Raw genomic sequence first — 57,671 nt, 5'->3', positions numbered from 1 at the left:
CGTGCTTGGGGCAAAGTAGGATTCGGCACATGGGCTTACGACCACATGGATAGCGTGTACAACAACTATGGTGTACGCCACACCGAACTATATTGCGATGGTAAGCTAATCTACAAAAGCGATGTAAACAACATACCACAACAATGCAACAGAATGATTAATGTGTGGGGCGATTACGAGCATTTCGCCAGTCATCGCATCTGGTATCTTAAGTCGTTTCGTGAGCCTGGCAACCGTCTTCCCTTCATAACGACTAATGCTACAGGGGGTATTGTAAATTTCAATCAGCCTCGCGAGTACCATTTACAATATGTTTTCAGCGACTATTATGGCAATAAAACCGTGAAAGACATATATGTTCAGGGCACACCACAAGCCATTCCGCCTGCACAACCCATTGGTGGTGCCAACGCTTTGCTGGTAAATCGCAACAACAATGTGGCTTTCGCAGTAGCTCTGTTACAGGTAAAAGGTTCGCTATTGGCACGCAACTGTTTGCTACAACCACAGCAAACAACTCTTGCAAATGCCCTTTCGGCAGGCTATCGCTTTGCTCCTTTGTCGCTTCCTCTACTTGCTTACACTCCTTTAAAGATAAAAATAACCGCACCAATAGGCAATACTTCTAAACTATATATGGCTGCCATAGCACGTGGAAGTGGTGCTGGCGCTCCACCAATGTACTGTGGGGGAAGCTATAAAGATGGTTGGCTACAAGGAAACATACGCGATTTGGGACTGGTATACTATGTTGCACACGACAACACACCGCCAACCATTAGACAAACATCGGGTAATCCGGCATCATTAACGTTCCATTTGTCTGATACAGGTACTGGCGTAAAGAGCTACGAAGCCTATATCGACAACAAATTTGTGTTGTTTGAACAAGGTAAAGACCGGTCTAACATTTTCTGCGACCTACGCAAAACGCCTATCCCGGCTACGAAAACGCAACACACATTGCGCATTGTTGCAACCGATAGACGCCAAAATGTGGCTACCTATACCACAAAAATAACCTATTAAATTCCAATATATATAATGTGAAACTCTAATTTTTTAAACCTATATGATTATGAAAAAACTAATTTTAGGCGTACTTGCGCTCTGCTCTTACCTTTCTGCAGAGGCTTGTACCAACTTTATTGCAACGCGAGGAGCAACTACCGATGGCTCTGTTTTCGTTACTTACAGTGCCGACGACTATGGTATGTTTGCCAGTCTTTGCCACTATCCTGCAGGAAAACACCCAAAAGGAGCAAAGAGAGAAATAGTTGATTATGACTCTGGAGAACGTCATGGCTTCATAGACGAGGCTCCAGAAACCTATAATGTAATAGGAAACATCAACGAATACCAGGTAAGTATTGGCGAAACAACCTACGGCGGACGTAAAGAAATGGTAGATAATACGGGTATTATAGACTATGGTTCGCTTATGTATCTGGGTTTACAACGCTCTAAAACTGCTCGCGAAGCCATTAAAGTAATGACCGATTTGGTTGAAAAATATGGCTATCAGTCAAGTGGAGAAAGCTTTACTATTGCCGATCCGAACGAAGTTTGGATTCTAGAAATGATGGGTTGCGGTGGCGATAAAAAGCAAAAAGTGGTATGGGTTGCCGTTCGTATACCCGATGGAATGATATCTGGACACGCTAATCAGGCACGTATCGGACAGTTCTCTACCTATAATACCGATGTAATAACATCTAAAAATTGCATTAAATTCGCTCGCGAGAAGGGCTGGTTTAATGGAAAAGACAAAGACTTTAACTGGAAAATGGTTTATGCAGCACCCGATTTCGGTGGTCGTCGCTACTGCGATGCACGTGTGTGGAGCTTCTTTAACCACTTTAAAGATATGTCTGAATACTTGCCTTGGGCACTTGGTAAAGATAAAAATGCTAAAGATATGCCTCTTTGGATAGCTCCAGACCGTAAGCTAAGCCTTGCCGATATGGAGATGAGTATGCGCGACCACTACGAAGGAACTGCCTTAAGCACACTCAACGACTGCGGTCAGGGCGATTGGGAAATGCCTTATCGCCCAACACCACTTACGTTCGACTACAACGGAAAGAAGTATTTTACAGAGCGTCCTGCATCTACTCAGCAGAGTGCATTCTCATACGTGTGCCAATTACGCTCTTGGTTGCCTCGCGAAATAGGTGGTATCATCTGGTTTGCTAACGACGATGGCAACATGGCAGCATACGTTCCAATATACTGTAGTAACGTTGATCGTGCCGAATGCTTTAATACTCCAGGAGCCGATGCTGTTACTTTCTCCGACAAAAACGCTTTCTGGGTATGCAATTGGGTAGCAAATATGGTTTATCCACGCTACTCTCAGATGTTCCCAGCACTGAAAGCTGTTCGCGAAAAGTTGGAAAAGGGCTATGCTGCTAACCAAAATGCAGTGGAAACAAAGGCACAAGAACTCTATAAAACCGATAAGGATGCGGCTGTTAAGTATCTAAACGACTACTCAATAGCTAAGAGTAACGAAATGCTTAACGAGTGGAAACAACTTGCAACTTACCTTATTGTGAAGTTTAATGATATGGCAGTGAAACCAGAAAAGGACGGTAAGTTCGAACGTACTGCCACTGGTTGGGGTGCACGTCCAGCTCGTCCGGGTATGAGCGAGGCTGCTAAGAAGGCTATTATAGAGCAAACTGGCGATAAGTTTGAGGTTCCAGCAGAATAAAATAATATTTTTTTATTTACAAAGAGAGCAGTTCCAAAGTAGCATTTGGACTGCTCTTTTTTGTCTCCTTTGGGAATATCATTTCATCGAATACGTGTATCCATTTCAACTCACACGCATATCCGTTCGTCATTTCGTGGGTGTTTACGGATATGCGGGCACGATAAATCTGCCCCTACGGCTGCTTGTGTGCTGCTAATAATGCTGCTAACAAATTGGAATAATGTGGCGAATATGCTGTGAGATATTCACATTCAACTACGAAATGCGTTGCTACCGATTTGCAACAACGTAACATTCAAAAAACAAAAACCATACTTTTGCAACGCAAAAACCCCCTTTTTGCACGCCAAAAACCATACTTTTACACGGCAAAAACCATACTTTTGTTCTGTGAATATGTAACATACACAGAATGAATACGTTGCGAACATTCCGTGAAATATCTACATTCGCTCACAAAATGGGTTGCGAACATACTCTTATATCGTCTTTTTTCTATTGTTATATTGTTTGTTCGGTGCTAATTGGGCATTGCTTTGCGAGTGGTTAAATGTCTATTTTGCTTTGTTTTAGGGCTCAACGTCGCTATATTCTACCTTTATGTGGAACAGCGGAGTAATGTTAATGCACTGCTGTTCTAAGTCTTCTTCTATGTAGTATTTGCCACCCGGAAGTAGTTTGACTTGTGTTTCGTACGATAAAAATTCGTCTTCGCCATACGATCTTCCCTTTTTATTTGCTATTACTCTAAGCTTAAACTGGTGTGTTCCCGGCGATATGAGACACTTTTTGTATATCCAATGGATTATGCCTTTGCCATTTGGCACACCGTCTATGGCATCTACTACAATTCGTTTTGGCTGAATAGCCGACCTGTTTTTCTTAAAAATCAGTGTTACTGCATTGGCATTTTTGTTCAGCCAACGCCTTGTTTCTCGGAAATATCGTAGGAAAAAGATGATTCCAACTAACTGTTCGGCTGCAAAAAGAGTTGGAAATCCATACTGAATAATCATACTATTGGAGAACGAAGATAGTAAGGACGACAATCCGGTTAGTGTATAAAGGGAGATGAAAACGCCTGTAAAAATGTTTGCTTTCGCTTTATTGGATTGATGAGAAAGCTTTGCTTCGAAATAGAAGGCTATAAAAATAGCATATATCAATCCAGATAAAACAATTATATATATTATTATTGTGTAGTTAAAACCCATACTATTATTATTTCTTTAAGCCTGCGAACGAAGGTTTAATGCCTGTTGTGGTTCGCCTTTTTCTATGTTAGGGGTGGTGAAAGCGGTGAGTATCAGGCAGAACCAAGCATTTATACGAGGTGTTTAAAGGTAGACAAGAGCGCACGCTAAATGGGCAACAGTTTTGCAAAATAGCGTTGCTTTGATACCTAAATGCAAACTTACACAAAATATTTGGATAAAAAAAGATATATGTAAACAACTTGTTTGTGTTTTAATGGTATTCTTTCTACATAGTTTTTTGTTTACCGTTATGTGGCTTAAAAGGCATTCTATCTTTCTTAAATCATCTGTTTTTTCTATGGTTTTTAGGAAAGATAGAACCATATAGCCTTTATTCTACGTTATTTTTCGGCAACTTTATTTTTTCCAAAACAAGCTTGTTATGTCTTCCATTTGGTTGTTTTCCACAATTTTATACATACGTTGGTTGGTGCGTCGGCTATCTAATCCGCCCAGATGGCGTATGTATGGTCCCACCTTAATGTAGTCGAAATGAGGCAATTGAATATCCGTTGCCAGTGTGGTACGCCCTGTATACCAGCCCACTTTTATATTTTTGTGGTGCGTTTTTATGTAAATAGCCAGTTGGTTGATAGCCTCTGGTTCGCTATCGCCCCCCATAAAGCCAATGCAAGTAATGCGTTCGCCATCTTCTTTCAGCATTTTCTCTATAGCATCTGGTGTTAATGGCGTGCCCACATCGGTCCAAAGGAAAGTGCTATGGCACCCCGGGCATCTACAAGGACAGTTAGAAAGATTGATAGCCAACGTAACTTCGTTGGGAAATTCTTGGAAAACAATATCAGAATTTACGTATTTAAGCATTACAAATTTGGTGTTAAAACTGTGTGCACACTGCTCAACGCAGTATGCACACCCTATAAACGAAAATATAAATTAATTGGGTTTACAGAAACAGCGTATACCCAATGCCCTCACTCTTGAGGGCTAAACCGTATATTTTTCTTTTGTAGCGTAGTATCGTTTGCCAGCTTCTACCTGTCGAGCAGCCGAGAAATTGCTTACACGTTTCATATAACCGATGACGCGTGTTAGGTAATCTACGTTTGTAGAATGGCAGTGTGGGCACTCTTTAAGGTTGCGTTTGTCTATGTGTCCGCACTCGTTGCACACCGTGTTTGGTATATTGAATGTGAAATAGTTACACCCTTCTTCTGCAGCAACCCTCATAAGCTGTCGGTATTGTGGTTGCGATAGATGTTCGTCGAGGTTCATGTGCAATGCCGAACCACCAGTAAGATGTTCTATGTAGGGTGCTCCGTGCAAGCGGAACTTATCTAAAATGGTTAGCGAATTGTCTTCTACACGATAGAAATAGCTATTATAGCAGTCGCGAGGAACGAAATATCCATCGGCTTTGTCCCACTTTGCGTGCTTCACACCTACGTTTTCGGCAGGTATCATCTCGCAGTTGAACATAGCTTCCTTAGTGCGATATTGTTTGTTATAGGCTTCAATCAGTCCTAAAATACTCTGTACATATTCTTTATAATCGTCGTTTGGCGTAATATCCAACCCCATAAATTCAGCCGATTCTACCAATCCGTTAATACCAATGGTTAGATATTGTCGGTCTATGTTTATGTATCCCGCATCGAATAGTGGCAACATGTGGTGGCGCAGCAGGTCTTTCAGGTTTTCGTTGTATGCCAATTGCACTTTGTGGCATAGGTCTATAATGTGCGAAAGGAACTCTTTATAGTCTATTTCCTTATTTACAGCGTATTGCACACATCTATTTAGATTTATGGTGAGTACACTTTTTGATCCTGTAGATACGCCACCTGCACCCAAGGTATATGAGAAACCGTTGTCTTGAATCTCGTTTCTTAGACGGCAACACGAGCTTAACGAGTCGGCATTGTCGCTCATATATGTAAAGAAACTGTGTCCTTCGGCATACATTTGTGCGGCAAAGTCAGCCCATTCGGTATCGCGACATTCGCCATTTTCAGATAGAAGCGCCATTGTTTCCACAGGGAATGTTAGCACAGCCTTAGTTCTTTCTTGGTTAAACCACCTCATAAAGCGTTTCTGTAACCACGAAACACCTTCCCAATCGGGTTGCGAACCATCTGGGAAATAGAAGTTTTCGAAGAGCGATTTAAAGTAGAATTTATCGTAATAAGATATGTTCCAGAACACAGCCTGATAGTTTCGGGCACCAGTTGGCTGGTTTAGCGAGTATACAATCTGCTCAAAAAAGTCGGTAATAATCTTGTCTATGGTGCGTTGTTTCAGACTTAAATCTACCACTTTATCGGCATGTTGCCAATAGTCTTTACCATATTCTTTCTGTATAAAGTAGTTCATATACATCAAGAATTCGGGTGTTGCGCATGCACCAGCCAGCATACTCGAAACCATAAACACCATATTTATGAATCCGCCACAGAAGCTTTTAAGGTTGGTAGGGGCAGTAGAGTTACCTCCAATCGATGTTGTTCCACCGATAAGCCATGGATACATAGTGATAGAAGCACAGTAGTTGGCAAGGTTTGTCTCGTCGTTCTTATATATAAAGTGGTGTGTTAGCAAGTGCAAATACTCGTCAGAGAGTTCCTTTCCGTACATTTTTTTAATGCGGTCGGTAAGCAAACGGCGGTTCAATCTAATGAAACCTTGCTTTGGAAGCTCGCCTATTAGGGTGGCAATGTTCTTGTTTTCCACGTTAGCATTGGCATCAAACTTAGAGCCAGTGGCAGCATTCTCTGCATGACAATAGTCTGTTAGGAAGCGCATTTTCTCTAAAACCTCCCTATCTTCGGTGTGTTGGTGTCTATAAACTATAAAACTTTTTGCTACATTATAGTAACCTTCCTTCATTAAAGCCTCTTCTACTTGATTCTGAATGTCCTCAACTTTAATGTCGTCGTGTATTTTTATGTTCGCTAAAACCTTTGAAACAGTACCAAGATCGGTGGGTTCGCCAACACTGTCGAATGCTTTTATAATGGCATTCATAATCTTGTCGAGTGAGAAACGGTCCTTTGAGCCGTCGCGTTTTGTGATTGTGAAATTCTTCATTTTACCTTTTCAGTATGTCTTTATATATTTTTATGTTATTGATTGAGTTGTTTTTGTTGTTCCTGTTGGTTACCTTAATGGTTGTTTTGGAAAACTTTTCTCGATGCAAAGATAGGGAAAAGAAAATGAATAAAGAGTATTTTTAAGAATAAAAAATTACCGTCTATTTAACCATATATGTGTAATTTTATTTATAATGCTCTGATTATTAAGTATATATAAAATGGCTTTAAAGATACAGTTTTTAGCTTATTTAGAATAAAAAGAAAATATTTTGCTTCTTAAAAGATATATAAGTTTTCTGTTTTGGAAAACTTTTGAGAATACAAGATAGTAAAAGTTGTCTGAAAAGATATACTTTTTTGTGTTCTGTTTGTGTGTTTGTTTCTCTAAAAAATGGTGTTTTTAGTGTTCTGCGAATGCCTCAAACATTTGCAAAAAACAATGTTTTTGCAAAGTGTATATCCTCTAAAACAAGATATTTGCTATGGAAAATAGTTTTTTTAAAGTTGTTAAGTGCACCTACAAAATATCTATTTTGCTAAGAATTGCTTTAGCTTTTCCAGTTCTTCGGTAGCCACTTTACGTCCATGTTCGTAGGTTTCTTGCATTTTTTTAGGGTTGTGCGATGTGTGTCCAATGGTAAGTTTAATTTGCGGTTGAAGCACAAAAACGTTGCCTTTTCGCTCTTCTTGTAACACCAAGTCTACCTCTTTATTATACATAATGTGTCGTTCTGCCAGTGCTTTCAGCATTTTTGGGTGTCGGTGTAGCTGTAAATGCATCAACGGCATTAGCTTATTGGGTTGCTTTCGGTAGCCTTTTGGTTGCGTTAGCACCACAACGTTGCGTTGATATCCTTGTTTTTGGAAGAAGGCAAGCGGAATAGAGTCTGCCACACCCCCATCTAACAGGCGTTGTCCGTTAAGTTTCACAATGTTAGAAACCAGTGGCATTGATGCCGAAGCCCGCACAAACTCCAACTCTTCATAGTCTAACGTGTTAAGTTGGCGGTACACTGCCTTTCCCGATCCCACGTTTGTAGCCACTGCCCAGAACTCCATTGGATTGTTACGGAAGGTTTCGAAGTCTACAATATCCAGCTTATTTGGTATGAAATGGTAGGCGTATTCGGCTCCAAAGTAGTCGCCTGTGGTAAGCAACGACCACAACGAGGCATATTTCTTGTTATTTGCGAAGCGTTTACTGTATCGTATTACGCGTCCAATTTGTCCCGACTTGTAGTTGCAACCAAAGGCAGCGCCTGCCGAAACCCCTATGGCACCGTTAAACTTAATATTGTTTTCCATTAGCACATCTATAACGCCAGCTGTGAATAAGCCTCGCATTGCGCCTCCTTCCAATACCAATCCTGTTTTCATAACATATATTTAGTTTTATAGCACACCATTTTTTGTGTTGCAATCTATCGTTTTAGTGCCTTCTTTATAATCTGTGCTGCAATGGGAGCAGCTACATCTGCACCGAAACCAGCGTTCTCAATGAACACTGCTATGGCTATTTTTGGGTTGTTCATTGGTGCAAAAGCAATAAACGCCGAGTGGTCTTTGCCTTGATTTTCCACCGTTCCGGTTTTCCCACAAATGGTATATTCTTTTGTATTTATATCGCGTGCGGTTCCCCATGCTACGGCATTGCGCATTCCATCTATCACTGGTGGATAGGCATTAGGGCTTACTAGCGTAAGTCTACGCTCTGTAAAGCGTTTCGGTAGTGGGTGTTCTGCGGTGTTGGCGTGTATGTGTGGTGTGTAAAAATAGCCACGATTGGCAATGGTAGCAGCTAAATTGCATAGTTGTAGGGGGGTTACTGTTATGTCGCCTTGCCCCATTCCTGTCCAAATAATGGTGAGCGGACGCCAGCCTATGCGATATCGGCGAGCCAAATAAGCCGAATTGGGCACCAATCCACCCATTTCTCCAGGTATGTCGATGCCGAGCGGACCGCCTAATCCCATACTCGTCATATAGCTATACCACTTGTCTATGGCTGCCGAATAGGTGCCATATTTTGCTTTATTGCCTATCATGTTCTCAAAAGACTTTAGAAAATAGGTGTTACACGAACTGGCAATAGCGGCTCTAAGCATAAGTGGCGAACTGTGTTTGTGGCATTTCACTTTTATGTTTTCTTCGCGAAAAGCCCCATAGCAAGCCATTTTGGTTTCGGGTTTTAGTGTACCTTCCGATAAGAAAGTGAGTGCTTGTGCTGTTTTAAAGGTAGACCCCGGGGCGTATGCAGTGGCAATAGCCAAGTTGGTATTAGGACCTTCGGGCGAGTTTGTTGCCAAACATATCACCTCTCCAGTAGTCGGTCGAATGGCAACAATGCTTCCTTTGCGTCCTTTCAACAGTTCGTTTGCCAGTTGCTGAAGGTCGGGTAGCAACGTTGTTGTGGGTTCGCTGGCAGCCTTTGGGGTGGTTTTCTTTTCGTCGGTATCCGTTTTCTTTTCTGTTGGAGTGTTTTTTTTGGTTGTTTTTTTGGTTGTTTTTGTTTTGTCGGGATACAGTCGTTCCATTTCACCGTGGTATTCTTGTGCTATGACTGTGGCTGTTGCGAGCATACAAAGTATGCTTATAATATATCTCTTCATATTTTTTTAATCGGATTTAGATATGCAAAGATAGTTAAAAGATTATATTTACGATGTAACTGGTGGGGGCGAATTGACGTTTTTTACTTTATTTTACGAGAACAATACATGCCATATTATTTCAGCAACACATAGTGTTACGAACCCCAAAACCAATTGTTTTTGTTGATGAAACGGGCACAATGAATTGATAAAAATGCCTTGCGGAATGTTCGTTTCCATACATTTGCGCAATGAACAAACGGTGTGGTTTCGGGTGGTGTATATTCTCTAATTTCAAAAAGGGGGTTTTTGCAATGTAAAAGTATGGTTTTTGTGCTGCAAAAGCATGGTTTTTGAACGCCAAAAACCATACTTTTGTAATACAGAAAAATGGACTTTCGTAAGACGTTGTCTATTAGATGGTTATGAACTGCGTTATGCTTCGGTTACAACTGGTAGATGTTTCGTACATTATTATATGGTGTAAATGCCACCGCACTCGGTAGTTTGTTGTATGCTTGTTGGCATTTTGCACGCCTTTCGCCTTTGTTGTATATGGTAATATCTTTATTATGAGGTTTATAAACTGTGTTTATGGCGGAACAAAATAAACCAACTTTAATAACCAATTAGGCAAAAACCACGTATTAATAAATAATAAACACATTGTGAAAAGAAAGTTATGAAAAGTTTTTGTACTTTAAATTAATTTGCATATCTTTGCGAAATGAAACTAAATATTCGTATGTAGAGAGAGTATAACAAACAATATATAGAAATGGAGGTGTAGTTCTGGCTGCTTATGCGCCACATTGCAATGCTGTTGTTTTGTGGAAGGTGTAATGCTAAAACAAATTTTTATGTTTGCCTAAATGCCGTTTATGGCAACAAAAAGAGAATTTTATGGCATACTAATAAGCGTACGAACACGGTTAAAATAACCACTTACCTTCTGTAATACAATCAATTAAAAAGCTCAATCACACAAAAATAATATAAACAAAACGTAAAATGAAAAAACTATTAGTATTAGTATGTGCTGCCATTGTAAGTATTTCTGCTTCAGCACAAAAGGGAGATAAGGCAATAGGTGTAAACCTTTCGTATGGTACAAAAGTAAAAAATATAGGCTTAGGAGTAAAAGGTCAGTACTATTTAACCGACCGTTTGCGTGGCGAAGCATCTATAGATCACTTTTTAAAGAAGGACGATGTATCTATGTGGGATATAAATGCAAACCTCCATTACCTGTTTGATGTTGCTCCAAAACTACAGGTTTATCCTGTTGTGGGGGTAGGTTATACAAAGTGGAATGTGCATTTTGTACTGTTAGACGGCAAGAAGAAGTCGGCATCAGAAGACAGATTAGCGGTTAATCTTGGGTGTGGTGTACAGTATCAGCTTATCAATAGGATTAATGTGAATGCAGAATTGAAATATCAAATTATAGATAATTACAACCAATTGGTGCCAAGTGTGGGACTGACATATAGATTATAAAGTTCTTTTATAGAGGTTGTTAAACCGTAGGTTTGCCTCTATTATGATAAGAAAGGTGTGGCTGAAGCATTTGCTTTCCACACCTTTTATAGTTTAAACCTAAAAAACTGTTAGAACAAATATAAACCTTGTTTTATTGCAGAGTATGTTATGTTGCGTATAAACAAAGTATAACGAGCTATAATAAACAGCAAACGACGAACAAAAGAGGGGGAGGAGAATATAGCATTAACAAGGTGCAGCGGTTGTTTTTGTGGGTTTATGCACACTGTAAAACTGTAGTTTCGGCTTTGTTAGCTTGTTTTTTGCTATAAAAAAAACTCCTACCTGTCTTATAAAAAGACAAAGTAGGAGTTCAGAAAATATATGGCATTTATAAGTTTTTCTATATTTTAGCGCATTGTGAGCATAACAACGCTGCTGCCAAAACAAACGTAAGGTTGTTCTGTAGTATATATATTGTAGTAGTTTCTACTGTTTATACTTCTCTACACCCAGCTTATACATATCGTTACCTTCGTGGTCTATGGCAACAATAACGGGCAATTCTTCTACCCGAAGACGGCGTATAGCCTCTGTTCCAAGCTCATCGAAGGCAATAACTTCTGCCTCTTTAACAGCCTTTGCCATAAGTGCGGCTGCGCCACCAATGGCAGCAAAGTAGACTCCGGTATATTTTTTTAGTGCATCGATAACCTCTTCAGACCGCGAGCCCTTACCAATCATAACACGAAGCCCCTGTTGAATGAGTCGTGGAGAGTAGGCATCCATACGTCCTCCAGTGGTTGGTCCTACCGAACCAATGGGTTGTCCAGGCTTAGCAGGGCACGGACCAGCATAGTAAACAGCCTGTCCTTCAAAGTTAAAAGGCATAGGTTCGCCCGCATCAAGCATTTCGCACAACCGTTTATGCGCTGCATCGCGTGCCGTATATATAGTTCCTGATATATAAACCATATCTCCAGCATGGAGCGATTTTATGGTTTCATCGGTGAATGGAGCCGATATTATTCGTTTTTCTTCCATATTTTGTTTTCTTGTATTTAGGGTATTGTGTAAGAAACGCCACCTCTATTTAACTCTGTACGAATGTTTTTCAGAGAGCGTTTGTAGTGTTTAGAGAGAGCCTTCTGCATGGCGTGTAGCATGGCAACCAATGTTTACCGATACAGGCAAGCCAGCAATGTGCGTGGCATTGGTGAGAATGCTTACTTGTAGGGCGGTAGTTGTGCCACCAAAACCACATGGACCGATGCCAAGTTTGTTAATTTCGTCTAACAATTCCTTCTCTAATTTAGCCACATGGGGCATTTCGCTAACACTGCCAACCGGTCGGAGCAATGCTTTTTTGCTTAAATAGGCAGCTCGTTCCATAGTTCCACCAATGCCAATGCCTACAATAATAGGTGGACAAGGGTTGCCACCGGCATGGAAAATAGTGTCTATAACAAACTGTTTAATGCCTTTTATGCCTGCACTTGGCGTCAGCATCTTCAGTCCACTCTTGTTTTCGCTACCAAAACCCTTAGGTGCTACGGTAATATGGAACTCGTTTCCCGGCACAATATTGTAGTGAATAATGGCAGGAGTGTTGTCTGTTGTGTTCACACGGTCTATTGGATCCTTCACAACCGACTTGCGAAGATAACCTTTAGAGTAGCCTTGTCGTACCCCTTGGTTTATGGCGTCTTCTATAAAACCACCTGTAATGTGGCAATCTTGCCCCATTGTAACAAACACAACGGTCATTCCTGTGTCCTGACACATAGGTACACGCTCGGTTTTAGCTATATCGGCGTTTTTCACAATCGTACCTATTATCTGGCTTGCTAAGGGCGATTTCTCTTGTTTTTGGCATATTGCGAGCTTGTTATATATATCGTCTGCAAGCACGTAACATGCTTCTATACAAAGCTTTTCTACCAGCTCTGTAATCTTAGATGCTTCTATTTCTCTCATTCTTATACTTGTCTTGTAAGGAAATACTGTGTATTTCTGTTCTCAATGTTCTCGTAATTCGTATCAACAATGCCTATTAGGCAATGCGTTTTGCTATCGGGGTCGTACATAAACTCCTTAACGAAAGCAAAATTCTGTATATCTTTGGTATTATTTACCTGCAAACGCGGACCTCCACACTCTACTATGCGTTTGCCAACGGTAATGTGTTCTTCGTCGTAATATGCTACTGGGAGGTGCATTTCTATAATTTTGCGCACCTTTTGTTCGAGTTCCTCTATGCTAAAGTCCTCGTGTTTGTAGAATTTAAGCACGAAACCGTTACGTATATCAGAGAAATAATAATGGTCGGAAGATATGTTATAGTCCTCTTCAAGTATGTAACGGGTAATCTCTTCTGCTGTATGTGCCATCTTACGATACTTCAACGACTCGTGCACAATCTCGTAAATGCTTTCTGGAAGTGGTCCAAACATTGAGGGACGAGCCACAATAATTTCTTCGCCAATGCCCACAATCAAATCGGCATTGCGCCCTAAAGCCTTGCGTAAAAGGTTGAAATGTTCAACAATAACTCGCTTTTTGTGTTCCAACAATGTCTTAACAAATTCGGCAATCTCCCACATTTGCATAAAGCCAGTAAGGAAACGAATGTCCAAATGGAACGATGAAGCCTCTTTAATTTCGCCTAATGCAATGGAATCTCGCATAGAAAGAATCTTGCGAGGGTTAATTATGTCGTCGTCGTTGGTGAGTTCCAAACCAGGAAACATACCTTTTATGAGCGAAGATTTGCCAGAACCAGCATCGCCTACAATACCAATGAGACGGTCGGTATACAGAAGGTGGCGTTGAGAAATGTGGTCGCCGAGGAATATAAGACGCTCTTTGCCACGTGGAGCAAAGTATTGTGTTGAGATAAGATATTGCTGAAGTGGATTTATCATTGCCTTTTTTGTTGTGGAGTTTATTGCTAATACTGCTCTTTAAACTAATGTAATAGGACTTAGAAAATATCTGTTCTAATTATAAAAAATAGAGTTTGGTTTTCTCTATATTGCCATAATGAGGGCAGAAAGCATTAATTTTTGCAATAGAAAAAAACGAGTCGGCACACCCTATAATATAGTTTTTGTGCCAACTCGTTTGTTTTCTATTTTATAATTCGAAGCTCATCTTCATCAAAGGCGTATGCTGTTGTGCACCATAAACATCGGTTTCGCCTAATGAACCAGATGGAATAGGACGAACAATGGTTACTTTTATTGCCTTTGCAGGGTCGAAGTGTATAATGTTTATTATGTCTTCTGGCTTGATATGGTATAGGTTGCAGAACATTGTTTCGTTGAAAATGTTTGCTGCTTTCACCTTGTTGTACATATCAAAGTCTTTAAAAATGACATCGAATGTAAGTTCGAAAGGGCCCGAATTCTTACTACGAATCACCGAAGCCACGTCTATTAATTTATATTGTGCCATGTTTTTATCTTCTTAAACTGTTTGTTACTTGCATTCTCCCCTGTCGAAATTGACGTATGTAATAGGGAAGAGACTTGTTGGATCGTCTACTTCTAAGAGGTGATAGATATTGAATTCGTAAACCTCGCCCATCTTACAATCTGATGGAGAGAAGGGGAATGCAAGGTTGCCTGACGTAGAATAGCGACCTTCGTAGCCAAAGTGGAGCATCGTGCTACGTGCAAAGCTACAGATAGTGTTAGCTGTTTCTTGGCTATCGGCTACGGCTTCGATAATGATAAGAAGCTCATCGGAGTGCGATTCCTCTATTCCTTTGAACATTGCCATTACGCCTTTCTTGCCATAAATCTTGAAATCGAGGAAGAAATCGGTAATACCGTACTTCCTAAAGTTGTCTTCTACGCGAGCGCGAACTGCCTCTGTAATTTCGTCTATCTTAGAAATCATGATAGGATCCTTAACTGCTGCAGGCGACATTGTGCGGAAACCTACTCGGCGAACACCCTCGAGTTTAACGTAATACTTATCGGTTGGTACAAACTTTGACCCAGAAACACGTACCTTATTGTCGTCTACTTGTTCGAATTTGCACTCGTGTAGGTTGATAGCACCACCTGGACCAGGCAGAATATAAGGGTTTGTTTTCTCGTAAAGTGTGTGTCCTGCGATAGAAAGGGTGGTACATTTGCGAGCTGAAGATAATGGTTCGAGCACGAAATCGTCGTGATGTAGATAGCCAAACATACAGTCGCTACCACTTCCTGGTAGTGCACAGATAGCCGCACACTCTAATATTTTGCCCAAGTGAATGGCTAAACCTTTTGGAAATCCCTCTTTTATTGGAAGGGCAGCGAATACTGATGGGTCGTAAGAACGGCCAGCAATAATTACGTCGGCACCTTCTTCCAAAGCCTTGATGTATGGTTCTTCGCCAATTTGAGCTACGATATGAACTGCTTCGTCTACGTCTTTTTCGCCGATAGGCTTAGCTGGAGCAAGTGGATTAACCTTTCCTTTGCGAAGTTCTTCCTTAATAAAGTCTTTCTCAAACTCCGATTCTATTACTGCCATCTTAAAAGAAAGGCCTTTCTCTTTGGCTATTTCGCGAATGATATCGAGCACAAATTCTACGTGAGGACGTGCACCGCTACCACCAGCAGTACCTACAATTACGGGTACTTTGGCTTCTATTCCAGCAGGAATCATAATTTCTAAGTCGCGTTTTACAGAGTTGCGGTCTGTGAACGACTTGCCTGCGCCAAGATAATAAGGGCCTGGATCTGATGAACCAGCGTCTACTGCGATTACGTGGGGCTTACGTTTCATTCCCTCTACGAACGATTCCATAGGGAAACCATAGCCCAAAATAGCTGTAGTGGAGAGTATTCTGATTTCTTCCATCTGTTGTTTTCCTTTTTTAATTGTGTGGTGAAACCTCTTAATTGCCTGATTGGAAGCAAAGTTCAATAACTTTATGCAAGTTAAAGAAACATAGTATAAAAGGTTTGTCCCAATATTTAGATATTCTAATAAATATGACTTTTGCTTTTGAAAGTTGCGTTGCCTGTGTTTAAAGATTACTGCGTTTGCGTTTTATATCTCTTATATTGCATTTTTAGAACTATGGATCTACTTTTGTAGAACCATAGATCTACATTCTTAGAACCATAGATCTACATTCTTAGAACTATACTTTTGCATTCCAAAAACCATACTTTTGCATTCTAAAAACTATGTTTTTGCATTTTAAAAACCATACTTTTGTATTCTAAAAACTATGTTTTTGCATTCCAAAAACCATACTTTTGTATTCTAAAAACTATGTTTTTGTATTCTAAAAACTACCTTTTTGCGATATAAACAAACTTGTTCTATTTTCTGAAACCAATTGTTTTTATTTATGGTTGCAATAGCATTAATCCAAGAATCTGTTTGCGTTGGTTCTTAACGGGCAGGTTGTCATACTTTGATGAATATGGCGTCATATCTGAATAGAACAGACGCCACATTCTTTTTTCTATCTTATGATATTGAATTTGCGTATATATAATAATGTTTCTATTCGGCAGTGAGTGCTAAGATGCGGCTCATTTCGTTGAACACAATCATATAACCTTCGTCTACTCCCATACCAGGTTTTGCAAGATACTGTACAGGTTTGGTAGCCATAGCAATGTTAGCGCAAACCTCTGCAGAGCGGTTTGTTTCGTTGCAAGTACCTCCAAGATAAGCACCCATGCCGTGTTCTTTACAGTAAAGTACGGCTTCGATGGTGTTGTTGATACCTCCGAGGTCTGGAGTCTTTATCTGTGCCATGTGTCCAGCCTTCTTTTCAGTGAACGCTTTTATATCTTCTAAGGTGTTACACCATTCGTCTGCAACAATCTCAGCGTCTATTCCATCGCGGTCCATTGCGGCACGTATAGCAGCTAAAGCATCTATTTGTGCTTCGCGTTCGCCCATATCAACTGGTCCTTCTACACGTAGGTGGAAAGGTTTTGCTATTTCTGCCACCTCGCCAATGTATTTAGCGATAGCCTCAAAATCGTTATTGAAGACGATGCCGAGTGTTCCATAAACATCAATATGGAAGATAGGGTTGTAGCATTCGCATGGACGTAGTTCGAGAACACGGTTGCGTAGCCAGCCAACATACTCTTTAATCTTTTCGCCTTTTAGTCCAACCTTTGTTTCAACGTGGTTGAAAAGAGCATGTGGAAGTACGTCAGCACACTTCATTATCATCTTGTCGGCATTCAAATAGCGGTCGTCTCCTGATTGAGAGAAGATAGGAATAATCTTCTTTGATACCTCTGTGCCATACTCATTGGCTACTACTTGTGCCATTAATTTGCTTTGGCTCTTTGCAACAGCATCGAGACAAGCTTGTGTTACACCATATCTTATAGCGGTATGATATATTTTTCCTGTAGACGGACTAATAGCTTTGTCTACGAGGTCTGCCATTTCGCGGAACGATGTTATTTCTTTGCCTTCGTAAAGTGGTGCTATTTCTTTTTCAATAACTGGAATAAAGTCTTTCGCAAGGAACAATGGGTCGCGGCCACCGGCACCTGAATACTGCACAGCAGCACAGTCGCCGTATGCAATAGCGCCGTTTTCAAGTATGAACATAACGCTAATTGACTCGCCAGCTTGTCTTACCTGTGTGAAACCAGGTGTTAATGGAGTGCCAATATAGAAGGCACCGTCGTTCTTTGCACCGGCTTTGATGGCCTTTTGGTCATCGAAAAAGAAGCCCGTTTTACCTGGGGCACATACAACTTTCTTAACTTTCATAATAAGAATTTGTTTAAGTTATGGTCCCACTGCAGTATTATTGTTTCCCTTTTGTGGGACCAATATGTTAGTTTATGTTTTTTCTGAGAGTTCTTTTCTTGCTCTTCTAAAGATTTGTTTTCTTGTTAAGGCTGTGCTTAAGCTATCTTAGCATTAGTCGTTTAACTTAGCGAAAACGTTCTTTTTATAGAGTTTGCTATTGTGGTATTACCAACATTGTTAGTCTTTAGGGCGTCCAACAAGGTGTCCTTTACCAATTGCGTAAACGTCGTCGATAACCATTTGGAAGCTAACAGGACGATTTTCGGCTTTTGCTCGTTCCTCTAACTTCTGGCGATGGAATATAACTAAGTCGTCGCTGAGTGGCATATTACCCATATTCAATAGTCGGATAGCACCTTGATTATCGCGTGCAGGCAACACTTTACCAGCGTTATACTTGCTTGGTGCAAATGGAATGTCAATCACTCCAGCCTCTATTGCAGCGCAAGTACCTACAGCCCAATCGCCCTTTCCAAGCTCTTCCACCTTATTAAGAATACATTCCATTTCGCGCATAATTATTTCGCTCTCGTCTATAACGGCAGGAATTTCGCGGAAGTTTTGGTCTTTTAGCATATTGATAACCTGCTTTGTGGCACGTAATCCGGCTGCATTTGCCTCCTTTGTAGGTATACCCATAGCCTCGTGTGGTGTTTTAACGATAACCTTTGTTGCCTTTGCCAATGCACCAGCAGCGGCTCCCCATGATATAACTCCAAAGGCTTTAGCTTCGTCTTGTGGGAATCCGCCCATCCATTGGTGGAACACTGTGGTTACACGAGCGTCCTTATAGCCAAACTTATCTAGGTATTTGCGTGTCATAATATCAAGCGAACGTATTGCAGCAACGTCCTGAATGAGGTTACCACACTGGCCATATCCAACAGTAAGGTCGCGTACTCCTTGTGTAGCAGCTAGCACTGCCTCTATTACAGCGACGGTATTTGATATGCAAGGAGGTATAAGTGTACCAGTAAGAGGTCCGAAGGGCTCTCTGTTTATAGATACTCCTGCTTCTTCGTATAGTCCAACTAAGCGGTCGGCATACTGCCAATGGTGAATTACTTGGTCTACTGGGTGTGCTTTAGAATATGGAATATTGTATGAGATACCTCCACCTTCGTATGATGTAAAACCACCTGCGATAGAGATTTCTGTAAGTAAACGTGCATCAGGAGTCCCGTGTCTAACCTGTACAGGGCTCTTTACTGCCGATGTAACCTTACGGCAAATGTCCACGCCATAGTTCACAATGGGGAATCCATTCAGCATTGAACGGTTGGTTTCGAAGCTTTTTTGAATACCAACTTCGCATTCTTTGTATCTGTTCAGACGTGTGTAGCTATCTACAGTAGATGGTAACAGGTCTGCTTCTCCTTCGTCTTCAAGGAATCGTAGTAGCTTTATATGTTCTTCATAGAGTGCTACTCCGGCGCGGGGTTGGATAAGAGTGTCGCCGTTTTCTACTGCTTTTTGTAGTTTATATGCAAAGCGTTTCTCTGGTGCAATACTCTTTTGGTAATCTACAGCCTCTTGGAAGTCTACGCCTTTTCCAGTCTCCCAATGTGTTAAGACGTCGGCTCTTTCTTTGAAAAACTCGTCGTCGGTTAGTTTTTTATTCTTTAATTCCATAATAGTAATATTAGTACTATTGACTATTTATATTTCCGTAATTTCCTTTTTCATAATGGATAGTGCCAGATGTGGCTCGAAATTGCTTAGCAATCCCATAGATGCGAAGATGTATTTCTTATCTAACATATACTTTGGAGCCTTTGGTTTGGCAAACATTGGGTCGCGCGATGCTTTCTTTTCTGCACCGCTTAGTATACTCTTAGGGTCTGAATTGTTTTTAATGGAGCCTCCAATACCTACTATAAATGGCACATCCGAGAGGTCTTTTCCTGTTAAGGTGAACACTTGTCCCATTGGTGTGTATGCTGGTTCGAAGTATCCGCAGTGTCTTTCTACGGCTACTTTCACGGCATTGCGTGCCAATCCTTGTTCAATGCGTGCTTCTTCGTCGTTTTGTGGAAGTGTTGCTGGTTCGGCAGCGCATCGTTTTATCCAGTTTTCTATCTTGTTTTGGTCTATTCCAAGTTCGTCTGCAAACACTTCCATATTTATTTCTTCCGCCATTGCGGTTAGGCTATAGCGCATTCCGAGGTCGCCTTCTACGGTGCGTTTGCTATATGGTTCTGGTAGACCTTTGGTTATAACTTCGGCTATTGTGGGTTCTCCTTTCGCCATAGAGTATATGTCTGTGGTTGCTCCGCCGAGGTCTACAGCCATCATATCGCCCATTCCTTCGTCGCGTCCGTACCCTTTGCTAAACAGTTCGCACCCTGTTAGTACAGCTAACGGTGTAGGTATGATGTCGTAACCGCTCATTTTTTGAATTCTTGTAAGTCCTTTTGCTTCAATAATTCGGCTAATAAACAGTTCTTTAATCTTTTGTTTTGCTGGGTTAATATTTATGACATTGAATTGTGGCATTACGTTTTCTGTAATGACACACTTCTTTTTATTAGATGCTTTAAATATTTGGTCGAGTTCGTAAGAGGCTGTTTTGTTTCCTGCAGCTATGATAGAGAAGTCGCGGTCGATAGCACATAGCCGTTTAGCATTGGCTATAATCACGTCTTTATTGCCACCGTCTGTTCCTCCACAAAGTAGAACTAAGTCGGGATTAATGTCGTAAATTTCTTGTTGTTCTGCCTGTGATATCTCGAACGAATATGTTTTTACAACCTTTGCACCTGCGCTTGATGCCGCCATTTTGGCAGCTTTTGCTGTAAGTTCGGGTACTAATCCAAGTGCAACCATCTTTAATCCACCGGCAGCACTACTGCAACAGAGTAGTCTATCGTATTCGAAGTGTCCTATTTGTGCTTCGAGTTGTTGCAAACCGTTATTAAATCCTTCCATAACATCGGTTTCGATGGTTGTGAAAGCGGCTGCAGTTCCAATAACGTTTCCTATCTCTGTGTCTATAGCTGTTAGCTTAGTGTATGTGCTTCCAAAGTCTACTGTAAGATATTTCATGTATTAATCTTCCTTTCCTAAAACTTTATCGAGGTCTTTAATAGAGATTTCGATGTCTGTTCCAGGAGGATATACTTTTGTGAAACCCATTGCGAGGAAACGTTTTTCAACATCTTCAAAGTTTTGTTTTCCCACTACGAGGTTACCACCAACAAAGATTGGAATACCTTTTAAGCCTGCTTCGTCGCATTTTTGGCGTAGTCCCTGGCAGTCTATTTCGCCATGACCATACATTGACGATACTAAAATGGCGTCTGCATTGGTCTCTATGGCAGCTGCGATATACTCTTCTTGTGCCACCATAACACCTAAGTTTACTACATTGTAGTTGTGCTGCTCGAGCGCAAAAGCAATAATTTTGTTGCCAACCGCATGTGCGTCAGCGCCAATAACTCCAGTTACTACTGTCTTTTTTTCCATAGCAATCTAATGAATTTGAGTTAGGTTCTATATATTTTCGTATATTTTTTGCAAACTTACAACCTTAATTCTTAAATGACAAAGAATTGTCCAACAAATTTCAAAAATTAACAATTGTTTACCTAAACGTATGTTTACACTGTCTTCTTTTTATCTTTTAACAGTTCGATTCGTCTATTATTCGGTTCTATTTTACATTCTATAACAAAATGGACGCTATATTTTTGTTGATAGTATGGCATAGTCTTGATCTATAATAACTTATACAACATTAAGGTGGGTGTAGTTTTTTCTTCATCTTTTTGTAGTTATGTAGATTTGTATTTCTGTAGTTTTTATGGTTGCTGTGGTGTATGTGTTTTTGCTATTCTTAGCATATTTGAGATAGTTTAGTGGGTATTGCATTTCAAAAACCCCCTTTTTGCACGTCAAAAACCATACTTTTGCACGGCAAAAAGGGGGTTTTTGCAATGCAAAAATAGGGTTTTTTATAACGCGTTGATACTTAGTTGGTTACTGAATTATATATTTAGCCTTTCTACACGGCACAAAATGGCTAATTAAGCAATGCCTACCCATACCGTGTTTGCGTATATTACACCTTATTATAATATAGGAGCCTATTATGAGAACGAAACGAAAACGAATTTAAGAAGATGGGAAAAGTGTTTATTTAGTCGTTGTCTAAACTTTGCTTTTGCACGAAAAATATTTTGAAATTGTTGGTTGTTGCCATATATATTTCGTAATTTTGCAGTGCGATTAAGATTTTTTTGGATTATATCCAATATGGTAAAAAGATTTTCAGATAGGGCAATAACACGATAAAAATATATTTCTCTTTCAGGAAGAAAGCAAGAAATGTGTTCAGGAATAACCACATTGCCCACTAAAAAAGATACACATAACAAACAAAAACAGAACATTATGAAGAAGACATTTATTTGTACTGTATGCGGATACATGTACGAAGGAACAGAAGCACCGGCAGAATGCCCAATCTGTCATGCTAAAACAGAGAAGTTTAAAGCATTTGATGCCAATGCAATTAAAGGTACAAAAACCGAAGAAAACCTTAAAACTGCATTTGCAGGAGAGAGTCAAGCACGTATGAAATACGACTATTATGCTGGTCAGGCACGTAAAGATGGCTACGAACAAATAGCAGCTCTCTTTGAAGAAACTGCCATAAACGAACGTATGCACGCTAAGTTGTGGTTTAAATTTCTACACGATGCTGGTATTCCAGACACTGTTGCAAACCTTAAAGATGCAGCTGCTGGCGAGAATTATGAGTGGACCGATATGTACGAAAATATGGCAAAAGAAGCTATGGAAGAGGGTTTCCCAGAGCTTGCAATTAAGTTTCGCACTGTTGGTGCTATTGAAAAGAAGCACGAAGAGCGCTATCGCAAGTTGCTAAAGAATATAGAAGACAAGGTTGTTTTCTCTCGCGATGGCTCTGCAATATGGCAATGTCGCCAGTGTGGCAATATTGTTATAGGTAAAAATGCACCTGAAGAATGCCCAGTTTGTGGTCACCCACAGAGCTATTTCCAGTTGCAAGAAAACAATTTCTAAGCAATTTAGCCTTTAAAAGGGCAGTGTTGGCAGTTTAATCTCTCCATTCTTCTGCTGCCAATACGTTGCTAAGAAACATAAAAAGCGGAATGCCCAATATGGCATTTCGCTTTTTTTATGCCATTGAAGTGCTATTCAATAAAAGCAAAAATATAGCGCATATTGCACATAAAAGCGGTGTTTATACCCTACAAATGGCAGTGAGTACATAACATTTTGCCTTTTTCCTTCGCTAAATACGTTTAAAATATGTAAGTTTGCAACAAGAAACATTTAACCTTTAAACCCAAACAAAATGATAAAAGAGTATATAAAGGAAAACCAAGACCGAATACTTGAAGAGCTATTCAGTCTGATTCGCATACCCAGTGTGAGTGCTCAACCCGATAAACACGGTGCCGATATGGTGCGTTGTGCCGAACGTTGGAAAGAATTGTTGCTAATGGCGGGTGTAGATAGGGCAGAAGTAATGCCAACAGATGGTAATCCTGTGGTGTACGGAGAGAAGATTGTAGACCCTGCAGCCCGTACAGTTCTTATCTATGGACACTACGATGTGATGCCAGCAGAACCTTTTGAACTTTGGAAAACCGAACCTTTTGAACCCGTAATTAAGGACGGACGTCTATGGGCAAGGGGGGCTGACGACGACAAAGGTCAGTCGTTTATTCAGGCAAAGGCATTCGAATATATTGTTAAGAACAACCTATTAAAGCACAATATAAAGTTTATACTCGAAGGAGAAGAGGAAATTGGCTCGCCAAGTTTAGAGGCTTTCTGTAAAAAACATAAGGAATTGCTGAAGTGCGATGTAATTTTGGTATCGGATACTAGTATGATTGCCAAAGACATACCATCGCTAACAGTGGGTCTGCGTGGCTTAGCCTACTGGCAAATAGAGGTAACTGGACCCAACCACGACCTACATTCGGGCCACTTTGGTGGAGCTGTGGCAAATCCAATAAACGTGCTCTGCAAACTAATAACCGATGTTACAGACAAAGATGGCAAGATTCAGTTCCCCGGTTTCTACGACGATGTAGAGGAAGTATCGCCAGAAGAACGTGCAATGGTGGCACAAATACCTTTCGATGAGGCTGCTTATAAAAACTCGTTAGACGTTGATGAGCTGTTCGGAGAGAAGGGTTACAGCACCATAGAGCACACTGGCTTCCGTCCAAGCTTTGATGTTTGTGGCATTTGGGGTGGTTATCAGGGCGAAGGAGCTAAGACTGTGATACCTTCTAAGGCATACGCAAAGCTATCATGTAGGCTTGTTCCACACCAAGATCATGCAAAAATAGGGCAGATGGTGGTAGATTATTTCCAACGTGTAGCACCTAAAACCGTGAAAGTAAAGGTAGAATCGATGCACGGTGGGCAGGGTTATGTGTGTCCAATAGACCTTCCTGCCTACAAAGCAGCCGAGCGTGGGTTTGAAAAAGCCTTTGGTAAACGACCCATTGCAGCACGTCGTGGTGGCAGCATTCCTATTATTGCAACCTTCGAAGAGGTGCTTGGTGTGAAGACAGTACTTATGGGTTTCGGCTTAGAATCGAACCTTATTCACTCTCCAAACGAGAATATTCAGCTCGATATGTACTGGAAATCTATCGAAGCTGTTATTAATTTCCATCTGGAATACGACAAGTTGTAAACACGAAAGTCCATAGAAAACGTTGTGTTTCTATGGACAACATTTATAGAAGCTGGCTGTTTTGCTTTATAAAACTATAACGAGAACCATTGTTCTTGGATATTTTTTAGGTGTAAAACAGCCATCTTTGCTTTCTAAAACTCCTAACTATATTAATATTTCTAACAACTTTTGTTGGCACAAATAGGGTGTCTTGCTACTCCAGAATATCTATTGTGCACCGCATAAAAGCAAAAAGGGCACACCAGAAAGCCTGGTATGCCCCAACTAATACTATGTGACTACATTAAAAAACCAACTTAATAGTCTTGTCACCCACCTTTACGATGTAAGCACCGTGCTGTGTTAAGGCTACGCGAATGTTCTTTTCGCCCTTGTTATTGTACACAAGTTGTCCGTCGAGAGTATATATTTGGACGTTTTCGCCATTGATATTGTTTACGTAAACATTGTTGCCTTCCATCTTAACCACTGCTTTAGAAAGACCAATATTGCTAATACCGTTGGCTGTGCCCACCTTCTTTAGTTCGCTAAACTTACTTTCTACGTATTGTTTTTTTACGTTTCTATCGCTGTTTGTCTTGAAAGCTGTTACACGATGACTAACATCTGACTTACCAACAAATGCAGGAATGGTAATGTCTACCTTAGGTTCTTGTAACCATCTACGGAATATGAATGGGTCGTTAAGGCTTTCTCCTGCCTGATATTTCTGTGTAATCTTCAGGTCGTCGAGGTAGAGATGCTCGTCAGCATATACAGCGTAGATACCTATTATAGACTTTTTTGAACCCTTAGTAAAGTTTATTGTGAAGTTTTTCCAGTCGCCATTAACAGCCTTTGGATAGCCTTCGGGGTATATAAGTTCTGCTTGTTCGTAGTCGCAAGTGGCTTCGTTGTAGTTGAAAAGAGCGAAAGCCGCTTGTGTATAAGCAGTGAACTCGTTGTTGTTTTCATCTATTGCGATAGTCGAAGCTCCGGCTAATTTAACATTAACAGTGAATTTTCCACCATCTTTAGACATATCCATCTCTGGCGAAATAAGTCCTGCGTCTTGGTGGTTGTGGTAATATTGCCAGCCGTCTAAGCATATATAGTCGGTGTAAGGTGCATATTGTGTACCTTTCCAACCTGCTTGTTTCATTTCTGGAATATAGTAAGAGTCGTACGAACCTGGGTTAGGATCTTCTTTAGTCCACCCTGTAAGGTTTCCATCAGCGTCTTTAACGCCTGTGAAATCTTCGTTTGTAACTACAAATTCGCCAGTTTTGTCGGCTTTACGGTCGTAGTATGCAATGTAGTTATAGCGTTCTGCTGAAGGAACAGTACTCCATTCTGCAGTGTATTTATTCCTATCTAAGTTGGTAACATCCTTCAAAACAGGAGCCTCAAGGTTATATACGAACATCTTATCAGATGGTATTGATGTATAATTATCCTTAGTTGCAGCCACATTATAGAAGTATGTTTGTCCAGACGTTGCACCTGTTACGTGGAACTTATTTGTGGTAACGGGCTTGTTTTCGAATAGATATTCAGCCTTGCCAGTTTCCTTATTGAGTGTGAAAACATTCACTTTGTAGCCTGTAGCACCCTCTACTGGTGTCCAATTAGCATCGAAACTGGTACCCTCATAGTTGGTATGTGGCAATGCGGTTGGTGTGCCAATGTGTTGTTTAACTGTGAAAACTTCGATGTTGTCGATATACACTGGTGCCATAACCGACACGATATTGAAGAGTGTATATTCGCCTCCGCCATAGAAGAACATAGAATATTCTTTCCATTCTGTGCTGAGTTGAGGAAGTGCAGCACTACCCATCATGCGCCAAGAGGGCGACATATTGAAGGTTTCGGCAGCCTCTACCATAACTTGTGGGTTATCTCCGGCGTTCTTAGCACGTGCTTTAAATCGAATCCAAGCTATGCCTCCGTTTGCGGCTACGTTAAGCATTGGCGTGTTAATGTGTGCCATATCGTTTGGATTAGAGTCCAAATAAACAGTTCCGCCTGCGGGATATGCGTTGCCAGAACCCCAACCTGCTTGTTTAAAATATTCGTCTTTGGTGTTAATCCAAGGGTATTCAAACTCGTCTTTAATTATGTTTGCCTCTGTATCGGGGGTAGCTTCGCTTCCTGAAGTCATCTTTGCGAAGTCTTCAAACATTACTTGCTGTTCTTCTCCATACGGATTTGCAGCCTTATAAACTGTTGTTAGGGGTACGTTAGCCACATTTTTGTTGAGGCTAAAGGCAGCTGTTGTAATTTTAGACTGCTGCGGTAGTACGCTTCGTGTAAGCTTTTGAACCTCGTTTTGAGTGTTTTGCTGAGCAGAAACAGTGGCTGTTGCTGCCATTGTTAAGGTTGCCGCAAGGGCTAATTGTAAATAGTTTTTTCTCATAAACGTAAGAATGTAATGAATAATAGTACTTGATTTATATACTGAAGGCACATTTTAGGGTTTCCACATTGTGGCAGACGATTTGTTTTTTCGCCGTACTTTCTGTGCCTTTCTATTTTTCTAAGCTATCCACTTTTGGCATTTCCCGATGTATATTTGGTAATACATCTTGTGTTTAGGGGTGGATTCTTCTCGATTTAGGGGCAAAAACACTATAACTATTGTTGATAGAGTCTGCCTGATATCGATATATTTGGTTTTTATTTCTATATCTCTCTGTATTCGTCCGCTAATTTAGTAATATTCTTTAGAACGGCAAAAGGTAGACTGTAATATCTTTATTTTTTTTATCTTTTTCACATTTTGCGCCACATTTTCGCCTTTTATGGTGGCTGATAACTATTTTTTAAGTTTTCTGATGGTGAGTAAATCTATTGCGATAGTGTGGTGTGGTGTGTATAATAAGAGTGTGTATACATTATATATAATGTGCTGTTGTGTGTTGTTTCTGTGCTATGGTGTAATGGCATTACATTTTAGGGAAAACAAAAGTATAGTTTTTGTTTTTTGAAAGTTGTATAGTTGCAAATTGTTCGTTGGGTGTTTTCGTGGTTGAACGTAGATATTTCACGGAGTGTTCACCATATTATTTCAATCTGTTAGCAACGTTATTAGCAGACCGTTAGCAGCTGTAGGGGACCGATTTATCGCGCCCGCAAATCCGTATATATCCACAAAATGACGAACGGATATGTGTGTGCAATGAAATGAATATGCGTATTTGATAATGTGGAAATGTGTTTGCGATGAAACGAATATGTGTATTTGATGATGTGAAAATACGGATTTGACAATGTAAGGATACGGGCACGATGAATCGGCCCCTACGCCTGGCGGAGTGTTTCGTGGCTGTTTTTGGGGTGTTCGTTGCACATTCACGGAACGTTTGTAATGCGTTCGCTATCTGTACGTTACATATCCGCAAAACAAAAGTATGGTTTTTGCCGTGTAAAAGTATGGTTTTTGGCGTGCAAAAAGGGGGTTTTTGTATTGCAAAAGTATGGTTTTTGATTTTTGAATGTTATGTTGTTGCAAATCGTTCGCACGTATTTCGTGGTTGAATGTGGATATTTTGCGGAGTGTTTGCCATATTATTCCAATTCGGCAGCAGCGTTATTAGCGGACCGTTAGCAGCCGTAGGGGACCGATTTATCGTGCCCGCATATCCGTAAATGCCACAAAATGGGGAACAGAAATGTGTTTGCGATGAAACGAATACACGTATTTAATAATGGGAAAATACGGATTTGGCAAAGGAAAAATACGGGCACGATGAATCGGTCCCCTACGCCTAACGGTGTGTCTGTGGGAAATTTCGTAAGGCGTATATGCGATTTATTGTGTCCCGAATGCACATAAATCTGCAAAATAAATGGCGTATTCCTATTGTAAATGTCGTGATTTATAATGTTTTTAACACGGCATCAGTTGGTTTTGGTGTATGTATGGACACAAAAAATATGCCCCCACAGCTTGCGAAATGCGTGTAATGGGCTGTAAGGGGACAGGTTTTGGTGTTGCGCCAACGTTATGCGTATGAGTGCATACCCCCCAAAATGTAGTTCACTCCGAAGTATGTCATAAGAATACTAAGGAAGGCTATAAGCATAAAAAGGTGGTATATGTTTGGCTTTCGAAACTTAGGCAGACTCTGAAAGTGTAGGGGAATGGCATAAATCATAAAGGTTATGAGTGCCCATGTCTCCTTTGGATCCCACCCCCAATAGTTTCCCCAGCTGATGTTTGCCCAGATAGCACCAATGAATATGCCCAGTCCGAGCGTGGTAATGGCAGGGTATAAGAAGATTTGAGAGAGGGTAGTGAGTTGCGAATTAATCTGAACGATATTGGTTTTGGTGCTTCGTTGCGTACAGAAATATGCCACTGCACAAACAAAAGTGAGCGAAAGTAGTGCATACGATACCATAATGATGCTGACATGTATGCTTAACAGCGGACTGTTTAGTACGGGCATACGAGGCGTTATGCTGGGGTCCATTTCGCCCAAATGGCTAACCAACAGCATAAAACCACTGGCAAGCAGTCCGAAAGTAGTCATAATTTGGAGTTTGCGTGTGGTTGCTATCGATACAATCATAATGAGCCACGACAGAAGAAGCATAGTTTCGTAGCCATTGGCAATGGGTATTGTTCCGTTTATTATCCACCGCAGCGCCAGTGTAAAGGTGAGAACGCACCACGACACAGCCATAAGCCACGTGAAAAGAGCATAGCGACGTGGACGAGTAAGGAAGAAAACGGAGAGCAAACCAAGTGTAAGGTTCACTATGAAGAGTACTGTAGCAAACGGAAAACTGTTGTAAATGTGTTCGGCACTTATAGCTATGCCAGCTGGTATGGTGGTACTGCCATAGCGATATTGATATTTTTGTAATTTAGAAATCAGTTCGTTGAGCGTGCTAACCTTGTTTTGCACAGCCAGTTGCCCAGCTAACGAAAGAATAGAACGTATGTATTGTTGTTGTGCTGCAGGCATAGAATGTGGCAGTTTGCCAGTAGGTGCAAACCAGTTTACACTTCCATTGGGCGCTGTATAGGGAAATATTTTTAGCGTTTCGCCCTGTATCAAGTTCATCAGAAGCATAAGTTTGTCGTCGGTATCAAGTATTTCCTTGCCTATTCCATCTTGTGCGCCCTGTGCATCTTGTAGATATGGACCTAAGATATAGCCCTGACTGTTAAACAAACTACTGGGCGCGATGTATTCGTTCAGGTGCATTTTGGTTCGCATTTCGCTACCCTTTATTTGTAAAATGGGTTCGCCCATCCATTCTTTTTGCCAGAACAAGAAACCAGTAAGTATCTGACAGGGTGTAAAACCCTTATAACTGGCTTTGCCATAAAGCTTTTTAGTGAAGTCGATGGCATAAGTTTCTATTGGGCAGATGCGTCCGTTGTATACTATTAATAGTTTTCCAAACTGGTTGGCAGTAGTTTTTGGCAATGTGGTTTGGGCATTTGCTGCTGCACTGAATAGCAAAAGCAATATAGAAACGGTTCCTTTTGCAACGTTGTTGCGGAGCAAACGGCGGAAGTTTCCTTTGGGTTCAACAAGCATTGCTACCAATGCAAAGAACAGAAGAGCATAGCCTGTGTAGGTAACGGGAATGCCGTAGGGGTCTGAATTTACGGAAAGATAAGACCCTTTCATATCTTCGTCGAAACTGCTTTGGTAGAGACGGACACCCGCCCCCGTGTATATGTTGTTCATAGATATATTCTGTTGCGACCTTTTATTGTCCTTAACAATGGTTACATTCGATGCGTAGTCCATAGCAGCCATATTTCCTGCATGGTAAGAAACGTTGAATTTGTTGAGCAAAATGGTAAAAGGTAGTTTTTCGTTTTCACCATTTTTGTTAATATAAATGGTAGTTGCTTTGCCTTGTCGGAGGTGTATAATGCCTTGTTTTGCGGTGAGGTGGGTGAGCAATGCCCCTGCAAGAATAACAACAAACGATAGGTGTAAGAGCACAATAATGGGGCGACGAACCTTTTGTTTTATGAAGTAGACAATGCCAAGAGCCGTGCCTATAGCCCACAAAAGACTGAACCACCATGCTCCGAAAATGTTATCTGAAACGTAATCTAAACCAGTATACTTTCCAATAATGGTTGCAACCGCCATTACAACTATAATAGCTATGTATACTTTTTGTAGTGTTTTCTTTACTTGCATGTGCGAAATAATAATTCAAATCTGCCATTAGGCAGTCTGTTTACCTCTTTTTGTATATGTAAAATAGCATTCAACATTCAACATCTTATTTGTTTTTGGCTTGTGTTTTTATTATTCCCGATGCCGTTTTTTACTGTTCTGTCCCGATAATATTTAGCCAAACCTATAATAAAATAAGATGTATGCAAATACTAAAATCCTATTGGAGAAAAAGAAGAAGATGGATATCGTTTTTGCGGATAGCATCTTCTTCTTAATAAGTATGATAGAATTTAATGTTCGTTAGATAGAACGTATGAACTTAACTACAGCATCGCGGTCTGCCTTTGGCAAGTTATAGAACTTGAAAGCAGCATTGTATGCCTGACTATTCTTGCTGTATGCGTGCCACATAATAGCCTCTATCTCGTTTCTAGCACGTGCATCGTGTAGTCGGTCTTCAACTCCAGAGTTAAGAAGAGATAGTCCTCGTCCCCACAAAGGAGTTGTTCGGCACCACGAACCGTGTATATCGTTCTTCATATCGAGCTTGTGTTGAATGAAGTCAGTGTATGGATAGATGGTTTGATGTGCATATTTAGGCAGCTGTTTGTTGCCCAAAATTACAGATGATCCATGGTTGTCGGCACCTGTTGTCCACGAAGCGCGGTGGCAATGAGCACACCCTAACTCGCCAGTAAACAGTTCCTTACCACGTTGAACAGCCTTGTCGTTGAGGTTTCGAGCACGTGGGACGGCAAGACCTCTGTGCCAAACCATAAATGAATGGTAGGCATCGTCGCTCATTTCAGGCTTGAAATTGAAGTAAGGATTGTTGTAAAGGTTTACATTATCGTTAGGAGAGAGCAGGTAAGCAAGTGCTTTTTTAATACCTTCGCGTGTACCATCGTTGTAGTAAGGGTGCACGTATGATGATGGGTTGGCACCATTTTTCTGTATGTAATCTATTACGTTGTTGTTCTCTGACATAGCTTTTGCCCATGGTTCGGTAGAGCAAATGTGCTTAATATCAGAGCGAAGTACGTTTAATTCGTCCCATAAAGCAACGTCGTTTTCCAAACAACCATCGAGCAAGTCGTAGTTGAAGCGCTTCACAAACTTGTTTCCGAAAGCGTCTTCTGCCCATGCGTTAGGCTTCAAAGTCTTGGTAGTGTTGTCGAAAAACTCAGGATTAAGCTCAACAAATCTACCTTCTTGCTTGTATTGTGCCTCTAAATCTTCGTTTGAAATGGCATCAATTAAGCCCAAACCTTGGAAGTTGCACGATGCAATAAGGCGTACTTCGTAGCCACTTGGCTTAGGATCGGTGTTGAAAGCAGTCTGTGGAATGCTAACAGAAGGGTATCGTAGGCTAAATTTTTCGCCGTCGGGGAACTGCATTGGTAGTCCGCTTGGCATAGAAGAAACGTTGTGCCAGGTGATATTAATCTGTTTTGGATCTACAGGAGGTAGGAAAGGCTCCACTGCTTGTAGCATTGTAAAGGTAGTTAATTGGTCTACTGGCGTACCATTATTGCTACCGGGTGCATCAGGATAGTACACCGAAACAATGTAACCATTACCCATTACAGGATCCATATTATCGCGACTGTGTCCGTGTGCATAGCCTCCAGCGTGGCAATATTCGCATGAACGGCGTGAAGCAATAGGTCCCCAACCATTGTAAGGAGGTGTGCTCAGCGTGTATTTGGCACTTGCCATCATATCGCCTTGGTTGAAACGATTGAGCAATCCTTGCTGTTCTATAGCAGGAGTGTTATCTTCGTAACAGCCTGTATTTACGTTTTCGGTGGTTCCAAGTTGCCCCCCCGGATACCATTCATCCGCTTTGAAGTTGCCGACAGCTTGTCCAACATATTTTGTTTCAGGCTCTTGTGGCTGGTCGGGACCAGGCGGCGTAACGTCGTCCGAGCACGCAACAAGCGAACAAAGAGCTGTTGCGGCAAACAGATAGCTAAAAAAAGTGTTGTGTTTCATAATGCTTTATTAAATTAATATATGTTCGAAAACGTAGCCTTACCGTATGGCAAAGCTACGTCTCTAATATCTTTAGTAGTTAGATTAAACCTCGAGGCTTATTTATCAACCTGTTGGTTAATCCATGCTCCTGCCTTTCCAAGTTCATCGTTGAGTGCTTGTACCTTATCAATACAGTTCTTAACCTGAGCTGCACCAGGGTTATCTATGAATGCAACACCACTCTTCTTTGCAGTTTCCAAAGCACCAATAGCTTCGTTAAGTGCATTGTTCAAGTCGTTGTATCCAGCGTAATTGTACTTCTTTAGGAAGTTCATGATAGAGTTATCTACAGGAGTTGAGATATTCTCTGTACCACGAACACCATACAAAGAGTTCTTAATAGAGTAGATATTGTCCTGATAATCTTGGAAAGAACGCTTGCTATAAGGAGACTCAATGTAGTTTGCTGCATCTTCAGATGTACCAGTTCCAGTTGCAACACGGTATGCCTGACCAAGTTTTTGTTCGGCTACTTCGTTGCAAATGTTGCCACAACCGCCATCGAATATGTTCTGTAATGCTTCGTGCCATGTTGGGAACCAGCCTTGTTCTGTAGTAGCATAGCGCAAGAAATCGCGGTATGGTATGTTCTTAGCAGATAGTCCGTGGTAACGTGTTCCATTGATAACCCACATTGCATTTGCCAATTGCTCTTGATGAGAAGTAGGTGTTGAAAGTCCTAACCAGCCGTATTCCAACAGATAAGTCATATTGCGAAGGTCGCCAGCAACGGCAACTGCGAAGGCAGCTTCGTCTATAGTCTTAACAGAAGTAAGGCCTGCTTCGGTTTCTTTTTCTGCGTTAAAGGCAGCAACTGTACGGTTTTGACCATTGCGGAAGAGCACGAATTCCAATCCGTGGAAGCCAAGTACTGAGTCGAAGTTACTGTTATTCTCGTACACATACTTAGCTGGATTCTCACCAGTAATACCTGCAATAACGTCAGCATTGTTCAAAGCTTGTGTCAATTGGCTATGGTCGAGAGGCCAAGAGTCGATATGTGGGTCGATTTGGTTATCGGTAGCGGCACCATAAAGGAAAGCTTCGCTCTGTTCCCAATCGCGTCTTGCATCTTTGAAAGCTGCGCAAGCTGCGTCTATATCGTTCTGTGTTAGTGTTCCAGCCTTACGTTTTTGGTAAAGGTTTTGGCATGTTTTGTAGAGAACATCTGCCTTGTTAGCCAAATCTTGATATGTTGGTTTAATAACTGCATCGAGATAGTTAGAAATAATCTTACCCATTTCTGTTTTCTGTGCATTTGCTTTACTAGCACTTTCTGCCTGTTCGAGAGTTGTTTGTTGTTCCTCTGTTACGAGCGGACTTGGTGTTACATCGTCGCTACTGCTACATGAAACGAAACCTGTTGAGAGGGTTCCTGCAAGCAGAAGCATTGCTAATTTTGTTACCTTTTTCATTGTTGTCTGAATTAAAAACTTAATGTTTATGATTTTATTTGATGGAATAAAATATCTTTTAGTTAGTCAGTTGCATTCTTTGTGGGTTGCAAACGTGGTGTGTTTCTCCTTATAGGAAGAAGCCTTCGTATGCAACTCCAATGTTGATAGCTGGTTCGTCGTTGTATCCTTTCTTGAGGTTTCGATAGTTATATTCTGCCTTTATGGCTATCTGTGGTATTGGATAGTAGTTTACACCAGCAGCAAAAATGGTTTTGTTGGTCCACTTTTTGGTTGTGCCATGTATGTAAGAGTCGTAGTGTTCAATGTGTCCGAAGAGATAAAGACGTTGGTTGTCGGCACGCAACTTACTAAATTGTGAGAAGATATCGTAACCAAACTCGAACATCATAGCCATTGCGTGGCTGCCAAAATACTTTCCGTTTCCTGTTTCGTATGGCTTAACGTATTGTGTGTTAGGGTATGCCAAGTTAGAAATTTCCTTTGCATTGCTAACGTAACCATAGTCTATATTTCCTCGTGCTATCCAATTGTAGCGATTGTATGTAAAGTCTAAGCTACCAAGATAGATGTTTCCTTTTATCTTTTTCTTTGCTCCGCGTTCGCTATCGTGTGGCACATTGTTGTGCATAGACTGTCCTGTGTATGCACTAACGCCTATGCGTAAGCCTGGAACAGAATAGTTGTCGATGCGTACGAGTGCTCCATACTTGTTAGCAACCTCGAATTCGAATGGATTTGATGTACCTTTCTGAATCCAATTGGCACGGCTGAAGTGGTAAGCATCTAAGCCTGCGATGAATTGTGCCTCGTATTTGAAGTCGCCTTTACGTCCCCAAAACGATACACCTGTCTGGTGCCATGTGCTTGGAAGTATGGTATTTTCGCCTTCTGGGCGATATACGGTGAAGAAGTTCAGCGGTTCGTGGTGTGCGTTTACTAATCCGAAAGGCACTACAATGTGTCCTGCTCTGATGTTAAATGCACTTCCAAACGATTTCTGAAGCCAGAATTGTTCTAGTTCAACCTCGCCTCCTTTTTCGGTTTCGTTCTCGAATTCAATGGCTTCATCTGCCTCGTATTCTATTGAAGAGCCAGATCCACCATGTTCAAATTCTATTTCTGAGCCCATACTCCAGCCCTTTCCGAAGTTGTATCCTAAATAGATTACTGCATGGGGGATATCAAATCTGCCATGACTGGGGTCGTTTTTATAAAGTCGTGGTGTAGTGTAGCGGTTTCCGTTGTCGCTATAAAAATTGCGCGAAAAGGCTGCTTCGCCATATCCTCCTAAGCTAAGTCTGTTTCCTTTTACATGGTTCATCACCGAATCTACCGCATTTATTTGTGCCTTTGCTGTAGTTGTTACTCCACACAACAAAGCTCCTGCAAATAATGTTGTGATTATCCTGCTCATAAAATCTACCTTTTTTGTTGTATATACTTATAATAATTGATTGCAAAAGTAGTTCTTTTTCTCTTTTGGTGCAATACCTAAATGTTATGTATTTTTAGGTGAAAATGGTTTACTTTAGTACAAAAATACCTACATTAGGGTATATGTTCTATATGTTTTAGTGTTTAAAATGCTCTTGTATGGCTATTTTATTTTGTAAACATCATCTGAAATGGGGAGCGGATGCTATGTTTCTATTTAACGAAATGGGGGCAAAGTTGATGCTATTACAATGAATTGTGATACAATTTAAGGGGTCTACTCTCTGGTTAGAAGTGTGATATATATATAATAAGGTGTAATCTGCAATGCAAAAGTATGGTTTTTGTTTTTTGAATGTTATGTTGTTGCAAATCGTTTGCAACGCATTTCGTGGGTGAATGTGAATATCTCACAGAGTGTTTGTAACTTGTTCTTTATCTGTATGTTACATAATCGTCATACAAAAGTATGGTTTTTGCCGTGTAAAAGTATGGTTTTTAGCGTGCAAAAAGGGGGTTTTTACAACGCAAAAAGTGGGTTTTTGAAAGAGCATATAGGTATATTGGGTGTGTGAATTGTTCTAACGAGCTATGTGATAGATTGCTATGTACAACCCTTGACGGTGCTTTTGTTTGTAGAAAGGGTAGGAACAAATGGATACGGAGAGCCTAAAACGACTGTTAATTATACAAAAAGGTAGGCAGAAAATGAAGGGTGTATAAAGTTATTTTTATAACTTTGTTTCCAACAGTCATTGTTGTTTGCTAACTTCTTTACTCGTTCGCAACAGCCGAATTAAGCATATTGTGGACAAGGAATCCCCGAAAGAATAAAATCGAAACGCATAACCAATGAATATAAAACAGCAAGGATGCAAGCAGCGGACAACCTGATGATATAAGCAAATGCAACTATGGAAAGATTCAGAAGCCTAATTTTGTGCATCATACTGGTAGCCTTTGCTACGGCAAACTATGCACAACCTATTAGAAAAAGACAACCAACAGTGCGCAAAACTGTAACGCACAAAAATTATTATGCACTGGCAATAAAGGCAATAAAGGCAAATAATCTTGCCGAACTCGATGCCAACATTAAGCACATTGGCAACATCGACTCGCTGATAGCTGCAGACAATTATCACGCTTATACACTTTTGGGGTATGCATTACTGTATAAAAACAAGACTGCTACACAGAAACTTATTGAAAGAAAGGCTGATATTGGCTGTGTTTGCTCTGACGATGTGTTTATGTACGATGCTCTTTATATGGCTATAAACAATGCCGATATGAATCTTGTAAAGCAGTTGTTGGCGTTAGGAACCGATCCTAACCAGCCTTATAACGAAGATGGGCTGTGCCCGTTGATGATGTGTTGCGACCTGAACAACGTTCCAATGGCATCTCTTTTATTAGAAAGTGGTGCAAAAGCCGATGGCGTAGGCAATCTCGGAGGCGATAATGTAAGTTTTCCTTTAATAGTTGCGGTAGAGAAGAAGAATACAAACATGGTGCAATTGCTGCTGAAACACGGGGCAAAACGAAATGTAAAGAACAATACAGGGCAAACTCCCATCTCTATTGCACGTAGCCAAAAGTTGGCAAAAATCATAAAAATGTTGGAGAAAAGGTAACGCACCGCCACAGCAAATATGCCTGACATCAACATAATAGAACAACTAAAACAGCATAACAGTATGACGAAAAGAATATTTTATATATTGGTTGGTCTCCTTTTCTTTGTAGGTTGTCGCCAAACTAGCGCAAACTTAGCATCAACAAAAGTAGTGCAACGCAATGGCAAAGCGAAAAGTCTGTTGCAGGAGAAAAGCGATACAAAAGAGCAGAGAAATAACAATGCCACCACAAACTGGGACGCTATCCATGCAAAATATGCAGCTATGAAGTATAAAACGGAGGATAGCTGGGAACTTGTGTGGTATAAAGACTACACGAAATACTCGGATAGCAGTCCCATTGATGAGCTGAAAAGTATGAAAATAAAGCTTTTCGGCGACTCAATACTTTACTTAAACGGCAAGAAACTGAAGGTTTGTCGCACCGTACGCGACCCTTTTATGTATCAACGCGATGCCCTTTACTATCCTTCTCTCGCAAAATACTTTGCCAATTTAGGCATCAACATTACCAAATCTGTCCCCGTTCTGCTTCTGCAATCCACTATGAAAGACGTTTACAGCGATATGCTGGAATACATTTACACGGGCAAATATCTTGCATTATACTGCAAAGGATATGTCGGAGTATACAAGTACATCAGTCGAAAAAATCAAGGTTTGCCATCTCCAACCGCACATTTAGTGTATACAGATGCCGATTTGTATAAAGATATTGATAAAGAAATGAGCAGCAAACACGCCCGGCAATACAACATACGTGCATATAAAGGTAAGCTGAAGATGCTTTCTGGCGACCGCATAGATGAAATGGAAAGTGGCGGTGGGTTCGATTTTGTGAAACTACCCAGCTATAAAGGCTTCCCCATATTTGTTTGTTTAGACTATAACGAGGACGATGAGTTCCTTATATTCACCTATCGTAACAACTCTATAAGTATTGATAACTGTATCGAAGTCTTAGCCTTCAGCTCTTACAACAACGAAAAAGAAAGTTTTGCAATATACTCTGACGGAACTATATACGTAAAAACTGTAGATGGAAAGAAAGTTCACATAACCGTTTATCGCATTAATGATGAAGGCGATTTCTATGAATTGAATTAAAAACCTCATCGAAAATGTAGACGGAAGCGTTACAATAATAGTGTATCGGATACTGTATTTTAAATATATATAGCAGACTAAATAGACCAGCCGATTGGCTTTCTCGCTTTTGTGTTGTGTATATGCCTATTATGTATAATGTGTAATGCTTCTTTTGAATCTACCTTTTATATTGTGGGCGATTGTTTTTTGTTTTTTTAGGACGCAGAAATAAGCATCTGTGGAATAGTTAGCGAACAATTGCTTTTATGTGTTTTTTTGTGCTTTGAGATATTAAGGTGTTATAGTTTGTTGTGTTTTTAGCGCAATTAAGCAAAGTAATATGCGAAAATAGTTTGCAATATGAAATTAAAATATTATATTTGCACACATAAAAGCATATAAAACAACAATCTAATAAAACAAACAAAACGCCCTATACCTCTGCTACGGTGTTGCTCTAAACGAGTTTTTACAGAGAGGTTTAATGCTTATGAAAAAATATTTTATACCCAATGTATGTAAAGTTGCTATGTTATTGCCACTAATATTTATGTTTTTGTTTCCTGTTTGTAGTAAGGCACAAGTGCAATACGACCTTTCTGTTGGTGGCGAGAAGGTTTGTTCTGCAAATTATAACGACCTGACTGTGGTGAAAGGAGTAAGTGGGACGGTTAAATATGACCCTGATACAAAAACACTAACCTTGCAAGATGCAACAATAGACACACCAAATAAAAATCCGATAGAATCGCAAATAGAAGGTTTAACAATAAAAATTGTCGGTGTAAATAAAGTTACTTCTAGTGGATTTCCATCTATGTTATTTCATAAACCAGCAACTATAGTAGGTGATGGAACACTCGATGTAGGCGGTGATGGTTGGGTTGGTATCTTCGTTCTTAGTACTACACTCACCATAGATAATTGTACACTAAATGTGAAAGGTGCACAATATGGTATAAATGGATTAGGAGGAAAAGACGATAAGATTGTTATTAGGAATGCAACTGTTAGTGCTGAAGGAAAAAAGAATGGTTCTGTTCGTGATATTGCCGAGCTTACGCTGATTGGTTGTAAGATTTCTGAACCAGAAGGAGCTGAATTTGATTCGATGTTACACGCAATAATATTAAACGATAAAATCTTAAAAGAGAAAGTTGTTATTGCGAAAGACCCTACAATGGTAGATATGCCGAATGCAGAAAAGGTGTCTCGCTCAAAAGTTTATACGCTCAATGGTATATGCGTGCAGGGTGAATTGGAAAATCAACCAACAGGTGTGTATATAGTGAATGGTAAGAAAATAGTGAAGAAATAACTATCTACACATTGTTTTAGTCCGATTTAACGTATCTTTGTGAAGCAAGACAGCTACGAATATTTCCATATTACAGATAAGATGCGATTTAAGAACAAGCAAGATAAGTCTACCATTGTTTACAACGAATATATTGTGCTTACTAACATTCCAGAAAAGGCATATCGCTATATTGTGAATGGAAAGTCGGCAATTGAATGGATTATGGACCGCTATCAAGTAAAAACAGATAAGAAGTCGCTTATTAAGAACGATTGTAACGATTGGGCACGTGAGCACAACCAACCACGTTATATTTTTGATTTGTTGCAGTTGGTTATCAATCTTTCTATCCAGACAGTTGATATTGTAGAGAGTTTACCTAAACTTAAATTTGATAATTAATAACTTATGAACAAAAAAAGTTTCTTTATTGGTATGTTGTCGGGTGTTGTTCTGACAATAGTTGCTTTGGTTGTTATTGCCTTTGTAAGACAAAAGAACAACGAAGACGATGCTATACAGCGTCTTGAAAAGCCTGTTAGCTATGAAAACAAAAAGATAACATCGTTTAAGGTGTTTCAGGTGATTGGTGAAGATGCTGCTTTAGCAAAAGAAATATCTGACAAGGAATTAGATATGTATCTTGGCAATACGGTTGTGCTGATTGGTAAAGACTTTTATAGTGATCAGGTTATCACAATAAAGAATCCTAAACGAATAGGAACATATAGCTATACCAACAATGGTGGTATGCCAAAGACAGTGCCTATCATTGAAGGAGAAATAACTTCTAACTAACATTCAATAAGAATCTTGATGACTGGTGCTTTGGCGGCTATCACCATACTATAACATCGTCGGTGTTAGAAAGCACTGGTTGGGCATTCTTAGTGTTGATAAGCAGTAGGGTGTAGATGTATTCGTATTGACGAGAATTGTATTGCAACGAAAATTGAACTGTGCCACCATTGGCAGAGAATGTTGTTACAAAAGGGTCGGCTGCCAGTTGCTGTTGCGCATCGTGTGGCAAGAGGTGTGTTTCGTAGTAGTTCTCGAAGATGGGATTGCCGTAACGGGTGCGATAAATATTGGTTAATATTCGGTAGCTTCGTAGTGGATTGTTTACGTTGGTGAAGAAAATGCGCACCGTGTCTACTTGGTCGTTGGTGTTTTTTCCTATTTCAACGATGCATGGAATGCTTTCGAAACGTCCGCTAAGAATAGTGTTGGTTTTGTTTATGGGCAGTCGGGGTGGGGCAGTTTCTGTTTTAAAACCTTTTGCCATTAACGAATCGGCAAAGGCTGTGGCTGTATTGTTGAGCGAAATTCCACAGAATGTAAGGTGTTGATGCTCAACAATTGTGGTGTTTTGTGCTTTTAAAAATGTGCAAGACAATAGTAGAAATGAAGCGAAAAGAACTCTCATATAAGAATAACGTGTTTGTTTGCAGAATATTTTGTTTGTTTATGGTTGTTTTGGCTTTTCTACCAAATTAAGCTCTCATTGTTGGTATGCTATAGTGCTATAAAGGCTACTGTTTGTGTTGTGATGTGTGAAACGCTATTGACAGATATCTAAGGCGAGCGTGACAGATATCTGAGACGAGCGTGACAGATATCTGAAACCGAAGAGCCTTAATGTTTGCGATATGCTGTTTTGTTTATGCGTAAGAAGTAGGTGTTATTTGTAAGTTCTCTGCCTGTTTTCTGTTGAAACAAAAAAGTGCCTAAAGGAACTATACCTTTAGACACTTTTATTATTTAAAGCAATATTCTAATTCTGCTTAAATGGCTGCTGCAATCCATTCGTAAACGTAGCTGCAAACACCAAAAAGTATGATGCCAGTGGTGCAAACAGCAAGAGCAAACTTTGTGTTGCAATCGCTCTTGAAAGTTGGCATAGGAGCATCGCTGTGGTTTATATACATCGCCTTAACTATTTTTAGATAGTAGTAGAGCGAAACCACGGTGTTTATGAGTGCAACAAACAGTATTACGTAAGTCCACGCTCCCTCGCTTGTAGCTATGTCGGCACCTTTTACGCCCGACATAAACACAAAGAATTTAGAGAACATTCCTGCAAATGGTGGTATACCACCCAGCGAGAACATTGCAATAGTCATAAGGAAGCTAAGGCGTGGATTGGTTTTGTAGAATCCATTATAGTCGGCAATGTTTGTTTTGCCACCATTGTTTTGTTCTACAACGGCAATAATGGTGAACACCGCCATATTGGCAACCACATATATAAGAACGTAATAGCTTAATGCGGCTACAGACGATTCCCAGCTGTTGCCCAATGCTGCAAGCATGATGTAGCCTGCTTGCGAGATTGAACTGAACGCCATGAAACGTTTCAATTCGCCTTGACGAATGGCAAAAAGGTTGGCTACGGTGATAGAAAGTGCAACCACAATCATCATAAGCACGTGCCAATAGGCAATCATTCCGCCGAAAACGTGGAACAAAATGCTTAAAAGTGTAAAGGCTGCTGCACCTTTAGAAATAACACTGAGGTAGCCTGTAACTGTGGTGGGTGCACCTTGATAAGTGTCGGCAGTCCAGAAGTGGAATGGCACGAGCGAGATTTTAAAGCCAAGACCACTGAAGAAGAATACCAATCCCATAATGGTGAACGGAGTGGCTTGCAAATTAGTTGCGATATCGGTAAAATACATAGTGCCGTACGCACCATAAAGGAAGCTAATGCCATAGAGCATTACACCGCTCGAGAAAGTTGCTGTGAGTATAAATTTAGCTGCTGCTTCAGCCGAATTGTTGCGATAAGCATCGAAAGCAATAACGCACGCCATTGGAACAGATGCCATTTCTAAGCCCAAGAAGAACATAAGGAAGTTTCCTGCGCTCATCATAACCTCCATACCCAAAAGTGTAGAGACAGCTAACATATAAAATTCGCCTTCTTTCCCGCTTTTTTCTGCCCATACACGGCTCTGCAATACTACGATGAAAGTACCAAAAGCAAGGATAGTTTTCATAACATTAATTGCAGTAGACGTGGTATACATTCCTCCGAATGCATCTTCAGGTTGCAACTGGAGCATACAAACCACAGTGTTGGCAAGCAAGAGTGCGGAAGCCAACGGATTGAACCATTTGCGTTCTTCGGTCTTTGCTGAAATAAAGTCAGCAACGAAAAGGATTATCAGAATGGCAACAAGACTTGCCTCTGGTATCATTTTAAAGAAATCATTATAATTCATATTGCTACTTTACTATTATAAATTACCTAATTGTGGAACGTATTCAATGATGTGCTCGAATATAGGGTGAACAGCATCTATAATCATATTCTCGAAGAATAATGGGCATATACCAAGACCAGCAACGCAGAAGATGAGGCCCGCAATAGCGAAGCGCTCGTCCCAGCTGGCATCGTGCAATTCGTAGAACTTCTTGTTTGGAATGGTTTGGAATAGAATTTTTCCCACCACGCGAAGAATATAAACTGCTGTAATAACAATAGACGTACATGCCACAATGGTGCAAACACGGTGGAACATTCCTGCGTTTTCGAACGAACCAATAAAGATGGTCATTTCAGCAACGAAACCTGAGAAACCAGGCAAACCAAGGTTAGCCAAACCAGCCACTACATACGAAACGGCGAGGAATGGTATAACCTTCATTAAGCCGCCAAGGTATCGAACGTCGCGCGTACCAGCACGGTGATAAATCATACCAATACAAGCGAAGAACAAAGCTGTCATTAAACCGTGAGATAGCATTTGAAGAATAGCACCCGTTATGGCAGTTTGTGTTGTCATAACCAATGCGAAGAGCACCATACCACAGTGAGAAACCGAAGAGTAAGCATTAATGTACTTTAAGTCGGTTTGTACACAGGCAGAGAGCGCACCATAAACCACCGAAATGGTTGTAAGAATAAGGAACACAGGTGCCCACATCTCAAGCGCATCAGGCATAATGTACATAGCAATACGCAAACAGCCATAGCCACCCAGCTTCATTAATACACCAGCGTGGAGCATAGACACAGCCGTAGGGGCTGAAGCATGTCCATCGGGCGACCATGTGTGGAATGGGAACAACGCTCCGAGTATGCCAAAGCCAATGAATACAAATGGGAAGAAGATATTTTGCGCTGTTTTCGACATTGCGTGCATCTTTGCTAACTCTATAACGTCCATTGTAGAACCGCCACTGAAGTAGTAAATACCAAGGAAACCAAAGATGAGTAAGCCTGAACCACCCATTAACATAAGGGTGAGTTTCATGGCAGAATACTCTTTTGCACCTGTTCCCCAAACTCCAATAAGAAGATACATAGGTATCAGCGCAACCTCGTAGAACATAAACATGGTGAACATATCGGTTGAAATAAAGAAACCGAACACACCAGATGAGAGTAAAACAAACCAAAGGAAATATTCCTTCTTCATTGGTTCGAGTTGCCAACTGGCAAATGTGCCTGTGAAAACAATGATAGCCGAAAGCAAAATCATTACCACCGAAATACCATCAACACCCACAGCGAAAGCTATGTTTAACGGTTTAAACCACATAGCCGAATTAGCCAATAGCATAGTATCGGTATTTCCTGCAGCACGTTGTTGCACAAAATAGATGGTGAGCCATATTGCACCAATCAACAAAGCAGAGGCACCTGCTACCATCACGCCGCGTACCTGATTGTCGTTCTTAGCGACCCAAAGGCCGAGAAGCATCAGTACGGGGATTATTACAAATATTGTTAATATCCAACTCATCTCTTTATATCAAGCAAAGTATTACTAATGTTAAAGCCACAGTTCCTGTAATGAACCAAATTGCATACTGACGAACATCGCCACTCTGCCATGGACGAATGCTTTCGCCTGCCTCTTGAGTACCCCAAGCAAGGAAGTTGAAAGTGCCGTCGATGACGTGGCGGTCGAACCACGCAATTGGAATAGAGAAGCAACGGAAAACAATCTTATGTGTAAAGAATTGCCAAGCGTTGTCAATATAAAATCTGTTGAGAGCTGCCTTGTGGAGTCCTGGCATACTTTTAGCAAGCTTATCGGCAACAGGATTGTTCTTAGGCATATACATCCATGTAGCAAGACTAATGCCGATGGCTGCTGCCAAGAGACTAAACCAAGCTACACTCGTGAAGTGGAAGTGCTGTAGGTGAATGTCTGCGCTTTGTCCGGTTGCAGAAACAAAGTGTCCGAATGGAATCCAACCAGCAAAGATTGAAATGATAGCGAGGAATACTAATGGTCCCCACATAACAAATGGAACTTCTTGTGGACGGCGACGTGTTTCAGGGTCTTCCTCGTAATAAGACTTGCCCCAAAAGATAACGTAATACAAACGGAACATATAGAATGCCGTCATACCAGAAACTAAAGTCATAAACCAACCTAAAACGGGTGAGAATTGGAAGCAAGCGCTTACAATCTCGTCTTTAGAGAAGAAACCAGCAAAGGGCCATACACCACTAATGGCAATGCAACCAATGAGGAAACAAGCATTTGTGATTGGCATATACTTGTGCAATCCGCCCATATATTCCTTGAAATTGCTACCAATAATAACGATGATAGCACCAGAGCAGAGGAATAACAACGCCTTAAACATAGCGTGGGTGAACAAGTGGAACATAGATGCCATATAGCCTAAACCACCTTCTTCGTTGTCGATAGCATAGCAAACACCAAGCGCAACAAGCATATAAGCTATTTGCGAAATAGTGGAGAAGGCTAAGCCACGCTTTATATCGCGCTGACAACATGCTACGGCTGCAGCATAGAAAGCAGTGAATGCTGCAATATAAGCAATCCAATGAAGTTGCTCGATAGCTCCATACTTAATATAAATAGGGAATAGACTTGCTACCTGGAATACACCTGCAACCACCATCGTAGCAGCGTGGATAAGTGCCGACACTGGTGTTGGACCCTCCATAGCATCTGGCAACCAGATGTGAAGAGGGAACATAGCCGATTTACCCGCACCACCTATAAACATTAGGAATAGAGCTGTTGGTATAGCCCACGCCGTTGCAGGGTCTGAAGCTATGTTGTGCAGTTGAGTAGCTAAAGCTCCATCTGCAGAGAGGTCAAAGTTGAACGTCTTAACATAGAAACTGAAGAACAGAATACCTATTAAGAAGAATAAATCGGCAAAACGAGTAACAATGAACGCCTTCTTGCTTGCATGCACAGCAGTGTGCTTTGGATAGTAAAAACCAATAAGCAAGTAAGAGCATACACCCACCAACTCCCAAAAGAGATACATCTGGAAAACGTTGGTTGCTACTACCAAACCTAACATTGACATTGTGAACAATGACAAGTAAGCATAGAAACGTTGGAAACCGTGTTCGTATTCTTCAAACTTATAGTTCTTATCACGTTCTGCCATATAGCCAAACGAATAGATATGAACCATAAAGCTTACAGTGGTAATAACAACAAGCATCATTACACTGATAGGACTTAGACGGAAACCAATATTAAATGTCAATAATTCAGAGAACTTCAACCACGTTAAGTTGAATACAGTTACAGTGGGGTAAACGCCACTTGCCAAGCGTCCATCTACAACATGGAAGGTTTGCCCCATTGCTGTGTATTCGCCAGTATAGAAAAAATACTGATAGGCTGTGTAGAGACTCAAGACAAAAAGCACGCCCAACATGCATGTACCGATGATTCCTGCCATCGGTTTAGGCATCTTCATACCTGCCAATCCCAATACGATTGCGCTTAGAAAAGGTAGAAGAAGTATTAAAAATGCGTAATCAAACATAGCTCTTTTTTATAATTTCATATTTTCAATACTGTTCACCTGATCGCTGTGCAAGTGTCGGTAAACATTAATAATAATAGCTAATGCAACAGCAGATTCGGCTGCGCTTACACCAATAGAGAAGATTGTAAAGAACATACCTTCGTATCCATCGGGATAAAGCAAACGGTTGAAAGCTGCAAAGTTAAGGTCTACGCTATTGAGAACTAACTCTATGGAAATGAGCATTGCTACTAAATTACGTCGAGTAACAAAGCCAAAGACTCCTATAAAGAACAATAAGCCACTAAGGACAAAGAAATATTCTACTGGTATCATTATTCTTTTACCTCCTCTTCTTTCTTCTGTTTATTCAAAATAACCAAACCTCCAATAATGCATGCTAACAAGAAAACAGATATGAATTCGAATGGCAATACATAGCCATATTTGTTTGCACTCATAAGTGTTTTACCTATCGCTTGCATTGAAACTTCTGTATCGGCAGTGTTGGTAGATACTAATTCGCTGAAAATCTTATTCTTTAAGAATACGCCTAATACGGTTGCAAGACCCACAAGCGCAATAGCTCCAGCAAGAATGGTACGTTTCCCAAGCCATCTTTCCGATAAACCCTGAAGTGTTCGCTTGCTTACCAACTGAATTGCAAATACATACATTACGGTGATACCACCAGCATAGATGCTGATTTGAGCAGCACCAAGAAATGTATAGTCGAGCAGGAAATAAAGTCCTGCTACGCCAAAGAGCACAAACAGCAATGCTGTTGCAGCTCGCATGATGCGTTTTGTAGACACGCAGAATACTGCAGAGGCAAGTATTACTACCGCTAAAATCGCAAACACAATTAAATTAGCCATAACTTTATCTCCTCTTTATTTCTTTTTTGTATTAAATGTTCCTACTGTCCAATTGGCGCCACCATCTATAAGGTTAGGTAATGATCCTCCCTTATATACTTCTTCGTTTAGGTGCAATACTAGTTTTGAACGGTCGAAAACAGCATTTTCGAAGTCGTTTGTAAACTCAATAGCATCAAAGTTGCAAGCGTTTACACACAATTGGCAGAACATACAGTCGCCCAAATCGTATTGATAGTCGAGCAGTGCACGTTTCTTTCTACCTGTTTCTGGGTCTTCGCGCATTTCGCTTGCTATGCGAATTGTACCGTTTGGACATGCTTTCTCGCACATAAGGCACGCTACGCATTTGTAGTTTTCGTTTTCGTCTCGTTTAAAAACTAAACGTCCGCGGTGTCGTGGTGCTACGTGGAGAGTTGTTTTACGGTTTTCTGGATATTGCTCAGTAGACTTAGGCGTGAAGTATTCCTTCATAGTAGTCTTCAAACCTGTTGCCAATGTCTTGAAAGCATTTCCAATTTCACCGAAATATGATTCTTTATTTTCCATTAGAACAATGAATTCTTAATTTACTTTACGATTATCTTGTTATGCGATTTTGAATGTCCAACCGAACGCTACGCACACTGTCATAAGCACCAATATAACAAGACTGAGTGGCATAAGATATTTCCACTCGAGCTTTAATATTTGGTCTACACGTAAACGGGGGAATGTCCAGCGTATCCACATAAGAAGAAATACTACTACAAAGGTCTTTCCAAGGAACCAGACGATACCCGGAATGAGGTTCATAAGGTTGTCGAAACCTTCTATACCTATATTAATAGGTGCCCAACCGCCAAGGAATATTGTAGTTGCAAGACCTGATATTACAAAGAGGTTCAGATATTCTGCCAAATAGTAGAAGCCGAATCCCATACCACTATATTCTGTGTGGTAACCTGCTGTAAGCTCACTTTCGGCTTCGGCAAGGTCGAACGGACCACGGTTTGCTTCTGCGTTACCTGCAATACAGAACACGATGAAGCCTAACAGGGCAGGAATGTGTCCTTGGAAGATAAGCCATTGCCACGGACCTGTTTGTGCTTCAACGATGCCAGATATCTGCATAGTACGCGTAAGTACCACGGCTGATATGAGGCAGATGCCCAATGAGAGTTCGTAAGATATCATTTGAACGGCTGCACGCATAGCAGAGAGCACAGAATACTTATTGTTACTTGCCCAACCAGCGATAAATACGCCTAACACTCCGATGGAGCTAATGGCTGTTACAAGAAATATTCCTACGTTGAAGTCGAGTACGGCTGCGCCTTTATTCCATGGAAGGAACGAGAATGTGCCGATAGATGCTGCTATTACGAGGAATGGTGCAAGGTAGTAGAGCAGTTTATCGGCTTTATCTACGGTGAATATCTCCTTGATAAGCATTTTCAGTACATCGGCAAACACCTGTAATGTACCCCACCAACCCACGCGAACTGGACCGATACGGCACTGGAAGTAAGCACAAACCTTACGTTCCATAAAAATAAGAATGATGGCGAGCACGGCATAACCCACGATGATGGCTACGCCTACGAGCACACACTCTATAAGAATTGCGCTGAAATTGCCGAGCCCCAAAGTTTGTCTTAGTAGCTCGTCGAACCATCTTGTTACTATACTAAAATCGAACATGTATATGATTTATTTCTTAATTCATTATTTATATATAGTTTTTCTCTTAGCGATCGATGTCTGGAATAACAAAATCGAGTGCTGCGCCTGTTGTTACAAGGTCGGCTATTTTCTGTCCTTTCAGCATCTTGTCCATTGCTCCTACCAATGTTAGACCCATTGGACGGAACTTTAAGCGATATGGGCTCTTGTCGCCTCGCGAGTCGAGATATGCACCAAATTCACCACTTGCGCCTTCTACAGAGAAGTACCACTGACCTTCTGGCACCTTAATGATTGGCTTCTGTTTTATATAGAAGTCGCCTTCGGGTATATTATCGATGAGTTGTTCAATGATATTCAAACTTTGGTACATTTCCTTAATGTGGCAATAGTAGCGATCCATAGAGTCTCCACCCGTCATTACCACCTCTTCGAAGTCCACTTTGTCGTAAACGGTATATGGGTGGTGTTTACGAACATCGTTACGCCAGCCGCTTGCACGTCCTGCCGGACCTGTTACGCCATAGCTGATGCACTCTTTTTCGTCCATTGGACCTATGCCAACAAAGCGTTGATGTGTGATGACGTTATCGCCGAAGACATCAAGATACTCTTGTATCATTGGTCTTAGATATTTGCAGAGCTTCTTTGTGTTTTCTACAAAGTTCGGGTCTATGTCGTCTTGCAATCCACCTATTCTATAATAGTTTTGAATTAGTCGTCCACCAGTAGTTTCTTCCATTACGTTCAAAACGTGTTCGCGGTCGCGCATACCGTAGAGCATTGCTGTAAGTGCACCTAAGTCTTGTGCACAGCACGATGTGTAGAGCAAGTGGTTGTCTATGCGTTGCAATTCGTCCATTATGGTACGAATATATAGAATACGCTCCGACAGTTCAATGCCCATTGCTTCTTCTATGACGCCTACCAATGCGTGGCGGTGCATCATAGCCGAAAGATAGTTCATACGGTCGGTCAGAGCGAGTGTTTGTGGATAGGTGTACGATTCGCACATTTTTTCTATACCACGATGGATATATCCGAGGTGTGGATATATATGTTCTACTTTTTCGCCATCGAGCACTGTTTGCAAACGCAATACACCGTGTGTTGATGGGTGCTGTGGACCGATGTTCACCACAAACTGGTCGTTAGTAAACAGCTGGTGTGTGGTTGCTGTTAGTTGTCCGTCTGCATTTAGGTTCCATTCTGTTGTAGTATCCACTTCTATGTCGTCTTCTGTGGTATACATATTCTTCGCAGGGTCCATATCGTAATCCTTGCGAAGTGGATAACCCACGAAGTCGTTTCTTAAGAAGAGACGTCGCATATCGGGGTGTCCAAGGAACTTAATGCCAAAGAAATCGTAAACCTCACGTTCTAACAAGTCGGCGTCTGCCCACAGATTGCATACTGTTGGTATAACATATTCTTGTTCTACCTGTTTTGCAAGTTGTTTTACAGAGCATCGTTCGTGTGTTTGCGTATTTTCAAGTATATAGATACAGCCCAGACCTTCTTCTGTTCCGAAGTCTTCTCCAACTATTGTTACAAGGTAGTCGAAATGCTGTTCCTTTTTCAGTTTTGCCATTTCGTTGGCAAAACGTTCAAAACCAAACTCTTTATTTTCTAATTTCATTTTCCGTACCTTATTTATTAGTTAGCTGCTGTATTGTTGTCGTTAGGCTGTTGTTTATTTTCTGCTTCGTTTAGCTTATCTAACTCTTTGCCTAATTTTTCCACATCTTCTTTCGTTACAGGTTTATCTACAACGATTGTTTCTTTTTTGGGTGCTGCTGCATCGGTAGGTTTAGCTGCTGGTCGTGCTGGTTTTGCTGCCGGACGAGCAGGTTTCTGTGTTGCTTTATATGCTTCTTCCCATGCTGCTTCTCGTTTTTCTTTTATCGCTTCGGTAGATATTCCGAGTTTTTCTTCGAATATTAACTCTTCGTTACTAACTCCAAGTTTACTTTCTTCGATAGTTTGTTTATGGTTTGCACCTCCAAAGAATTTCTCAATTTTCACTTTACGTTGTAGCTGCATCATTCCGTAAATAATGGCTTCTGGTCGTGGTGGACAGCCAGGAATGTAAACATCTACAGGAATAATTTCGTCTATTCCACGCATTACGTGATAGCTGTCTTTAAACGGACCACCAGATATTGCGCAGCCGCCCACTGCTATTACGTATTTTGGCTCTGCCATCTGGTCGTACAAGCGTTTTAGTGCTGGTGCCATTTTGTTTGTTATGGTTCCGGCACACATTATCAGGTCTGCTTGTCGTGGAGAGTTACGGGTAACCTCGAAACCAAATCGAGAGAAATCGTAACGTGCGCAGCCCACTGCCATAAATTCAATACCACAGCAAGAGGTTGCGAATGTAAGCGACCATAGCGAGTTGCTACGTCCCCAGTTTATTAATTGGTCGAGACTTCCTAATACAAGGTTTGTACCTCCGTTGTTTAGCTCGTCTGCCATCTTCTCCAGAGTGCTGTTATCCTTCCACTCATCGTAAGGCATTGCCTTAATTTTAGGTTTCCTTATTTCCATTCAAGCGCTCCTTTCCGCCAAGCGTAAGCTAAGCCAAAAACTAACACCAACATAAAAAATCCGATTGTTGCCAACGCTAAGACACCATACGTGCTCACCACTACCGCCCATGGGTAAAGGAACACTGTCTCTACATCGAACATCAAGAAAAGGATAGCAAACAGGTAGTAGCCTACGTGCATTGGCAGCCATGATGTGCCATAGGTAGGAATACCACACTCGTAAGGTTCACCTTTCGTCGGATTGTAAGAACGGGGACCCAATAGTTTAGCTGTAACGTATGCTACAACAACCAAAAAGGCTGCCGTTATGAAGACGGTGATAAAAAGTGTAAAATACATAAATCTATATAGCTATAATAATATTACATCATAAATGTTAGAGTATAAGATATCTTAAACGCTTGCAAAGTTACAAAATTAATTATTAATGTTGCAAGAAAACTATAAAAAATGTGCCCTTTTTGTAATGCCAGCTTTACAAACGTAAATTTAACCCATATCTGTTATTATACCACAATATGTACTTATCGGTATCTTGCCTGTCTTTGTAATTTTACGTAGCCCGCTACGCCTGCATTACCAAGTCAGCCAATCTACTCTATAATAAACCACAATATGTTTAGGCTTTAACAACAGATATGGGTTTAAGAGACTTGCTATTTATTTCTGTTTAATGGCTGATATGGGCTGTTAAGGTTTCAGCTATATATAAAAACTATGTGGTTATAATGGCTGAATGGCTCTTAACATAAATTGTTTTTTAAACTGTAGTATCATTACATTTTGTTTCTGCTGTTATTTCTTGCTCTCTTTTGTTTGAATGTTAGCCATTTTACTTGTTTTTCGGACTGGTGAGTATATATAAAATATGGTATTTGTAACAAGTTGTGAATGAGGCTGATATGATGTACCAAAAAATATGACGTCTGTTTCGATTGCGACAGATATCTGAAACGATCACGACAGACGTCTGTCACGATTGCGATAGATATCTGAAACTAACGCCCCATTCGAATTAAACTATTGGTTACACATTATTATATATAGCTTATACTGTTAAGTTCACACTGTTTTTATAGTCTTTCAAACTCATTGTAGTTACTTTTGCCTATACAATATGCTGTGATGGTATGCACAACGAGAAAACAAAATTTGTAAAAGCTTTAACAACATAATGTTAGGTTTAAGGTGTTGCAATTGTGCAAAAATAGAACGAAAAAACATTACGAAATGCTTGCCATTTAGGTGTAAAAACACTATCTTTGTGCCATTACATAGTTACAAGTTGCGGTAGAGCGCACTTTTAATGAATTTGGAACAAACATTAACAACAGTAAGAAAGTATATTCTCATTAACCTAACACCACGCCCAAATCTCCGATACGGCGCTGTTCTGGAAAGGAACTGAAACAGGGAGATTTTGTTAAGATGAAGCCAAATTTACGTAGAAACAAGTTTGTGGTAATAGCCGCTCTATTCATCACAATGTTTGCAATGCCTATCGAAACATGGGCACAAGGCACAGCTAAAATTATTCTCGAAGCACATAATGTGTGGGGAGACGGCAGCGGATACCAATTGTTGTTAGATGCCGACCACAATCTGTATGGCGACAAAATTCCCGTTGAAGGACCTATTTGGGACGATAACAATCCGCCAGCCAATCTTTACAGCGGTTTCGAATATACCATTCCTGCTAATGCCGACCCATCTACCACGCCAAAACACATGGTGGTTGATGGCGAAGAAAGCATAGACATACCTGCTGGTATATACGATTTCTGTATTGTGGCGCCTCAGGCAGGCACTAAAATATGGATTGCGGGCGATGCCGACGGACCCACACGGGGAAACGATTATAAGTTTGAAGCAGGAAAAACCTACCGCTTCACAATGCACATTGTGCACGAAGTGAACAACGATGGCGCAAAACTTCTAATTACAGAAGATGGAAAAATAGAAACCTATCAGCTGTGGGTGGCTGGTACGCAAGTTACGTCCGACAATTGTAACGACCTTCCACATAGTAAGGGAGTAGTGCTTTACGACCCAGCAACGAAAGTACTAAGCCTGTACGATGCCACTATTAATGTGTATGGCACCGACGAAGCCATTAAAACATCAATGGACGACCTTACCATTCGTATGGAAGGTGAAAATACACTCGCCTCTACCGATGGACCAGCTATTCGTGTTGAAAAAGCAAAAAGCACCATTACAGGCGGTGGAAAAATGACACTTACAGGCAAAGATTTTGGCATTTATGTTGCACCCAACGCATCGCTAACCATAGATAATAGTGGAATAGACAGCAAAGGGTCTATCGGCAACGAAATGGCAGGAGCCGAAATCACCATTAACAATTCTTCGGTTACAGCAAAAGGAAACACTTATGCCAGTATGTGCGGCATACAAACGCTATCGCTAAATGGCTGTTCTATAGTGAAACCATCTGGCGCTAGCTTCGATGCAAGTCTTGCCGGCATAGCTCTAAACAGCGAATTGGTGAAAGACGAGGTGGTTATAAAAGCACAAGAATTAACCTATTACGACCTTGAGGTGGCAGGCAGACGCGTTACTTCAGCCAATTGCAACACACTGTCTAAACTCGATTATGTGAATGGAACTATTCTTTACGACCCAACAGCCAACGTTCTCACCTTTAAAGATGTGTCTATTGCAGGTGCTATAAATGCAGTGGTGTCGCACTCAGACAATCTTACAATAAAGCTTATTGGTAACAACAACTTTACAACCGAATATGTGGCTATTAGCTTTACAGCTCCGCTCACTATAACAGGTGGTGGAACGCTAACAGCTAAAAGTGTAAAAGATTGTGCCATTTATGCCAATCAAACCAATTTAACAATAGACAATTGTAATGTAAATGCCGAAAGTACGGTGTACGGAATTGCTGGCGATGGTGGCGATAACGAGCATCTTACCATAAAAAATGCCAACGTTACAGCCATAGGAACACAGTTTGGCTCTATTAGCGACTTTGCTTCTATTACGCTATCAGACTGCACTATAGCTCAACCAGATGGAGCTGTGTTCGACCCAACAAAACATTGCATAGCACTAAATGGCGAACCTGTGAAAACTAAAGTTGTTATTACGAACAACCCAGCGGGCATAGCTACTGCTAAAGGCGAAGATGCAAACACGCAAAACATCTATTCGGTTAGTGGTGTTCGTATGTCAAAACAGCTTAACAGTTTGCCAAAAGGTGTTTACATTGTAAATGGTCGTAAGGTAGTAAAATCGTTATAAATATCGCACGGCGATAGCAAGATATACCATAATTTTATTGTTTTGTGGGTGTAAGGGCACTATTAATCGGTGCCTTACACCTCACTTAATGTTTGCAGCTAAACACATTTCGCATTAACCACGTATGGTGGAATGTATGCTGTCAAATATGTTTTGCATTATATATGTTTGACGGAATGAATGCTGCTAAATATGTTTTGGATAAATACGTCTTGTTGAATGGGCGTCAATGAATGCGTCTGTGTCCATCTCCGCACTGTTTACTTGTGTTGTGCAATACCTCCCACGTGCACTCCGTGAGGCGTAGGGGACCGATTTATCGCGCCCGCTTCCTCATCATTCCCCACGATTATTGCTGAATGAAACCACCTGACCACGCAATATATTTTCTTGCAATTTCGTTGATACGGGCACGATAAATCCGCCCCTACGCCTACGGAATGTTCGCTATCAAATATGTTTTGGATTATATATGTTCTGCGGAATATATGCTGCTAAATACATTTTGGATAAAACCAACAAACCTATATAACAGCTATAAAAAAAGAGAAGACCAACTGTCGTAAATTCGCTGGTCTTCTCCTAATCAAGTTATGAAAGAATTAAATGTATCTCTCTTATAAACCCCAACCCTTTTATTTTTTATACTTCTGTTGTTCGCCTATAAAAATAGGACGAATGCTATACATATTGCTCTTTGGGTTTGTTGCGTTAATATGTGTGCTAACTACTGGCAAAGAAAGGCAACCATTGCTATGATAATATGCAGTAAATGCAGTTGCTTGCTTCCAGTTTGAACCTGTAGAAGTCCAATAAAGAGCTTGGCTTCCTGGCTTGTCTAAGCGTGGGCATCCATCATTATAGGTCTGGTAAGAGCCTGCGAATGGAAGGAATACACCATTTTCGAGTTGCACTTTTGTGAAGTTATACAATCTGCAGCAGTTTGTTCCATAAACACCAACATTAACTGTGTAGTTGATGTTTGAACGTCTTGAGCCGCCAATCCATCTTGTAGTACCCTTCAAACAACGGTCGTTTGTTGGAACATAGAGTACACCGATAACTGGTTTTCCGCCATCAATGTAGTAGCCAAGATATCCTACTGTGCTGCTCATCAAGTGCTCGAAGTCGTGCTTAGAAGGCATTCTCCATGTTTTGTTAGATGCGTAGTAAGCGAGATCGCCGAACTCATCACGTGTAGAAGCCTGCTTTTGAATGTCTTGAGTTGATGTCCAATAGTGGAGATAGTTGCTGTGTCCATAGTGAGGAGCCTTTGCAATGTCGCCCCAACGGAAGTGATCGAACTTGTCGTTACCGAAGTTACGTGGCAATACTTGACCCATTGTGTACAATGGATAGCTTTCTGTATAGAAGAAATCCCATGGGTTCTTTGCAAGGTGATAAGCATCGCGCCAGCCATCAACCTTAGTTCCTGGTTCGTACTGCAAGTTGTATTTACCCCACTTAACACCGTCAACGTCAATCCATGGGTCGATAACCTTCTCTACAGTATAAGCATAATATGATGCTACATCAAGCTTAAAGCCTGAGTCATGAATTGTATAAGTCTTGTTATCTGCAGTCTCTATAATATAGGTAGCTTCGAAATTATCGTCTGGGAATACCATTACATAGAGTTCATCAACAGGAGTTGGGGGTACAATAGTAAGACCATCATTTACACGATTAGTGAATTCTCCAGTCTTTAAGTCAAATGTTGCCTTTGTTGTAATGCCCTTAATGGTAAGCTTCTTAATGTTTTTGAGCGCCAAACCTTCGTATTTAAAGTCAAGCTTTAAGATTGAATACTGCTTTGAGAAATCAATATCTTGAAGCAAAGTAGGGCCATCGAAATTGATATTCTTTAATGTTCCCCAAGTATAATCAAAGTGATTGAGAGTTTCTCTCGTACCATCTTGAACTTTAGTTACTGCTACACCATCTTTCTCAATGGTGTTTTCTTGCATGTTTAACTCTAACGTACCTGGTGTAGTACTTTTGCTTTCATCTTGATAAGGATAGAAGAATGCCAAGTCATCACCTACCTTACATTTAATAGATCCATCAAATTTAGAATACACTCCTTGAGTTCTTGCATGGAGTTGATCGAACCCTTGAGGGTTAGCAAGGTTGTAAGCAAGAATGGCGTCTCCTTTTTCCCATTGTGCTTTACCATTTAAATTGATGATAGAACGGGTTGTCGCACCTTTTGATGCAGAAACTGTTACTTCACGTGCGGCATTTTCATTTGGATTTAAAGCGTTTGTTTCGTCGTTGTTTAATTCGCTTGAACAAGATGTCAAACCAATTGCTACAACACACAATAATGTGGCGTAAACGTTTTTAAAATTCATAATTTTAAGAATTAGTTAATATTTTTTTGTCGTTATTTAATTCAAATCTTCAGATTCTTCATCTTCTGATTCAGTGTCATATTCAAACAATGGCTGCTCCTTAGCATGACCACCTGGTCGTGGTTTAGGTTTAACACCACCATTATCTCCACCATTTGTACCTGCCAATAAGCAGCCTTCTGATATTGTTGCTACTGACACTACATTGGGTTTAATGTACTTTTTCATCATCGTTTTTAAATTTTTGGGTTTATAAAAGATTTATACTACGTATTTATCTAACTTCTACTACATATTTATCTAATTTATACTACGCATTTATCTAACTTATACAAGGAGGGTTACATAATAGATTTAACAATAATGTAGTGGCACTCCTATTTATTTTACTCAGCGATAATCTTAACTAATGTGATTGTTCCAAGTATCTGGTGCAAAGGTAATTATTAACTTTAACACACGCAAACGCTTTAACTGAATTATATATATACTTATAAATAATTAACCTATATAAATTCATAAAC

42 protein-coding genes and 1 pseudogene (1 of these 43 cut by a window edge) are annotated in these 57,671 nt (G+C 40.6%); 11 read left to right on the top strand and 32 right to left on the bottom strand.

Translation table 11 applies throughout. The annotated features are described in order from the left end of the window. Both HMPREF9144_RS12025 and HMPREF9144_RS12020 read left to right on the top strand, forming a co-directional pair. Nucleotides 1-1,029: the 3' portion of a M23 family metallopeptidase gene (locus tag HMPREF9144_RS12025; protein WP_006046399.1), read on the top strand. The gene continues 612 nt to the left of window position 1, outside the view; only the last 1,029 of its 1,641 coding nucleotides appear in the window; the start codon falls outside the window, past its left edge; it ends in the stop codon at nt 1,027-1,029. Between the two features lie 49 nt (nt 1,030-1,078). Further along, nucleotides 1,079-2,716 carry a dipeptidase gene (locus HMPREF9144_RS12020; protein ID WP_040595927.1) on the top strand — a complete coding sequence of 546 codons (1,638 nt, stop codon included), beginning with the start codon at nt 1,079-1,081 and terminating at the stop codon, nt 2,714-2,716. A 572-nt stretch (nt 2,717-3,288) separates the two neighbouring features. Here HMPREF9144_RS12020 and HMPREF9144_RS14115 read toward each other — a convergent pair. From HMPREF9144_RS14115 to HMPREF9144_RS11995, 5 genes are all read right to left on the bottom strand, one after another. Further along, the gene (locus tag HMPREF9144_RS14115) at nt 3,289-3,735 is read right to left on the bottom strand and encodes a hypothetical protein (protein WP_257009657.1); all 447 of its coding nucleotides are present in this window, start codon (nt 3,733-3,735) and stop codon (nt 3,289-3,291) included. 597 nt (nt 3,736-4,332) lie between these two features. Continuing rightward, nucleotides 4,333-4,800: an anaerobic ribonucleoside-triphosphate reductase activating protein gene (nrdG, locus tag HMPREF9144_RS12010; RefSeq protein ID WP_006046392.1), complete on the bottom strand. Its 468-nt coding sequence runs from the start codon at nt 4,798-4,800 to the stop codon at nt 4,333-4,335. Nucleotides 4,801-4,923: 123 nt separating this feature from the next. Continuing rightward, nucleotides 4,924-7,023, bottom strand: a complete 2,100-nt coding sequence (gene nrdD, locus HMPREF9144_RS12005; protein ID WP_006046391.1) for an anaerobic ribonucleoside-triphosphate reductase — start codon at nt 7,021-7,023, stop codon at nt 4,924-4,926. A gap of 533 nt (nt 7,024-7,556) precedes the next feature. Continuing rightward, a complete protein-coding gene (locus HMPREF9144_RS12000; protein ID WP_006046389.1) occupies nt 7,557-8,405 on the bottom strand; it encodes a patatin-like phospholipase family protein in 849 nt (282 codons plus the stop codon). Nucleotides 8,406-8,449: 44 nt separating this feature from the next. Then, nucleotides 8,450-9,637, bottom strand: a complete 1,188-nt coding sequence (locus tag HMPREF9144_RS11995) for a peptidoglycan D,D-transpeptidase FtsI family protein (protein ID WP_040595815.1) — start codon at nt 9,635-9,637, stop codon at nt 8,450-8,452. Between the two features lie 993 nt (nt 9,638-10,630). On the opposite strand from HMPREF9144_RS11995, the gene HMPREF9144_RS11990 reads away from it, so the two are divergent. After that, nucleotides 10,631-11,119, top strand: coding sequence for an outer membrane beta-barrel protein (locus HMPREF9144_RS11990; RefSeq protein ID WP_006046384.1), 489 nt, complete (start codon nt 10,631-10,633; stop codon nt 11,117-11,119). 471 nt (nt 11,120-11,590) lie between these two features. Here the strand turns inward: HMPREF9144_RS11990 and HMPREF9144_RS11985 are convergent, their stop codons facing one another. The 9 genes from HMPREF9144_RS11985 to glmS form a co-directional block, all read right to left on the bottom strand. Beyond that, on the bottom strand, nt 11,591-12,145 hold the full coding sequence (locus tag HMPREF9144_RS11985) for a Fe-S-containing hydro-lyase (RefSeq protein ID WP_006046381.1): 555 nt from the start codon (nt 12,143-12,145) through the stop codon (nt 11,591-11,593). Nucleotides 12,146-12,235: 90 nt separating this feature from the next. Further along, a complete protein-coding gene (locus HMPREF9144_RS11980) occupies nt 12,236-13,078 on the bottom strand; it encodes a fumarate hydratase (RefSeq protein WP_006046380.1) in 843 nt (280 codons plus the stop codon). A gap of 2 nt (nt 13,079-13,080) precedes the next feature. Continuing rightward, the gene (locus HMPREF9144_RS11975; protein ID WP_006046379.1) at nt 13,081-14,025 is read right to left on the bottom strand and encodes a P-loop NTPase family protein; all 945 of its coding nucleotides are present in this window, start codon (nt 14,023-14,025) and stop codon (nt 13,081-13,083) included. A 211-nt stretch (nt 14,026-14,236) separates the two neighbouring features. Beyond that, a complete protein-coding gene (locus tag HMPREF9144_RS11970; RefSeq protein WP_006046378.1) occupies nt 14,237-14,557 on the bottom strand; it encodes a DUF4387 domain-containing protein in 321 nt (106 codons plus the stop codon). Between the two features lie 24 nt (nt 14,558-14,581). Continuing rightward, nucleotides 14,582-15,958, bottom strand: coding sequence for an acyclic terpene utilization AtuA family protein (locus HMPREF9144_RS11965; protein ID WP_040595925.1), 1,377 nt, complete (start codon nt 15,956-15,958; stop codon nt 14,582-14,584). A 657-nt stretch (nt 15,959-16,615) separates the two neighbouring features. Further along, a complete protein-coding gene (locus HMPREF9144_RS11960; protein ID WP_006046376.1) occupies nt 16,616-17,857 on the bottom strand; it encodes a methylaspartate ammonia-lyase in 1,242 nt (413 codons plus the stop codon). A 219-nt stretch (nt 17,858-18,076) separates the two neighbouring features. Beyond that, the gene (locus HMPREF9144_RS11955) at nt 18,077-19,531 is read right to left on the bottom strand and encodes a methylaspartate mutase subunit E (RefSeq protein ID WP_006046375.1); all 1,455 of its coding nucleotides are present in this window, start codon (nt 19,529-19,531) and stop codon (nt 18,077-18,079) included. Nucleotides 19,532-19,558: 27 nt separating this feature from the next. After that, complete coding sequence (gene glmL, locus HMPREF9144_RS11950; RefSeq protein WP_006046374.1) at nt 19,559-20,944, bottom strand: methylaspartate mutase accessory protein GlmL; 1,386 nt, start codon at nt 20,942-20,944, stop codon at nt 19,559-19,561. A 3-nt stretch (nt 20,945-20,947) separates the two neighbouring features. Then, nucleotides 20,948-21,364: a methylaspartate mutase subunit S gene (gene glmS / locus HMPREF9144_RS11945; protein ID WP_006046373.1), complete on the bottom strand. Its 417-nt coding sequence runs from the start codon at nt 21,362-21,364 to the stop codon at nt 20,948-20,950. Nucleotides 21,365-22,291: 927 nt separating this feature from the next. Here glmS and rbr point away from each other — a divergent pair. Together rbr and HMPREF9144_RS11935 are read left to right on the top strand one after the other, a co-directional pair. Further along, nucleotides 22,292-22,945 (top strand): rubrerythrin, encoded by a 654-nt coding sequence (gene rbr, locus HMPREF9144_RS11940; protein ID WP_040595923.1) that lies wholly within the window; start codon nt 22,292-22,294, stop codon nt 22,943-22,945. 295 nt (nt 22,946-23,240) lie between these two features. Beyond that, nucleotides 23,241-24,602: a dipeptidase gene (locus tag HMPREF9144_RS11935; RefSeq protein WP_006046370.1), complete on the top strand. Its 1,362-nt coding sequence runs from the start codon at nt 23,241-23,243 to the stop codon at nt 24,600-24,602. 286 nt (nt 24,603-24,888) lie between these two features. Here the strand turns inward: HMPREF9144_RS11935 and HMPREF9144_RS11930 are convergent, their stop codons facing one another. The 5 genes from HMPREF9144_RS11930 to HMPREF9144_RS11910 all read right to left on the bottom strand — a co-directional run bounded on the left by HMPREF9144_RS11930 (nt 24,889) and on the right by HMPREF9144_RS11910 (nt 35,614). Then, nucleotides 24,889-27,003, bottom strand: a complete 2,115-nt coding sequence (locus HMPREF9144_RS11930; protein ID WP_006046368.1) for a hypothetical protein — start codon at nt 27,001-27,003, stop codon at nt 24,889-24,891. A 1,588-nt stretch (nt 27,004-28,591) separates the two neighbouring features. Then, nucleotides 28,592-30,763, bottom strand: coding sequence for a cytochrome c biogenesis protein CcsA (locus tag HMPREF9144_RS11925; RefSeq protein WP_006046365.1), 2,172 nt, complete (start codon nt 30,761-30,763; stop codon nt 28,592-28,594). A gap of 282 nt (nt 30,764-31,045) precedes the next feature. Continuing rightward, nucleotides 31,046-32,740, bottom strand: a complete 1,695-nt coding sequence (locus tag HMPREF9144_RS11920; RefSeq protein ID WP_006046364.1) for a di-heme oxidoredictase family protein — start codon at nt 32,738-32,740, stop codon at nt 31,046-31,048. 98 nt (nt 32,741-32,838) lie between these two features. Continuing rightward, nucleotides 32,839-34,197: an imelysin family protein gene (locus HMPREF9144_RS11915; protein WP_006046363.1), complete on the bottom strand. Its 1,359-nt coding sequence runs from the start codon at nt 34,195-34,197 to the stop codon at nt 32,839-32,841. Between the two features lie 109 nt (nt 34,198-34,306). Further along, nucleotides 34,307-35,614: a putative porin gene (locus HMPREF9144_RS11910; RefSeq protein WP_006046362.1), complete on the bottom strand. Its 1,308-nt coding sequence runs from the start codon at nt 35,612-35,614 to the stop codon at nt 34,307-34,309. Nucleotides 35,615-36,548: 934 nt separating this feature from the next. Between HMPREF9144_RS11910 and HMPREF9144_RS11905 the strand changes: the two genes are divergently transcribed. From HMPREF9144_RS11905 to HMPREF9144_RS11885, 5 genes and pseudogenes are all read left to right on the top strand, one after another. Beyond that, nucleotides 36,549-37,271, top strand: coding sequence for an ankyrin repeat domain-containing protein (locus HMPREF9144_RS11905; RefSeq protein ID WP_006046360.1), 723 nt, complete (start codon nt 36,549-36,551; stop codon nt 37,269-37,271). An 18-nt stretch (nt 37,272-37,289) separates the two neighbouring features. After that, a complete protein-coding gene (locus tag HMPREF9144_RS11900) occupies nt 37,290-38,381 on the top strand; it encodes a hypothetical protein (protein WP_006046359.1) in 1,092 nt (363 codons plus the stop codon). Between the two features lie 472 nt (nt 38,382-38,853). Next, nucleotides 38,854-39,681: a hypothetical protein gene (locus tag HMPREF9144_RS11895; protein WP_040595922.1), complete on the top strand. Its 828-nt coding sequence runs from the start codon at nt 38,854-38,856 to the stop codon at nt 39,679-39,681. Nucleotides 39,682-39,729: 48 nt separating this feature from the next. After that, nucleotides 39,730-40,065, top strand: a pseudogene (locus HMPREF9144_RS11890) (type ISP restriction/modification enzyme); the annotation flags it as partial. Nucleotides 40,066-40,071: 6 nt separating this feature from the next. Next, nucleotides 40,072-40,461 (top strand): hypothetical protein, encoded by a 390-nt coding sequence (locus HMPREF9144_RS11885; RefSeq protein WP_006046355.1) that lies wholly within the window; start codon nt 40,072-40,074, stop codon nt 40,459-40,461. Nucleotides 40,462-40,501: 40 nt separating this feature from the next. Here HMPREF9144_RS11885 and HMPREF9144_RS11880 read toward each other — a convergent pair whose 3' ends face one another. From HMPREF9144_RS11880 to HMPREF9144_RS11830, 11 genes are all read right to left on the bottom strand, one after another. Then, the gene (locus HMPREF9144_RS11880) at nt 40,502-41,089 is read right to left on the bottom strand and encodes a hypothetical protein (protein ID WP_006046354.1); all 588 of its coding nucleotides are present in this window, start codon (nt 41,087-41,089) and stop codon (nt 40,502-40,504) included. A gap of 358 nt (nt 41,090-41,447) precedes the next feature. Next, nucleotides 41,448-42,887: an NADH-quinone oxidoreductase subunit N gene (locus HMPREF9144_RS11875; RefSeq protein WP_006046353.1), complete on the bottom strand. Its 1,440-nt coding sequence runs from the start codon at nt 42,885-42,887 to the stop codon at nt 41,448-41,450. Nucleotides 42,888-42,902: 15 nt separating this feature from the next. Next, nucleotides 42,903-44,414 carry a complex I subunit 4 family protein gene (locus HMPREF9144_RS11870; RefSeq protein ID WP_006046352.1) on the bottom strand — a complete coding sequence of 504 codons (1,512 nt, stop codon included), beginning with the start codon at nt 44,412-44,414 and terminating at the stop codon, nt 42,903-42,905. 4 nt (nt 44,415-44,418) lie between these two features. Next, the gene (locus HMPREF9144_RS11865; protein ID WP_006046351.1) at nt 44,419-46,443 is read right to left on the bottom strand and encodes an NADH-quinone oxidoreductase subunit 5 family protein; all 2,025 of its coding nucleotides are present in this window, start codon (nt 46,441-46,443) and stop codon (nt 44,419-44,421) included. Nucleotides 46,444-46,452: 9 nt separating this feature from the next. Then, nucleotides 46,453-46,761, bottom strand: coding sequence for an NADH-quinone oxidoreductase subunit NuoK (gene nuoK / locus HMPREF9144_RS11860; protein WP_004361841.1), 309 nt, complete (start codon nt 46,759-46,761; stop codon nt 46,453-46,455). Next, entirely contained in the window at nt 46,761-47,303 is a 543-nt protein-coding gene (locus HMPREF9144_RS11855) for an NADH-quinone oxidoreductase subunit J family protein (protein WP_006046350.1), read from the bottom strand. The genes nuoK and HMPREF9144_RS11855 overlap by 1 nt, the downstream gene beginning before the upstream one ends. A 15-nt stretch (nt 47,304-47,318) precedes the next feature. Further along, entirely contained in the window at nt 47,319-47,852 is a 534-nt protein-coding gene (locus HMPREF9144_RS11850; protein ID WP_006046349.1) for a NuoI/complex I 23 kDa subunit family protein, read from the bottom strand. Nucleotides 47,853-47,891: 39 nt separating this feature from the next. Further along, nucleotides 47,892-48,986, bottom strand: coding sequence for an NADH-quinone oxidoreductase subunit NuoH (gene nuoH, locus HMPREF9144_RS11845; protein WP_006046348.1), 1,095 nt, complete (start codon nt 48,984-48,986; stop codon nt 47,892-47,894). A 46-nt stretch (nt 48,987-49,032) separates the two neighbouring features. After that, nucleotides 49,033-50,607 carry an NADH-quinone oxidoreductase subunit D-related protein gene (locus HMPREF9144_RS11840; RefSeq protein WP_006046347.1) on the bottom strand — a complete coding sequence of 525 codons (1,575 nt, stop codon included), beginning with the start codon at nt 50,605-50,607 and terminating at the stop codon, nt 49,033-49,035. A 17-nt stretch (nt 50,608-50,624) separates the two neighbouring features. Then, on the bottom strand, nt 50,625-51,518 hold the full coding sequence (locus HMPREF9144_RS11835; RefSeq protein ID WP_006046346.1) for an NADH-quinone oxidoreductase subunit B: 894 nt from the start codon (nt 51,516-51,518) through the stop codon (nt 50,625-50,627). Then, nucleotides 51,509-51,859, bottom strand: coding sequence for an NADH-quinone oxidoreductase subunit A (locus HMPREF9144_RS11830; protein ID WP_006046344.1), 351 nt, complete (start codon nt 51,857-51,859; stop codon nt 51,509-51,511). The genes HMPREF9144_RS11835 and HMPREF9144_RS11830 overlap by 10 nt, the downstream gene beginning before the upstream one ends. A gap of 1,089 nt (nt 51,860-52,948) precedes the next feature. Here HMPREF9144_RS11830 and HMPREF9144_RS11825 point away from each other — a divergent pair. After that, on the top strand, nt 52,949-54,793 hold the full coding sequence (locus HMPREF9144_RS11825; RefSeq protein ID WP_006046342.1) for a DUF2436 domain-containing protein: 1,845 nt from the start codon (nt 52,949-52,951) through the stop codon (nt 54,791-54,793). Nucleotides 54,794-55,428: 635 nt separating this feature from the next. On the opposite strand, the gene HMPREF9144_RS11820 is transcribed toward HMPREF9144_RS11825, so the two are convergent. Then, nucleotides 55,429-57,147 (bottom strand): fimbrillin family protein, encoded by a 1,719-nt coding sequence (locus tag HMPREF9144_RS11820; protein ID WP_006046340.1) that lies wholly within the window; start codon nt 57,145-57,147, stop codon nt 55,429-55,431. 36 nt (nt 57,148-57,183) lie between these two features. Further along, the gene (locus HMPREF9144_RS11815; protein WP_006046339.1) at nt 57,184-57,378 is read right to left on the bottom strand and encodes a hypothetical protein; all 195 of its coding nucleotides are present in this window, start codon (nt 57,376-57,378) and stop codon (nt 57,184-57,186) included. Nucleotides 57,379-57,671: the final 293 nt, after the last annotated feature.

Source organism: Prevotella pallens ATCC 700821, assembly GCF_000220255.1.
In the GTDB taxonomy this organism is placed as follows: domain Bacteria; phylum Bacteroidota; class Bacteroidia; order Bacteroidales; family Bacteroidaceae; genus Prevotella; species Prevotella pallens.
The sequence above is the reverse complement of the archived record's forward strand: the minus strand, read 5'-3'. Positions and strand labels throughout refer to the sequence as shown.

Bases quoted from the DNA above. Each gene is read 5' to 3' on its own strand.
- HMPREF9144_RS11935 (WP_006046370.1), top strand. From the start codon at position 23,241: ATGATAAAAGAGTATATAAAGGAAAACCAAGACCGAATACTTGAAGAG.
- glmS (WP_006046373.1), bottom strand. From the start codon at position 21,364: ATGGAAAAAAAGACAGTAGTAACTGGAGTTATTGGCGCTGACGCACAT.
- HMPREF9144_RS11840 (WP_006046347.1), bottom strand. From the start codon at position 50,607: ATGAAATTAGAAAATAAAGAGTTTGGTTTTGAACGTTTTGCCAACGAA.
- nrdG (WP_006046392.1), bottom strand. From the start codon at position 4,800: ATGCTTAAATACGTAAATTCTGATATTGTTTTCCAAGAATTTCCCAAC.
- HMPREF9144_RS11825 (WP_006046342.1), top strand. From the start codon at position 52,949: ATGAAGCCAAATTTACGTAGAAACAAGTTTGTGGTAATAGCCGCTCTA.
- nuoK (WP_004361841.1), bottom strand. From the start codon at position 46,761: ATGATACCAGTAGAATATTTCTTTGTCCTTAGTGGCTTATTGTTCTTT.
- glmL (WP_006046374.1), bottom strand. From the start codon at position 20,944: ATGAAATATCTTACAGTAGACTTTGGAAGCACATACACTAAGCTAACA.
- HMPREF9144_RS11870 (WP_006046352.1), bottom strand. From the start codon at position 44,414: ATGAGTTGGATATTAACAATATTTGTAATAATCCCCGTACTGATGCTT.
- HMPREF9144_RS12000 (WP_006046389.1), bottom strand. From the start codon at position 8,405: ATGAAAACAGGATTGGTATTGGAAGGAGGCGCAATGCGAGGCTTATTC.
- HMPREF9144_RS11925 (WP_006046365.1), bottom strand. From the start codon at position 30,763: ATGCAAGTAAAGAAAACACTACAAAAAGTATACATAGCTATTATAGTT.
- HMPREF9144_RS11995 (WP_040595815.1), bottom strand. From the start codon at position 9,637: ATGAAGAGATATATTATAAGCATACTTTGTATGCTCGCAACAGCCACA.
- HMPREF9144_RS11830 (WP_006046344.1), bottom strand. From the start codon at position 51,859: ATGTATTTTACACTTTTTATCACCGTCTTCATAACGGCAGCCTTTTTG.
- HMPREF9144_RS11990 (WP_006046384.1), top strand. From the start codon at position 10,631: ATGAAAAAACTATTAGTATTAGTATGTGCTGCCATTGTAAGTATTTCT.
- HMPREF9144_RS11980 (WP_006046380.1), bottom strand. From the start codon at position 13,078: ATGAGAGAAATAGAAGCATCTAAGATTACAGAGCTGGTAGAAAAGCTT.
- HMPREF9144_RS11850 (WP_006046349.1), bottom strand. From the start codon at position 47,852: ATGGAAAATAAAGAATCATATTTCGGTGAAATTGGAAATGCTTTCAAG.
- HMPREF9144_RS11985 (WP_006046381.1), bottom strand. From the start codon at position 12,145: ATGGAAGAAAAACGAATAATATCGGCTCCATTCACCGATGAAACCATA.
- HMPREF9144_RS11905 (WP_006046360.1), top strand. From the start codon at position 36,549: ATGGAAAGATTCAGAAGCCTAATTTTGTGCATCATACTGGTAGCCTTT.
- HMPREF9144_RS11900 (WP_006046359.1), top strand. From the start codon at position 37,290: ATGCCTGACATCAACATAATAGAACAACTAAAACAGCATAACAGTATG.
- HMPREF9144_RS11965 (WP_040595925.1), bottom strand. From the start codon at position 15,958: ATGGAAGAAATCAGAATACTCTCCACTACAGCTATTTTGGGCTATGGT.
- HMPREF9144_RS11930 (WP_006046368.1), bottom strand. From the start codon at position 27,003: ATGAGAAAAAACTATTTACAATTAGCCCTTGCGGCAACCTTAACAATG.
- HMPREF9144_RS12020 (WP_040595927.1), top strand. From the start codon at position 1,079: ATGAAAAAACTAATTTTAGGCGTACTTGCGCTCTGCTCTTACCTTTCT.
- nrdD (WP_006046391.1), bottom strand. From the start codon at position 7,023: ATGAAGAATTTCACAATCACAAAACGCGACGGCTCAAAGGACCGTTTC.
- HMPREF9144_RS11885 (WP_006046355.1), top strand. From the start codon at position 40,072: ATGAACAAAAAAAGTTTCTTTATTGGTATGTTGTCGGGTGTTGTTCTG.
- rbr (WP_040595923.1), top strand. From the start codon at position 22,292: ATGAAGAAGACATTTATTTGTACTGTATGCGGATACATGTACGAAGGA.
- HMPREF9144_RS11960 (WP_006046376.1), bottom strand. From the start codon at position 17,857: ATGAAAGTTAAGAAAGTTGTATGTGCCCCAGGTAAAACGGGCTTCTTT.
- nuoH (WP_006046348.1), bottom strand. From the start codon at position 48,986: ATGTTCGATTTTAGTATAGTAACAAGATGGTTCGACGAGCTACTAAGA.
- HMPREF9144_RS11895 (WP_040595922.1), top strand. From the start codon at position 38,854: ATGAAAAAATATTTTATACCCAATGTATGTAAAGTTGCTATGTTATTG.
- HMPREF9144_RS11955 (WP_006046375.1), bottom strand. From the start codon at position 19,531: ATGGAATTAAAGAATAAAAAACTAACCGACGACGAGTTTTTCAAAGAA.
- HMPREF9144_RS11835 (WP_006046346.1), bottom strand. From the start codon at position 51,518: ATGGAAATAAGGAAACCTAAAATTAAGGCAATGCCTTACGATGAGTGG.
- HMPREF9144_RS14115 (WP_257009657.1), bottom strand. From the start codon at position 3,735: ATGATTATTCAGTATGGATTTCCAACTCTTTTTGCAGCCGAACAGTTA.
- HMPREF9144_RS11975 (WP_006046379.1), bottom strand. From the start codon at position 14,025: ATGATAAATCCACTTCAGCAATATCTTATCTCAACACAATACTTTGCT.
- HMPREF9144_RS11910 (WP_006046362.1), bottom strand. From the start codon at position 35,614: ATGAGCAGGATAATCACAACATTATTTGCAGGAGCTTTGTTGTGTGGA.
- HMPREF9144_RS11875 (WP_006046353.1), bottom strand. From the start codon at position 42,887: ATGAATTATAATGATTTCTTTAAAATGATACCAGAGGCAAGTCTTGTT.
- HMPREF9144_RS11865 (WP_006046351.1), bottom strand. From the start codon at position 46,443: ATGTTTGATTACGCATTTTTAATACTTCTTCTACCTTTTCTAAGCGCA.
- HMPREF9144_RS11855 (WP_006046350.1), bottom strand. From the start codon at position 47,303: ATGGCTAATTTAATTGTGTTTGCGATTTTAGCGGTAGTAATACTTGCC.
- HMPREF9144_RS11915 (WP_006046363.1), bottom strand. From the start codon at position 34,197: ATGAAAAAGGTAACAAAATTAGCAATGCTTCTGCTTGCAGGAACCCTC.
- HMPREF9144_RS11970 (WP_006046378.1), bottom strand. From the start codon at position 14,557: ATGGCACAATATAAATTAATAGACGTGGCTTCGGTGATTCGTAGTAAG.
- HMPREF9144_RS11815 (WP_006046339.1), bottom strand. From the start codon at position 57,378: ATGATGAAAAAGTACATTAAACCCAATGTAGTGTCAGTAGCAACAATA.
- HMPREF9144_RS11820 (WP_006046340.1), bottom strand. From the start codon at position 57,147: ATGAATTTTAAAAACGTTTACGCCACATTATTGTGTGTTGTAGCAATT.
- HMPREF9144_RS11920 (WP_006046364.1), bottom strand. From the start codon at position 32,740: ATGAAACACAACACTTTTTTTAGCTATCTGTTTGCCGCAACAGCTCTT.
- HMPREF9144_RS11880 (WP_006046354.1), bottom strand. From the start codon at position 41,089: ATGAGAGTTCTTTTCGCTTCATTTCTACTATTGTCTTGCACATTTTTA.